The organism is Leeia sp. (assembly GCF_041909055.1).
Taxonomy (GTDB): domain Bacteria; phylum Pseudomonadota; class Gammaproteobacteria; order Burkholderiales; family Leeiaceae; genus Leeia; species Leeia aquatica.
Map to the genome: position 1 here is coordinate 1 of NZ_JAYREC010000005.1, position 55,235 is coordinate 55,235.

Genomic DNA, 55,235 nt, shown 5'->3' on the forward strand with positions numbered 1-55,235 from the left:
GCGGAGCCGGTTTGGCCACGCAGGCCGAGGAGTGCGAGAGAGGAAGCGGACAGACCGAGGCTGGAGCCGGAGACCAGAGCGACCATGGGGTGATCCTGAGGGACAATGAGGGAATGTCCAGATGATCGTGGGGAAACCAGCTCTGTTTAGGGGGCGTGCTAGCTTATATGAACTGCAAGCCCGAGTTCTGTTTAGAGTCAGGCCTGGCATCAAGGCCTGGAGAACCTGAATCATCACGACGCTTGTGGCATGTCCGCCCATAGTGTGGTCCAGCCGGGGGAGAGGTAGGCTTGGCGCATGTGCCAGTCGGGGTTGCGGGTGTTGGTGGCGAGGTGGATGGTGCTGCGGCCCCATTGCTGGTTGATCTGGTCCAGCACCTGGTTGAGGGCTTCGCGGCGGGGAGACTGTGGCGGCTCGGTCAGCAGGTCGGGCTGGTGGGCGTGTTGCGGGCGGAGATCCAGCAGCATGACGCCGGCCTTGGCGTAGGCGTAGCCGGGGCGATAGAGCTGGCGCACCAGCTGTAGCGCATGGCGGGTGAGCAGCAGAATGTCGTCGGATGCATTGTGCAGACAGTGGTATTGGCTATTGCTGTATTGTGGGTGTTCCAGATGCGGGTTGGTGCGCAGGTAGACGGCAAGGCCTCCTGCCAGCGAGTGCTGCTGACGCAGCTTGTGGCAGGCGCGCGCCAGATAGCTGCTGACGGCTTGCTCCAGCTCGGCGAGCTCAAACACGCTGCGGCCAAATGAGCGGGTACTGATGATCTGTTGCTTGTCTTGCTGTTGATGCATCAGCATCTGGCAGGGTTGGCCGTGCAGTTCCAGCACGGTCTGCTGCACCACCACCCCATAGCGGCGACGCAGCCAGGCGCTGTCTGCCGCCAGCAAGTCGCCCACTGTCTGCAAACCATCCAGTCTCAGCCGGGCCGCCAGCCTGCGACCAATGCCCCATACCCATTCTGCTGGAGTGTGCTGAATGAGCCGACGGTGCGCCTCATGTGCAGGGTTCAGCGTAAACACACCCTGATTCTGTGCTTCACGTTTGGCGTACAGGTTGGCCAGTTTGGCCAGGGTCTTGCTGGGACCAAAGCCAACCCCGACCGGCAATCCGGTCCATTGCAGCACCGTGCGGCGAATGTCCTGCCCTAATGCGGGCAGGTCGTCCATGCCGCTGACGTCCAGAAAACACTCATCAATACTGTAGATTTCTTGCCTAGGGGCAAAGCGGGCCAGCGTGCTCATCAGGCGATGCGACATGTCGGCATACAGCGGGTAATGGCTGCTGAAGGCAATCACCCCCAGCCGCTTGGCCTCGCCGCGCACTTGGTGCCAGGGTGCGCCCATGGGAACACCCAGGGCTTTGGCTTCTGCAGAACGGGAGACGATGCAGCCGTCATTGTTGGATAGCACCACCACCGGCTTGCCACGCAAGCGGGGCTCAAATACCTGCTGGCAACTGACGTAAAAGGAATTGGCATCCACCAGCGCCAGCATGCTCAGGCCTCCACCACCCAGGCGGTGACCACGCCCCAGATCAGCAGCTCCTGCTCAGCCACCAGGGTCAGCACCGGCCAAGCCGGATTTTCCGCCAGCAATTGCACCTGCCCGGCGCGGCGAGACAAGCGCTTGACGGTGAAGGCGCCATCGACCACGGCCACCACCACATCATCGTGCCGTGCGGTACGGGAGCGATCGACAATCAGGATGGCGCTCTCCGGGAAACCGCGCGCCGGGTCCGGCCCCGCCATGCTCTGCCCGCTGACCCGAAAGAAGAAGGTAGATTCCGGGTGCGTGACAAAATGTCGGTTCAGATCCAGCGCCGCCTCTGCCCAGTCTTCCGCCGGTGAAGGAAAACCGGCCGGCATGCGGCAGCCGCTCAGGGGGCGGGCTTGCGGGCCAGGCTGCAACGTCGCGCTTGCACAGGGTATGGCGGTCGTGTGGTTCATCTGTCATTCCCCCATCAGGGTGGGCTGAATTTCACCCATTCATTATAGAACAATCGTTCTATAAAATTCAAATGTTGAGTTCACATCCGTCAAGGCACATGCGATTGACATGCCCTGCATACGCATGACAAGCTGGCGCATCCCCTGCTCACCGGAGTCTTCTGCTCATGAACACCGCATTCCGCGCTGCAGCCCTGCTGCTACTCTGCCCTGCCCTGCTGCACGCCGCTACCGTTCCAACCGTCGCCTATGAAAAGACGGTCACCCTGCGCGGTGTCGTCAGCAAAAATTTTACGCTGACCCTCAAGCAGGGCATTCGTATCGAAGGGCTGGCCGCAGCCTGCCCCAAGGATGCCAAACAGGGCGCGGTGTACCGCGTGATCACCCTGCACGATCCGCTGGACCGGGTAAGTCAGATGGTCGGCAAAGAAGTGCAAGTAGAAGGCGAGTTCGCCTCCTGTGGTTTCCTCAAAGGCCAGCCTAGCCTGGACATGGTGTCGATCATCCCGGCCAGATAAACACCCGTTCATGCACAGGAGCATGCCATGCCAGACATCCGCTTTGTGGTGATCCATCAACCGGGCCCCGCCTGGCAGGCGGGCGTTCCACTGTTTGAGCAGGTGGGTCTGCAAGCGCATATCGACCACTACCGGCAATGGCAACAACAAGGTCTGCTGCTGTGCGGTGGTCCGTTTACCGACCCGGAAGCAGGCGGTATGATGGTGCCAAGGGCAACGCTGGACCACGATACGGTAGAACAGTTTGCCCTGGCGGACCCCGCCGTCCGTAGCGGGCTGCTGACTGTCACCATTCGCCCCTGGCTGATGGGCATGCAGCACCCTGATCTATCCCTCTGAGGTTGTCATGCTGATCCGTATCTGGAAGGTGGCACTGGCTGCAGGCCAGGGTGCCGCGCTGGAGCATTTTGCCCACACCATTTCGCTGCCCATGTTCCGCCGCCACGCGGGCTGCTTGGGTGTCTTCTTCAACCGTGATGAGCAGACCTGCGTGACCGTCACCCTGTGGCGTTCAGAAGCGGACATCGCCGCCATGGAAGCCACGAGTGATTATCAGGCGGTGGTAGCACAGATCGAACAGAGCGGCATTCTGGGAGACGACCACCATACCGAGCTGTACACCGTCTATGGTGGTTTTGTCAGCCCGGATCTGTCTTCGCTGCTAACCTCGGTATAACCCATCATGCGTATTGCCGTCTTGTCCGACATACACGGTAACCTGCTGGCACTGGAGGCCGTAGTAGCCGATCTGCGACGACAAGGCTGTGATGCGGTGGTCAATCTGGGCGACACCGTGTCCGGCCCCCTGCAGCCGCAGGAAACCGCGCAATTTCTGATGGCGCAGCCTGGCTGGGTGCACGTGGCAGGCAACCATGAGCGACAACTGCTCAACCTGCACCCCGGCTCCGGCCCCAGTGATCGTTACGCCCGTGAGCAATTGGGAGAGGCTGAGCTAGCATGGCTGGCGGCCCAACATCATAGCCAGCGGCTGACCGATGAGGTCTGGCTATGCCACGGCTCCCCTGGCAGTGACGTCACCACCCTGCTGCAAACCGGTGAACGTCCTGCATCGCCACAGGAGATCGAAGCCCGACTGGGGCACGTTTCTGCCGAACTCATCTTGTGTGGACACTCTCACATTCCGCGCAATGTCCGCACCCGACAAGGCCAATGGATCGTCAACCCCGGCAGCGTGGGCCTGCAAGCCTATCGCGATGATCATCCTTGGCCCCACGTGGTGGAGAACGGGAGCCCGGATGCCCGCTATGCACTGGTCGAGCGACTGGCAGCAGGGCAATGGCGAGTCGAGCTGCGCAGCGTGCCGTACGCACATGAGGCGGCTGCCGCACTGGCAGTACAACGCCAGCGGCTAGAATGGGCACAGGCCTTGCGCACCGGCTACCTGAGCTGAGCCGTGGCGCGAATATACAAGCAGCGGCTCGCCATATCCTATACGCTGCGCCAGTCACGCTGAGACGGCATCCCATGTACTGCTACCACGCCCTCCCCCTTGCCTTGCAGACGGAATGGCACACCCCGCAACAGCGTCTGGCGTATGCAGTTCATAGCACCTTGCAAGGGCTGGTGGATCATCGGCAGTACCTGGTGCAGGTTCAAGAACTGGAGCAACGTCCGACCGATACCCAGCTGGCCCGGCAGTTACGCCTGCTACGCCTGCTGGATGGCAACCCGCTCACCAGCCTGTTTGCAGCAGGCCTGCCTGAGACCACCTTTCTGGCCCGCTGGAACCAGCTGCAGCGCTGGCTGCAGCTGGGGGTACAAACCTGGCTGGACGACCGCCCGTCACGCGTACGACGGGATAGCCATATCGGGCCGGACGACCCCCTGCGCCCGCAGGTGATCGCCCATTTTATCGACTGCTGGCAGCACGCCCTGCCCGATGCGGGCCAGCTGAGCAGCCATCTGCAGCAACTGGACCTGCACCAGCATGCCACCGGGGAGCTGGCACACCTGTTGTCACACCAGCCTGGGCTGGAGCTGGCAGCATGCGCGCAGACCCTGGGCTGCAGCGTCCGCACCTTGCAGCGGCAATTGCAGTTCTGCGGGGTGCCATTCGCCCGCTTGCGCCAAGCCATCCGCCTGCAGCGCGCCACCCAGGCCTTGCTGACCGGTACGCAAGGCATGACCGACATTGCGCTGGACTGCGGCTACTTCGACGCCGCCCACTTCAACCACCAATGGAAGCTGAGCACCGGGCTGACGCCACAACAATACCGCAGCCTGCAGCAGCTGCACTAACGCCAGCTGGCGTCCACATACAATCTCCCCTCTCTCTCGCTCGGCAGAATGTCTCCACCGCTGCATTGTGCAGTCCAGCTGGAGAACCTTATGTCACCCTCAGCACCACCCCGTCGTCTGGAGCCTGCCCTGCTGCTTTGCTTGTTCCTGGCAGCCATGGATACCACCATCATGGCTACCCTGCTGCCGGTGATCCGGCAGCAGCTGGGCCAGCCGGAACTTTATGCCTGGCTGGTGTCCGGTTTCATGGCCTGCATGGCGCTGACCGGCCCGCTGGCCGGAGCGCTGGCAGACCGGCACGGCGTCCGCTTGCCGCTGAATCTGGCCTTGCTGTTCTTCCTTGCAGGGTCGCTACTTGGCATGCTGACGCACAACATGCTGTGGCTGATCGTGGCGCGCGCCCTGCAAGGCTTGGGCGCAGGCATGCTGATCGTGCTGAGTTATGCCGCGCTGGCGCAGTTGCATCCGACGCAACGTGGCCTCGCGCAAGCCCGCATCAGCATGATCTGGGGTGCAGCCGCCATGCTGGGACCACTGGCCGGCTGGCTGATCAGCCAGTACGCCAGCTGGAGACTGGCGTTTGCGCTGAACCTGCCGCTCGGCCTGCTGTGCTTGCTGGCGTTGCAACACCCGGCGCTGACGCAAGCCGCCCGCCGTGGCGTACGCCTTGATCCCGCCGCACAGGTAGGCTTCGGCCTGCTGATCGGTGCCTGCATGCTGCTGCTGAGTGCCATGACGCACCCGGTCGCCTCATGGCTGTTGCAACTGGAGGGCATGCTAGGTGCAATCGGGCTTGCCTTGTTGATCTGGCGTGTACGCCAACAGCCGGAGAGCAGCCCGCTGCCACTGGCCTTCCTGCACAACCCCAATCTGCGCACCAGCCTGCTGCAAGTGGCGCTGGGCAGTGTGGCGCTGTATGCCTCGATCACGCTGGTGCCACTACTGCCCGCCTTCAGCGGCCCGCAAGCGGGCAACCATATTGGTTTGCTGGTACTGGCGGGTGCCGCAGGCATGGTGCTGGCCTCCGCCCGCTGCGGCAAGCGCATTGCCGACTGGGGCTATCGCCGCCCGCTGTTGCTCGGCAACCTGCTGTTGCTGCTGGGTATCGGTTGGCAAGCAGGCTGGCCCGCCAGCGCTCACTGGATGGGCTGGGTGCTGGCAGAAGCGATGATTGGCTGCGGCATGGGACTGGTGGCTGCGGCCAGCGTGGTGCTGGCCCAGAACAGTGCCCGCCCGGAGCATGTTGCCCGTCACACTGCAGCCATCCAGCTGGCGCGGAACGTAGGCGCAGCAATCGGCCTGCATGCACTGGTGGCCCTGCAACCCTGGTTGACCACCCCGGTGCTGCCTGCGCTGGCACCCGCCATGCTGCCCTTGCTGGGGCTCCTGCTCTTCAGTGCCGTGCTGGGTATACAGCTGCCTCGTCAGTATGGGCCGTTGGCCCCTGTGGGCAACCATTGACAATGGCCAAGCACCAACCCTATGGTATGGCTATCCGATTGAATCATGGCGCCATACCGGTCGCCCCTGCACAGGACTTGTACCATGCACAGCCTGACCATTTTGCTTGGCATCCTGGCCGCCCTGCTGGTCGGCGTCATCAGTCCCGGCCCCAGCTTTTTGCTGGTGGCCCGCACCTCGGTGGCGCAGTCACGCCGTGCCGGGCTGATTGCGGCGCTCGGCATGGCTTGCGGCGCCACCGTCATGGCACTGATCGCCCTGCTTGGTCTGCATGCCCTGCTGCAAAGCGTGCCGGTGCTGTATACCGTGCTGAAGGTCACGGGGGGAATCTACCTGCTGTATCTGGCCTGGCAGGTGTGGCGCGGTGCGGCAACACCGCTGCAGGTGCAAGATGATGGCCTGCCCGCACAGGCCCTGACCCGCACCTTCTGGCAAGCCGCAGCCACCATGCTGAGCAATCCCAAGGCCGCCGTGCAGTACGGCGTGATTTTCGCCGCCATGCTGCCTGCACACCCGGAGCCCGGCTTGCTGCTGATGCTGCCGCCTGCGGTATTCCTGCTGGAAGGTGGCTGGTATACCCTGGTGGCGCTGCTGCTATCCTCTGAAGCTCCCCGTCAGCAATACCTGCGCGCCAAAACCGGCATCGACCGCGTGGCCGGTGCAGTTCTGGCGCTGCTGGGCATCAAGCTGCTGCTCTCCCGGCAGTAAGGGTGGATGGGATCACCGGCAGGACCATGGTGCAGCTGCGCCTTATTGATCAGCCAGCCCTTCCACCTGAATGCGCAGCACCACCGTCATGTCGAAGCCATATTCTTTGCCCGCCGTCAGACCGAACTGATCACGTTCGAAGCTGCCCAGCGCGTCTGCGCCGCATACTTCCCGCTTGAACATGGGATGCGGCACACACTTGAAAGACAACAGCTTGAGGTGGACCGGGCGGGTGGTACCCCCCAGCGTCAGCTCGCCATCCAGTCGGGTCGGTACGCCCTTCTGGAAACCGGCCAGTTCACCCCGGTACGTAGCGTACTGGTGGCGGGTCACATCAAACAGCGCATCGGTCCGAGCCCAGCGGTTCAGCAACTCATTGCCAAAATCCACACTGGCCAAATCAATGGACACCTCCACCGAGCCGGTACCCGCAGCCTTGTCCAGCGTTGCCTTGCCCTTGCTCTGGTTGAACTTGCCACGCCAGGTGGATATCCCCATGTGATCCGCTTCAAAGCTGGGGAAGGTATGGGTCGGGTCCAGCGTATAGCTGACCGGCGCTGCCATCGCCGCCCCCGTGCACAACAGCACTCCTAAAGCAAACGCCTTCATTAAACTGCTCCGTGGATACCTCTCAGTCCGCAGGGTGCCGGTTTGTGGCGGGAGCGTCAACTGCAGGAGAACGGGTCACTGCCCCATCCACCCGACCTCAAATGCGATATTGGACAGCAGGCGGCAACGGTCACATTGAAAATCGAACGGTGCAATCCGGAGCTGCTGACGCGGCCACGGCTGGCCGCAGGAAGGACAGGGGCGACGGGATTCGCTTTCGAGGTCTGTCCCCTCATGACAGTACAGATAGTAGTAAAACGGCCGTCCGGTTTGCTGTGTCAGGGCGTCACACAATGCCCGGCCACGCCGGGTGAGTGCACTATCCAGCGCGGCAAGCTGGTAGGTCGTTTCCGCCTCCAGCAGCTCGCACCCCATCTGCAGGCTGTCGCAGGCGCGGTAATCAGATTGCCACGACAGCAGCACCTGACTGTGTAGGGCTCCTGCGGGCAAGCGATAAAGCGGAACTTGGCCGCCACAGTCCAGGCAAAGTATGGGTGAGCCCAGATGCAAGAAGTGGGTGTACAGGGCAAAGCTCGAACTGTGCACACAGGAACAGGCCACCGCTTCCGAAGCCCCCTCTCCGAGGTACTGCACCGCCATACCTTGCGGAGGCAGCGCTGCCAATGCCTGGCACACCTCGGCGCTGTGGTGCACGGCATCCAGCGCATCCACCTCCAGCGTCTGCACCTGCGCCATCAGGTGCAAGCCCTCCCAATGCAAAGGCCAATCTTGCCCACAAATCTGGCCATGACGGTACAGCGCCGCAAGCACAGCCATGGCCTGATGGTACAAGCTGGATTTTCCTGCTTCGGATTCGGCGGTAAACTGAAGCCGCTGTACATGCATGTCTGGATCACCTCGGAGGGCGCACCAATATTACATATGTGCTGCGCCCATCGGTGCGCGTCAATAGATGGGAACAACCGGGTCAGGAGAATGGCCCTGCCTGTGCATTCAGCGCACCGCGCCACCACACAGGCGCAAGCTGTAGACCGGCTGCCCGTCCTGGGTTAGCAATTCGTCGCCGTGAAAATCCTGCAAGCTGCCTTGCAAGGTGCAGCGGTATGCCCAGTTATCCCGCATGTAGCGGCTGGGGCCCCGCAAGGGTAATTGGTCCGGGCCGGCGTTGAGGGCTTCACGCAAAACTGCGTACACACTACGCCAGTCTTCCACCTGCTCACTGACGCCACCGGAGTAAGCCATGGACCACACGGCGGTGCCTTGAAAATACACCACCTCCTGCCCGCTGAACCGGGTGAGGCCGACATAGATGTCCCGGTACAGCCAGTCACCCTCGGTATATTCCAGCTGACGGGAATCCGGCAGCAGCGGCGTGACACTGGCGTCGTCACCCTGGCCCGCGTAAGTGGCCAGTTTGGCGCGCCGCAGAAAGGCTTGCAGGGCTTGCATATCCATGAATACTCACTCCGCCGGTAAAGCGGATGAGTATTCCAAACCACGGCTATACCGTCAAACCCGACTCAGGCTTCCGCCACTTTCACCACCCGTTTGCCGAAGTTCTTGCCTTCCAGCAGGCCGATCAAGGCTTGCGGGGCTTGCTCCAGCCCCTCAACCACGTCCTCGCGGGACTTGATCTTGCCTTCTTGCAGCCAGCGGCTCATCTGAGCAAAGAACTCACCGTAACGATGGCCGTAGTCGTCAAAAATGATGAAGCCCTGCATGCGGATGCGCTTGGTGAGCAGGGTACCGGCCAACACACCGAGGCGGTCTGGGCCGTCCGGCAGTTGGGTGGCGTTGTAGCTGGCGATCAAGCCGCACAGTGGAATACGCGCGCCGGTATTGAGCAGTGGCATCACGGCATCAAACACCGCGCCACCGACGTTTTCAAAGTAAACGTCGATACCCGCCGGGCAGGCCGCCGCCAGTTGCGCCGGGAAATCGGCCGCGCGGTGGTCGATGCAGGCATCAAAGCCTAGTTCTTCCACCACATAGCGGCATTTGGTTTCGCCACCGGCAATCCCCACCACCCGGCAGCCCTGCAGTTTGGCAATCTGGCCGACCAGAGAGCCCACCGCACCGCTGGCCGCCGCTACCACCACCGTTTCCCCCGCCTTGGGTTGGCCTATGTCCAACAACCCCATATAGGCGGTGAAGCCGGGCATGCCGAGAACATTGAGTGCTTGCGACGGCTGTGCCAGCCCGGTGAGCTTGTGCAGACCGCTGCCATCGGACAGCGCGTAGTCCTGCCAGCCACTCATTGACAGCACCAGCTCGCCCACTGCAAAACCGGGGTGACGCGAGCTGACCACCTGCGCTACGGTGCCGCCCACCATCACCCCGCCCAAGGGCACTGGTGGCGCGTAGGAAGGGCGGTCACTCATGCGGCCCCGCATATAGGGGTCGATCGACAGCCACAGGGTGCGCAGCAGCACCTGCCCTTCCACCGGTTGCGGAATAGTTTGCTGTTCCAGCCGGAAGTCTTCCAGTGTCGGCGCGCCCACCGGGCGACGGTTCAGCAGGATCTGGCGATTGTGACTGGTGGTTTGCGTCATGATGCGTCCTTCATTGTGAGGTCAATCAGGCTTGGGACTGAATCTGGTAGCCCAGCCGTGGGAAATGGATGTGCAGGGTGCCGGTATCGGTATGCTCCAGTTGCAGGGTGACGCGTTGCGTGTCCAGATAGCGCAGCTGGCCCTGCACCGCCTCCTGCGGGTAATGCTCCGGCATCACGCTGACCATATTGCCAATGCGCAGCTCACCCTCGTCACCTCCTGTCGGCAGCGCTTGCGGAGCCGCCGCCAGGGCTATGGCCAGCGCGGCATCGGCGGTCAGCTCACTGCGTTGTCCCTGCCCCCAGGCAGCCATGCGCGCCATCCAGTCTGGCAGGTGGCGAGCTACGGGTACCAGCTCGTCCAGCCAGCCGGCTTTGTGCAGGAACCAGCACAGCTGGTAGACCCCGAAATCCCCAATCGCAGGCAGATCCCCACCCAGCCAGGGCGAGGCGGACAGGGCCTGGTCCAGCATGGACAGTACTGGCGTGAGCTGTGACGACAGGTGCGGCACATTGGCCGCCAGATGATCACGATCAAGATCCATCTGCGGGTGCATGCGAATACGATCATCCAGCAGGGCTTGCGGGATTTGTGCTGCTCGCTTGCCCATGAGCAGATGTATTCCTTGCCAGAACAGGGTCACATCCACCAGCTGCGAGAGCAAGGCAGCTTGCGCTGCGGGCGCACCGCTGGCCAGTGCGGGTGTGGGGAAGCGCTGTTCCAGCTCTTGCGCAATCAGGCTGGAGTCGCAGTACAGATCAGCCCCGATCTGCAACACCGGCGCGCGACGGTAGCCGTGGGTCAGCTTCATCAGATCCGGCTTGGGCAACACCGGTGGCATCTGTACCGAATGCCAGGTGAGCTGCTTGTAGCCCAATAGCAGGCGGATTTTCTCGGAGTATGGCGAGGCGTCGTAGTGGTGCAGGATCAGGTCAGGCATTTAGATAAACTCGCTATAATATAGTAAGCTATATTAATAAATAACTAACCTGCTGTCCAGTAACTTGAGACACCCTGGACAATGCAGCCCAAGCCAGCACTCAATCCGCACCACTCCCCAGATACTCCGCCACAATCCGGACGTAGGCTCCGCTGTCCTTCAGTTTCTTCAAGCCCCGGTCCAGCTTGGCGGCCATTTGCTCGCCATTCGGTGTTTTCCGGGAGAACATCACGTAATAGACATTGGTTTCCACTGCTTTAGGGTGATGGGTAAACCGCTTCTGCTCTTCTGGGCTGAACAGCTCGCGGATGATGCCATAGCCGACGACCTTGGAGGTCTGGTAGGCATCAATCCTGCCTGCCAGCAAGCGCTTGAAATTGATCTCTGCCGTGGGGGACACTTCAGTTTGCAGGCCTTTTTCCTTGTATTCCGTCTCCTGCTTGTAGCCAAGCGTCACCCCCAGCCGGTATCGCTTGAGGTCATTCCAGTCACGCCAGTCAAACGGTGTGGTCTTGAGGTGGAAAAACACCCCTTCATCCTTGATCAACGGGATCTGGTTATAAATGAAATCGGCCTCACGCTCAGGCGTCCGGTTCCATGGATAGGTGGCGTCATACTGCCCGGTTTGTACATACACGTAGCTGCGCTTCCACGGAAAGTATTCGTTGACGACCTTCACCCCTTCCAGACGAAACGCCTCACCCACAATTTTCTCGACCAGTCTGGCTTGTGCATTGCTCTCCGATGTATAGGGTGGCCAATCGCCTATGGCCATACGAACGATTTCTTCCGCCTCAGCACGGGTAGACCACAGGCCGAGTATGGCAAGACTCACCATGATGCTGAGTAGCGGTTTGAGCAAGGCATGGGTTGTTTGCGGGAAGACCATCGCAAACTCCTTGATGAATGGTGCTTTGAGTATAGGCCAGCCTGCGGCCAGTATCGGCATGATGGGTCCGCTTTTTGACCGGAATCGGGCTGGCTGCATGCACGCTGTCCGCGCATACTCCGTTTATTTCTTCATCACGGAGCCTAGCCATGCCGCACTACCGTAGCCGTGACTTCACCTCCAGCCGTGCCTGGGGGGCTCTGGATATTGCACAGTTAAACGGTATCAGTGTCCGCCTGCACTGGACTGACCAGCCCTATCACTGGCATGTGAATGAGGGGGAAGAGGTGTTTGCCGTGCTGGATGGTGTGGTCTGCATGCACTATCGAGAAGAAGGTGAGGTCCGTCACCTCATGCTGCAGGCGGGCGATATCTTTCATGCAAAGGCAGGCTGCGAGCATGTCGCCCACCCGCAAGGCGAAGCCCGCATTCTGGTGATTGAACAGGCGGGCAGTGAGTAAGCTAAGGTGTCAGCAGCATGCACAGGCGGCTAACATGCCATGGTCCGACCTGCTGATCATCCAGCCACTGAAAACCATACTGCAGGTAGACCTGCCGCAATGCAGGTCGGCTGGACTCACAGTCCAGCCGCAGTGAAGGTAAACCTTGCTGCCGGGCACAGGCCTGGGCCTGATCCAGCATGAACTGGGCCAGGCCCCGCCCGGCCCAGTCTGGCGCCACCGCCAGCCGGTGTACCACCAGTGCAGAGCGGGGCGGCAATTCCGGCCAGAACAGCGGGTCGTCTACCTGCAGCTTGACGACCGCCCGGATGTGTCCCTCAAGCACCGCCACGTGAAAGCGTCCAGCCAGCACGTCCGGCCGTATCTGCGCATCGCCCAGCTCATCCGGCTGCCACATCGGCTGGCCCTGGGTCTGCAACCGTCCGGCCGCATCGAGCAATACCTGCCGGACCTGGTCGACCTCTTCTGCTCGTGCCACCCTGAATTGCCACACCATACCTACCCTTCTTGCGACGCATGCTCCGTAATGGGCAACTGACCAAATTTACCCTGCTGATAATCCGTAATGGCCTGCCGGATCTCTTGCTGGGTGTTCATCACAAACGGCCCATAGCTGGCAATCGGCTCCCGCAGGGTCACCCCGGCCAGCAGCACCACCTTGCTTGCACTGTGCGCCTGCAGCCGCACCCCGGCCCCTGCTGCAGACAGGATCACTACTTGCGGACCTTGTACGGTCACACCGGCAACCGTCACCTCCCCTTCCAGCACCACCACCGCCAGTGCTTGTCCATCCGGTACGGGTGCCAACAGGTTTGCCCCCGCCTGCAGGCGTGCATCCCACAGGTTCAGCTCGCTATAGTGATGCGCGGGCCCGGTCAGCACACCATGCGCGTCGGACCATTCCCCGGCAATCACCCGCACCTCACCCTGTCCACCCGGCAAGGTGATGCGTGGGAACTGGGCGTCCACCAAGGTCTGGTAACCGGGTTGGCGCATTTTCTCCGCTGCGGGCAGATTCACCCACAGTTGCACCATCTCCATCATGCCGCCCTGGCGGGTGAAGGCTTCGCTGTGAAACTCATCGTGCACCACGCCGGACGCAGCCGTCATCCACTGCACATCACCCGGGCCAATGGTTCCGCCACCGCCGGAAGAGTCTCGGTGCGACACCTCGCCCTGGTACACCAGGGTCACGGTTTCAAACCCCCGGTGTGGATGCTCGCCGACACCGCGTGGCTGCGTGGCGGGCGGGAAGTAGGTCGGCCCCGCATAATCCAGCATCAGGAAGGGATTGAGCACCCCGTCTGCAGTGTTCGGCAGCAACAAGGTGCGAACCGGAAAACCATCGCCAACCCAGTGCTGGGAAAGCATGCCGTGGTGACTGCTGACCTGTTTCATGTTCTGACTCCATATCAAGTTGCAATGGGTCCAGTGTAATCGCGCCTCTGTCGTCGCGCCAGACAGCACGATCGACATGCACTGTTCCATAAACAGAACAATCCAGCACGCCACAAAACAAAACAGCCCGCAAAGCGGGCTGTTTTGTGAGCAGGCTTAAGCCGCTTGTGGCGGGGGAGCTTCCCCTTCCGGCAGCGGACGGCCACTTTCTTCATACTCATGGATCAAGGCACGGCAATCCATCACTTTCAGATCATTGTCCTTGGCAAAGGCCATGATGAAAGCGAATACACGGGGGTTGATGGCTTCGAGTTGACGGTCTACCGCCACGCAACGGATATCGTCCAGGCTCATTGGACGGACATAGGGAGAGTAGGACATTTTCTGGTCCCACCCAAAGGTGGACAGGATGCCGGACAGCCGCTCCGCCCAGTCGCTGGGGCGGAACGGGCGACCGTTACTGGTCACACCCTGAATGATGATTTCATACGGATTACAAAACATGGGCAAACTTGATCTGGATATTTGACTTAAGCGTTGTGACCGCTATTATAGCCTATTCTCCGGAACCTCCCCAATGCTTACAGTCTTTGTAAGTATTTTTGCCGACCCCGCCTCACTGCGCTGTCTTGAGTGCGGCCAGCAGCGCTGACGTATCCACCAGCTGCTCAGGCTCAAACGACCGCTTCAGTTGCTGATTTTCCTGCAAGAATTGCTTCAGGTCCCGCAAATAGCCGATCAACCCGCCTTCCGGGCGGTTACGCCGCAGCAGCTCATTTCCATTGTGAATCCGCACCGAGTTCAGCATGCCGATCAGGTCAAAAGCGGTATAGGGTTTTTCACCGGCAAAAGTCATGCCGTTGAGGATCTTTTGATACTCCGCCCAAGCCGCATCGTTTTTCACCCAGCGCACCGCGTGCACCCAGCCCACGAAGAATCGGCGCAGGTCATCCGCCGGGATCTCTTTCAGCGTTTCCGCATTACCCACAAACCCTTCCGGGATCACGCCCGGCCAATTGCTGCTGTTGGCCACCTCCACGCCATTGCCCTGACGACGAGCGCGCAGCGCCTGCGGGTCGTAGTTGACGATCAACGGGAAGCGCCCCTGGATGAATTCGTCCGTCATCTTTTCTGGCGTGGCCTCCACCGCCTTCACATCCGCGAGGCGCAGACCGTTTTGCTTCAGGTACTGATTGAGGAAATAGGTCACCGACGGCTGGTTGAGGTAAATGCCGATGGTTTTACCTTTCAGGGCTTTGACATCCACCCCGTTCCGCCCAATGATTTTGTCACCACCGTGTGACCAGTCGGTTTCACCGAGGATGACAATCGGCACCCCCTGCTGATGCAGGCCAACCCAGCTGCCGATCATGTCAAGCGCGATATCAATCTTCTTGCTTTGCAGCGCCGCATTCAGTGACTGGTTATCAGGAAAGTTGGTGACCTGAACCTCCAGCCCCTGTTCCTTCCAGAACCCCTTGCTTTCCGCCACATTCAGCGGTGAGAACGCAATCCAGTGAATCATGCCGACCCGGATAGGCCGGGCCAGTACCGCCGTCATACACAAAGACACACCGCACAGCAACAACAGACGCAACGCTTTCATGACTTCCCCTCTGACAAAGGACCATGCCAGCTCGTCCCTTGTGAGGCAGGCTGGCCAAAAAACACCATCAGCGTTGTATCGTCCGTCCCGCTTGTGGAACGGCGGACTGCTATCCTGCAGCCGGGCGCTGGCAGTGGCGATACTGCAGCTGGTGCAGGTCGGCCACGTTACTGCCTGAGGCTGCCACCACCAGAATCTCTTGCGCCAGCTCGGCAAAATCCGCGCGGAAATGCACCGAGCTCTTCAATACCAGAATGGCCTGTCGGGCAGGCTCCACCCCCAGATGGCGGAACATCGCCTGATCGGCAGCCTGCTGCTTGCGGCTGCTGACCAGTACGGTGACTCCATTGCGCCGCAAACGGGCCATTGGCCCCAAATCCATATGGCACCCTGCATAAAACGGCCCGGTACCCGTAAACTGACCATTGCCGAGCTGCTCCACCTGCCATGGGCCCGGCGCTGCGCCCCCGGCAGACGAGGTCGCGCCAATGGCGATATCCAGTACCGCTCCCACTCCCGCAGCATGCGCTGCGGCTGCCGCTTGCGGATCACACAGCAAGCCCAGGCATGCCCCCTGCGCATCGGCAGCCAGCAAGGCATGAATCAGATCTGCCGTATCGCTATCGCCTCCGCCACCCGGATTATCCTGCGTATCGGCCAGAATGACGGGCTGCGTGCCCACCTGCTCCATGGCATACGCCACCGCCTCATTCGCTTGCCACAAGCGCCCGGCAAACTGTCCGCGTGCACGCTGCAAGGCGTCATACAACTGCGCGGCGCCCGCATCGGCAGCCGCTTGCGTCTCGGCGTACACCAATACTGAGGGCGCGCTGTCCGGCACATCAGCCAGCGGGAAACCAGCGGCCAGTGAGGCGTAGCTGACACGGTCGCTCAAGGCTTCGGCCTCGCGCATCAGGCTGGCCATCGGCTCGGCCAGCGTGCTCTGCCACGGCATCGGAATCAGGTAAGGCAGTTGCCGGAACGCATGGGCGTAGCGACGCCCCGCCAATAGCGCAGGCAACAGACTCACCGCGCGTTCGCCACACTCCGCCATGTCGACATGGGGATAGGTGCGGTAGACCAGAATCAGGTCGGCCAGCTCGGTCATGCGCGGGGTGATGTTGGCGTGGAAATCCAGCACCACCACAATGGGCAGCTCCGGCCCGACTACCTCACGCACCCGTGCCAGCCAGCCTTCATCCCCCGAGAACTGCGACTCGGTCACCATCGCGCCGTGCAGCTCCAGCAGCAAGGCATCCAGCGGGCCTGCGGCACGCAACTGACGCTCGAAAATCCACCACAAGGCCTCGAAGGCATCGTCCGTCACATGACCACAAGGATTGGCGCTGGCCCAACTAAGCGGCACCACCTGATGACCTGCTGCCTGTGCTGCCGCAATCATGCCGGACGCGGGCAGATTGACCCCCCGCAGCGCCGGAAGCATCTCCTCCCCGCACAGCAAGCCTGGCCAGGCATCGGCCTCGACAAAATTGCGGAAACGGGCGCGACTCGCTGCAAAAGTATTGGTCTCATGCTGCAGCCCGGCCACCCCGATACGTGCCATGCCTTTACTCCTTCGCCTGTGGCGAATCCAAAATCATCAAACAGCAAGGCCCCGGTGCTGGACCACCGGGGCACCGTCTTACAACATGCCGACTACGGCGCGGCGTGCAATTTCGCTATATTCCGCAGCGGTGAAGGCAATCGGGTTGGTACCACTCGAGCCATCCACCACTGCCATTTCACCCACTTGGGCCAGGCGGTCTTCGCCAATGCCCAAGGCCGCCAGCGTGTGCGGAATACCCAGCTCCTCGCGCAGGCGCAGCACCCAGTCGAGGAAGGCGGTAAACGAAGGGTTCGGCAGGTCCAGATAGCGCGCCAGCGCAGTGATGCGCTCTTCGATTACTGACTGGTTAGCTTTCAGCACATACGGCATCAGGATGGCATTGAGCATGCCGTGATGCGCGTCGTATAGCGCGCCCAGCGGGTGTGCCAGCGCGTGCATGCCACCCAGCCCGCGCTGGAACGCCGTCGCTCCCATGCTGCTGGCCACCAGCATCTGCATGCGGGCTTCCAGATCGTTGCCGTCCTTGACCGCGCGCGGCAGGTAATCCTTCACCAGACGCATGCTTTCAATGGCGATCCCGGCGGCCATCGGGTGATAGAACGGTGAGCAATAGGCCTCCAGGCTGTGGCTCAGGGCATCCATGCCGGTGGCCGCCGTCAGCTTGGCAGGCAGGCCGGTACTCAGCTCCGGGTCCAGAATCACCACTGCGGGCAGCATGCGAGCGTGGAAAATGATGCGCTTGATGTGGGCGGCATCGTCGGTAATCACCGAAGCGCGACCCACTTCCGAGCCCGTACCCGCCGTGGTCGGCACCGCCACCACTGGCGCCATGCCCGCCACGTTGACGCGCAGGTAGTTGTCACCCACGTCCTCAAAATCCCACAGCGGACGGTCTTGCCCCACCATCAGCGCCACCGCCTTGGCGGCATCCAGCGCCGAGCCGCCACCGAAGGCGATCACGCCATCGTGCTGACCCGCCTTGTACGCCGCCACACCGTCCATCACGTTCTGGCCGGTCGGGTTACCCTTCACGCCGCTGAACACCGCACAGCCCAAGCCACCTTGCTTGCAGATGTCCACCGAGCGGGCAATCATCGGCAAACTGGCCAAGCCCGGGTCGGTAATCAGCAAGGGGTTCTTCATGCCCAGCGACTTGCACCAGTCGGCCAGCTCGGCAATGCGCCCGGCCCCCACCTTGACGGCGGTCGGGTAGTTCCAGTTAGCGCGGTAAGCGTTCATGTCAGTCATCGTGTTCAACTCCAGCTAGGCGCACGGCCGCAGCCGTGCGCGGGATCATCACAGGGCTTTCAGGTGGAAGGACTTCGGCCGGGTCAGGTGCTCATAGCCGACCGCGGAGAGCGTCGCGCCACGACCGGTGTTCTTCACCCCGGTCCAGGCCAGCGCCGGGTCCAGATAGTCACAACGGTTCATGAACACCGTGCCGGTCTCCAGCCGGTCGCCCAGGGCCAGCGCGGTGGCTTCGTCCTGGGTGAAGATGGACGCTGTCAGGCCGTAGGGGCTGTCGTTCATCAGATGCACGGCTTCGTCATCCGTGCTGACGGCCATGATGCCCACCACCGGGCCAAAGCACTCGTCGTTCATCAGCTGCATGGTGTGGTCGACATTGACGAACACTTGCGGCGCGACAAAGGCCGTACCTTCCTGATCTTTCGGGAATTCACGCGGGTCAATCAGCGCCTTGGCACCCTTGGCCAGCGCATCTGCCGTCACCGCGCGCACCGCATTGGCCGCAGACACACGCACCACCGGGCCCAGCGTGGTGTTCGGGTCCATCGGGTCGCCCAGCACATAGGTGCGGGTCAGGGCGACCGCCTTGTCGACAAACTGCTGGAACAGCGACTGGTGAACATAGATGCGCTGAATGCCGCAGCAGCTTTGCCCGGAATTGAAGAAAGCACCATCCACCAGGGTTTCTACGGCGTGATCCAGATTGGCATCCGCCCGCACATAGGCCGGGTCATTTCCACCCAGCTCCAGACCGACGTGAATGAAGCGACCGGCAGCCGCCTGCTCCACCGCCTCGCCCCCGGCCACCGAGCCGGTAAAGCAGACGGCATTGACCTCCTTGGCCTTGATCAGGCTTTGCGTACCGGCGTGATCGGTATGCACGAATTGCAGCAGGCCATCCGGCAGCCCCACGTTGGCAAAGGCTTCAACAATGCGCTCAGCCGCCAGCGGCGTCTGCGCCGAATGCTTGAGGATCACCGCGTTACCGGCCATCAGTGCCGGGACGATGGCATTCACTGCGGTCAGCAGCGGATAGTTCCAGGGCGCAATCACCAGCACCACCCCGACCGGCTCGCGGCGGATGAAGCGGTTAAACCCGTCGATGGCAGCAGGCTTGACATCCTGCAGCGCGGAATCGGCGATTGAGATCATGTGGCGGGCACGGGCCTCGAATCCGGCCACCTCGCCCGGGGTATAGCGGATCGGGCGGCCCATCTGCCGGGTCAACTCGGCGGCAATCTCATCCTTGCGGGCCACAAAGGCATCCACGCCCTTGCCGACCTTGCTGGCGCGATCTGCCACAGAGACCTGTTTCCAGGCTGCCTGGGCTTGCACCGCACGCTGCAGCGCACTGTGCAACTGGGCGGCGGTGGCATAGGCACGCTGAACGGCCACACTGCCGTCCGCCGGATTGATGGTGGTGAATTCTGTCGTCATGCTTTCCTCGATCAACAAAACGGACCGGCAACACCGTGCTGCCGGTCTGCTGAGTCTGGCCACCCGGCTGGGTGGCGATGCTCAGATGATTTCAAAATAACGCTGCAGTTCCCAGTCGGTCACGTGGCGGCGGAACTCGCGCTCTTCCCATTCACGGGTAGCGGCGAAGTGGTCCACAAACGCATCACCGAACAGCACGCGGGCGGCTTCACTGCCCTTGAAGCGTTGTGCGGCTTCCCACAGGGTATTCGGCAGCTTGAGGTGATCCGGGAACTGTTGGGTATAGGCATTGCCCACCACCATCGGTTCCGGTTCCAGTTGTTGTTCAATACCGTACAGCCCCGCGCCCAGTGCGGCAGACAACGCGATATACGGGTTGGCGTCCGCCGAACCGATGCGCACTTCCATGCGCTGCGACTTGTCGGAGCCCGGAATCAGTCGCAAGGCGGTGGTACGGTTGTCGAGCGACCAGGTGGAATCCAGCGGGGCCCAGTAACCTGGCACCAGGCGGGAGTAACTGTTGACGGTGGCCGCAAACATGGACATGAATTCCGGCAGGTAACGCTGCACACCTGCCATGAAGTGGCGCTGGGTCTTGCTCATGCCGTACTGCTGGCTCGGATCGTAGAAGGCCGACTTGCCACTGTTGCGATCGCGCAGGGAGAGGTGGATGTGACCGCTCTGCCCCGGGTAGTTGTGCGACCACTTGGCCATGAAGGTGGCCATCAGGTCGTTGCGCTGGGCCAGTACCTTGCAGAAGGTCTTGAACAGGAAGGCCTTGTCGGCGGCAGCCCCGGCTTCATCCACGCCGATGGCCGCTTCCAGCACGCCCGGGCCGGTTTCGGTATGCAGCCCTTCAATCGACATGTCCATGTCTTCGCTCAGCTTGAGCAGCTGGTGATAGAAATCGCTCTCCACGGTGCTGCGCAGGACGGAATAACCAAAGTAGCCCGGGGTCCATGGCGTCAGGTTCTGGTAGTTCTTGGCCCGCACCGTTTCCGGGGTTTCCTTGAACATGAAGAATTCGTACTCCAGCGCGGAGTAGGCGTCATAACCCATGTCCTCAGCGCGCTTGAGCACCCGTTGCAGCAGGTTACGCGGGCAGACGGTGGCGGCCTCTTCGACAAATTCGCACAGGAAGAACAGCATGTTCTGGCCGTTGACCTGCTCCAGCGGCAGCTCGCGGCAGGTTTCCGGCAGGATGCGTACCATGGCATCCGGGTAGGCAGTGTGCCAGCCTGTGTACTGGACGTTGTCGTACAGCTGGTCGTTCAAATCCCAGCCCAGCACCACATTACAGAACCCAAAGCCGGACTTGAGGGCAGAAATGAATTTGTCCTTGGCCAGATATTTGCCGCGCATGATGCCGTCGATATCCGACAGGCCCACCTTGACGTGGGTCAGGCCACGCGCTTCGATCAGCCGGATTGCATCTTCTGCGGTTTTGACTTCACGTGCTTGCATTGCTCTCTCTTCCTTTGGCATCCACCGATTTTGATTGGTGTGGGTTCGCCCCTTGTTCGGGCTGTTGGAGGGCATGTTAGTCAGCGCAAGAATGGGCCGCCAACAAGTATCGTGCCCTCTAATTGAGGTCATTAGCCGCCCTAATCCCGGCGCTGCAGCATGGTTGCTCATGTTGCCTGGCAGCATCATCGCCGACTCTTATGTCGGGCATTAATGCAATTAATGTTCATTGTCAGCCGCAAACACCCCTTGCACACTTGCCCTGCGAAATCGGCCGCGTGCCGGTATCCATTGCCATCAAAAGACTCAACATTTGCAGCAAGGGAGAAATCAGGGAGACATCAGCCCGCGAGTTGCACCGGAGCGCCAAGCAGGCGGCAAGCCCTGCAGCACTCCTGCAGTAAAGGATCACCAAGAGACCCATCTGCCCACGTCAAGCAACAGCAACAAGAGGATGACCATGAGTACAGAACACAAGTCAGGCGCTGCAGCCGCAGCCGACGACGACGTCAAGCTGCTTCACAGCATGGGGTATGCGCAGGAACTGGCACGCACCATGAGTGGTTTTTCCAACTTCGCCATTTCCTTTTCCATCATCTGTATCCTGGCCGGTGGCATTACCGCCTTCCAGGGGGGCCTGAGTGCCGGAGGCGGTGCCTCCATCGGTATCGGCTGGCCGGTCGGCGCGCTGTTTGCGCTGGTGGTGGCGGCCGCCATGGCGCAAATTTCATCGTCCTACCCCACCTCCGGCGGCCTGTACCACTGGGGCTCCATCCTGGGCGGCAAGGGTTATGGCTGGGCGACGGCCTGGTTCAACCTGCTGGGCCTGATCTTTGTGGTGGCCTCGGTGAATTTCGGTGTCTATGACCCCTTCTTTACCACCTTCATTGCTCCCCTTCTCGGCATCAGCAGTGAAACCCTGACCGGGCACGTGCTGGAACTGGGCAGCTGGAAGATCAACCTGTTCCAGACCGGCTTCATTGCTGCGGTAACGGCCAGCCAGGCGCTGCTAAACCACATGGGCATCAAGATCACCACCAAGCTCACCGACCTGTCCGGTTACCTGATCTTTGTGGTGGCACTGGTGCTGACCGTCTCGCTGCTGGCGTTCTCCAAGACGCCGCTGGACTTCTCGCGCCTGTTTACCTTCACTAACCTTGCAGGCTCCGAGGGCAGCTGGTGGCCGCAAAATGCCAATAGCGGCATGGTGTTCCTGTCCGGCCTGCTGCTGACGGTCTACACCATTACCGGTTTTGATGCCTCGGCTCACACCTCGGAAGAAACCCACAATGCATCTGAGAACGTGCCAAAAGGTATCCTGCGCTCTGTGATGTGGTCAGCACTGTTCGGTTACATCATGATCTGCTCCTTCGTGCTGGTGATGCCGGACATTCCGAAGGGTGTGGCACAAGGTGCAGGCTTCCTCAGCTCGCTGCTGGATACCGTACCGCACGGCCTCAAGGTGGCACTGGGCATTGGCCTGTTCGTGGTCAACTACATCTGCGGCCTGGCCTGCCTGACCTCCACCTCGCGCATGATGTACGCTTTTGCCCGTGATGGCGGCCTGCCCGCTTCGCATACCCTGAAGCAGGTGCACCACCACTATCGCACCCCGGTGACCGCCATCTGGGTCAGCGCAGCGCTGGCGTTTGTGGCTACCCTGTATGGCGATGCCTTCGTGGTACTGTCAACCGGCTGCGCGGTGTTCCTGTACATCTCCTACGTGATGCCGGTTGCGGCAGGTATTTTTGCCGAAGGCAAAACCTGGACCACCAAAGGCCCGTTCAACCTGGGCAGCTGGTCCAAGCCGATCGCGGTACTGGCTACGCTGGGTGGCGCAACCCTGGTGTTTGTCGGCGTACAGCCGCCGAACGACAAGGTGTTGTACCTGACCCTGGGCCTGTGCGCCGTGATGCTGGTGTTCTGGTGGGCGCTGGGTGAGCGTAACCGCTTCAAGGGCCCGCCGATCGGTGATACCGCCGCCAAGCGTGCGGATGCCATTCACCGCATCGAAGAGAGCTTCGACGAAACCGCCTGAGTACGCCCCTGTCGCACACATGCCACAACGCCCTGCCCTGCAGGGCGTTGTGCTTTGTACTTACTGCTTCAGCAACGTCCCTACCGAGACATGCGGCCAGTCGATGCCCGCAAAGTGGAGGATTACGGTCTGGGTGTATTGCAGCTGCATGAAGCGTTTACCATCCGGCTGCTCCACCGTCTCAATCCAGAAAATGGTATCCACCCGGTTGGCATCGGCATTGCTGACAATAAAGGGGATGTTCACCACCCCGCCTTGCTGGGTGCTGCTCAGGCTGAGGGTGGTGGTACTGACGATGTTCTGCTCCTTGATGGCATCCACCAGCGAGGCATTCGGGTTGCTGACCTGAAAGCCCGGCGGGACCGGGGCAGTCTGGTAAGGGTCCAGATAACCCAGCGGAAAAGGGGTAGGCCCGGTGGGGGTGGTGCTGACCGGCTGAATCTGCGGCGGGCCGGCATGGCTTAGCGCATTGCCAACCACCAGCATGGAATCGCCATGGGGAATGGTAGCCTGACGCACCACGGTGGGCGGCTCCGCCGGTGCGGTGGTGGAAGGCACATTCAGCCACAGCCCCGGCTCCAGATGCAGCAGCTCATTACTACTGGCATCGTTGACCCGCTGGAAATAGGTCAAACAGCCCATGTCGATATCCCCTTGCAGGGAACCCCGGTTCGGGATCGGTGCCCCCACCGTGGTAAACACCAGCGATTCCTTGGTAGCATTGATCTTCAGCCGGAAAATGCTATTGCCCGCCTTGTTGGGCAAGGCAATCAGGTTAAACCCACTGCCGATCCAGGTACCGGCCAGTTCTGCCAGCGGGCCAAGCGGGTCTACCGAGGGGGTGATGGGCGCACTTGCGCGCAGGGTGGTCGCCATGAGAAAGCTCCTGAGTGAGGGCGGGGGTGCCCGCCTTCAGCCTAGGCAAGCCTTCGTCAAGCTCAAGGAGATGACCGACAGCCGGTCCACAATCTGGACCAAGGAACAGGGGTCAGGCTTCCAGCGCGCGCCGGATCACCTGGTTGAATGGCCCAATCCACTCGGGGGCAAACTGATTGTCACAGGCATTGATCTCGGCAATGGCGCGCAAGGCCGAGCGATTTTGCCCACGGTGCCGGTGTTTCTGCATCACGGCCTCGAAAGCATCGACAATCGCCAGCAGCCGGGCGCCATTGCAAATGGCTTCATGCGGCAGCCGGTTCGGATAGCCGGCACCATCCGGCATCTCATGATGCTGCAGCACCATCTGCGCGGCATCCTGCCAGCCTTCTACCCGGGCCAGCCATTCAGCGGCAAACCCCGGGTGAGTGTGCAGCGCCTGCCGGTCCGCGTCGGTCAGCCGCTCCACCTTCAGCCATACCGATTCCGGCAGAAACATCATGCCGATATCGTGGATGTACACTGCGGCTTCCAGCTGCACCGGATCAATCAGGTTGCCTGCCTCGCGGTTGGTATCCTGCGCCAAGCGCAGATTGCGGGCGGTGCGCCCGCGCAGCAAAGGCGAGCGGCTCTCCAGTTGCAAAGCCAGGCTACGGAAGAAACGCAGGTCTTCTGCCACCCGCTCCGCACTCTTGGGGATGACCGACCCCCCGCGCGCCGGCAGGCTGACCTGGGTTGGCCGAAAGCCAGTGACCGCTTCAATCAGCCCGGCCGCGGCAAGGTCCATCTGCCCTGCAGTCTGCGCGGCCAGTCGCTGCAACGCTTGCAGCAAGGCGGCCAGTCGCAGGCTCTCCAGCGGCTTGCGCTGTAGCAGCGCCTCTACCGCCATTTCCATGCGGTCCACCGCCAGCAGGATGGCCTCGCCCAGCAGCTCACTGAACAACAACTCGCCACTGCGCAGGCGCGCCAGCACGGATTCGATCGGGTGCGCCAGCTCCACCGCCCACTCCACTCGGCACAGCGCTGCATCGCCTTTGATGTTATGGAAGGCGCGAAACAGCTCGACCAAGGGCATGGGTTCCGCAGGGTTGCGCTTGAGTCGTGCCACTTCACGCTCAATGGTGGTGGCATGATCCGCCAATCCTTCACGGAAATCCTGCAGACCTGCCGCATCCAGCACCAGCAAATGGTTCCAGTCCAACCCCACTCCCTTCTGCGGCAGCCCGATCAGTGCTGCCGCATGATCATTCGGCGCGGATCATCAGGATCGGCGTCACGGCCATGCGCATCACCCCCTCGGCCACGCTCCCCAGCAGCAAATGATCAAAGCCACGTTTGCCATGGGTACCCATCACCACAATATCCGCATTCCAGGCCTTGGCATCGTCCACGATCACACGGGAAATCCGTTCGCCATAGGTTTGATGCAGTTCGCTGTCCACTTGCACACCGGCCGCCTTGACTTCGGCTTCTGCAGTGGCCAGCACCTTGCGCCCGGCTTCCAGCAAGCTTTTCTGCAGCTCGGAGGTGTCAATGAACTCTGCGCCCCCCCAGAAAAACTGTGCCAGATCCACCACATGTACCAGACGCACTACGGCATGCTGGTCCTGCGCAAAGCGCACTGCCTCCTTCAGGGCTGCTGCAGAGGTGGTGCTGTCATCTACCGGTACAAAGATACGCTGATACATATCGACCTCCTGTTCACACATTGACCATTCCAGCCTATGCCTGCCCTCGACTTCATGTCTTGATCCAGGTCAGCCGAAACCACGTCCAGCGAGGAGATGCCCATATCTCAGTACAGGTTACCCCGCCAGGAAAAGCAAGCAAAGATTGCCAAGCACCCGCAGGATGCTACACTGGCAGCTATCCGGATTACCCGTGGTTTCCATGCCCAAACTGACCTTGCCTGCCCTGACCCGACATGACTTTCAGACCGAGATGCCGGTCTGCATCCAGCATGTCAACTATGGCAAGCACTTGGGGCATGATGCACTGGTCTCGCTGCTGCATGAGGCGCGAGTCCGCTTTCTGCACAGCCTCGGCCACACCGAGCTGAAAATCGGTGACGCCGGGCTGATCCTGCGTGACCTCGCCGTGCAATATCTGGCTGAAGCCTTCCATGGCGACCTACTGCGCTTTCAACTGGCCGTTACCGAATGGCACCCGCATGGCTTTGAGTTGACGTATCAGGTCAGCCATGCCGCGAGCCGACAGCCAGTGGCGCGTGCACGAACCACCATGGTCTGCTTTGACTACACCAGCCGCAAGCCCTTGCGCCTGCCTGCTGACTTCCAAGCCCTGTTCCCCCCGTTGGAGACTGCCTGAATGAAACATTACGCCTTGAACAGCCCGGAAGCCATGGCACGCATCCTGGCGATGATGATCATCACCGATGCCGATGTGCACCCTCATGAAATCGAGCTGCTGGACGAGCTGAACATCTATGATGTGATCGGTATCAGCCGGGAAAGTTTTACCCAGGTATTCCATGACTACCTGGGCGACCTGTCAGATGAAATGGATGCCGAGGGTCACGTCCAGCTGGTATCCAGCGCGCGGCTCGACGAGATGCTGGACTGCGTCACCGACCCGAAGAAGCGCTTGCTGACCGCCGCCATTCTGCTGGATATCAGCAAGAGCGATCACGACCTGTCAGAAGTGGAAATTGCTGTATTTCAGCACATCCTCGCTCACTGGCACATCACACTGGATGACATCCAGTCTGCGATGTCGGAGCTGTAAGCATGTCCGAGCTGCGCTTTGCCGGTAGTGACCGCTATGTCGCACCGCCGGAGCTGATGCTGGCCGTCAATGCCGCCATCACGCTGGAACGGCCACTGCTGATCAAGGGGGAGCCCGGCACCGGCAAAACCCTGCTGGCCGAAGAAATGGCCCGCGCCCTGCAGCTGCCCTTGCTGGCCTGGCACATCAAGTCCACCACCAAGGCGCAGCATGGCCTGTATGAATATGACGCTGTTTCCCGCCTGCGGGACTCGCAGCTGGGCGATCCTCGCGTCTCCGACATTGGCCATTACATTGTGCGGGGCAAGCTGTGGGAGGCCTTTGATCGCGATGATCGCTGTGTACTGCTAATCGACGAAATCGACAAAGCGGATATCGAGTTCCCCAACGATTTGCTGCGTGAGCTGGACCGCATGGCGTTTGATGTCTACGAGACGCGGCAAACCATTACCGCCCGCCAGCGCCCCATCGTCATCATCACCAGCAATAACGAGAAAGAGCTGCCGGACGCCTTTTTGCGCCGCTGCTTCTTTCATTACATCCGTTTTCCGGATCGGGACACGCTGGCACAGATTGTACGGGTTCACTACCCCACACTACGCGATGAATTACTGCATGAAGCGCTGACCCTGTTCCTGGGGCTGCGTGAGCTGCCGTCGCTCAAGAAAAAGCCATCCACCTCCGAACTGCTGGACTGGCTGCATCTGCTGCAAGCCGAGCAGATCGAAGCGGCGACCCTGCAAGCCCATGCCTCACAAGGGCGTGTTCCCTTGCTGGGCGCCTTGTTGAAAACCGAGCAGGATATTGCGGGCCTCGGAAAGCTGGCCAGCCTGCTCAAGCGTTGACCCGGAGATCCCGGCATGACCTTGCCCACTGCTGTACGTATTGTTGAAGTTGGCCCGCGCGACGGGTTGCAGAACGAGAAACAACCAGTCGCAACCGAGACCAAGCTGGGCCTGATCCACCGCCTGGCAGAGGCTGGCCTCAGCACGATTGAAGCCACCAGCTTTGTCAGCCCGAAGTGGGTACCGCAAATGGCGGACCATGCAGAGATTGTCGCAGGACTAAAGCGCAAGCCTGGTGTCCACTACCCGGTACTGGTGCCTAACCTCAAAGGGCTGGAAGGCGCGCTGGCCGCCGGGGTGGATGAAATCGCCGTTTTCGTAGCCGCCAGCGAGGCGTTCTCGCAGAAAAACATCAACTGCAGCATTGCAGAGAGCCTGGAGCGGGTCGCCGCCGTGGTGGAAGGCGCGCGTGCAGCCGGGGTGCCGGTACGGGGCTACGTCTCCTGTGTATTGGGCTGCCCCTATGAGGGCGACATTGCCGCCTCGCAGGTGGTCAGCGTGGCAGACAGCCTGCACCAGATGGGCTGCTACGAGATTTCACTGGGGGATACCATTGGTGTTGGCACCGCAGGCAAGGCCCGCGCCTTGTTTGAACAGGTAAGCCGCAAGGTGCCACTGCCACAGTTGGCCGGACACTTTCACGATACCTATGGCCAGGCCCTGAGCAATGTCTACGCCGCGCTGGAGGTCGGGGTATCAGTATTTGACGCTTCGGTGTCCGGTCTGGGCGGCTGCCCTTATGCCAAAGGCGCCACCGGCAACCTGGCCACCGAAGACCTGCTCTATCTGCTCAACGGGCTGGGGATCCACACCGGCGTGGACATGACCGCGCTGTGCGCAGCAGGCCAATACATCTGTGATGCACTGGGCCGCCCCAGCCAGTCCCGCGTCGCCCGCGCGCTGGCTGCTCGCGCCAGCTGAGTCAGGGCAGGCCCTGCTGGCGCTGCCAGGCTTCGATCAGGAGTGCGAAGTCTGGCGGGTTGCCGGGGCTGGCTGGCACCCCAGGATCCAGCTCAAACCAGCATTGCGCGCTATCGGTCCAGATGTGCGCCCCCGGGCGCAACCAGCGGGTGTCATCCAGCGTGCCAGGTTTGATGCTGAGAATGGCGGGCTGATCGCGCAGTTGATGAAACAGCCGCGAGCCACACTGCGGGCAGAACAAGCAGTCCATGGTGCGCCCACTGGGCGTCTGACGGGTCCAGGTAGCGAGTTCGCCGCTGACCTCACGCGTCTGCACCCGACACCACAAGCCCATGCCAAATGCGCTGGCAGACTGCCGCTGGCACTCCTTGCAGTGGCAGGCAAACACCAGCAAAGGCTCACCCATCACCCGGTAACGGCTAGCCCCACATTGACACTGACCTGATAGTTCCATTGCTGACTCCAGAGAGCAGACGCAGCAAAACAAAAAGCCCACTCTATGAGCGGGCTTTTCAGTGAAAATCGCCGAAGCTTACTTCAGCTTGATTTCCTTGTAGATCACGTGCTTGCGGACAACGGGATCAAACTTCTTGATCTCCATCTTTTCCGGCATGGTACGCTTGTTCTTGGTGGTGGTGTAGAAGTGGCCGGTACCCGCAGTGGATTCCAGCTTGATCTTTTCACGCATGATTCAAACCTTTCATCGCTGGGGCCTCCATGAGGCCCCTGTTACCGTGGATTACAGCGCACCTGCTGCACGCAGATCAGCCAGAACGACATCGATACCCTTCTTGTCGATCAGACGCAGACCGGCGTTGCTCACGCGCAGACGAACCCAGCGGTTCTCACTTTCCACCCAGAACCGACGATATTGCAGGTTCGGCAGAAAACGACGTTTGGTTTTGTTGTTGGCATGGGAAACGTTGTTCCCCGTCATCGGCGCTTTGCCGGTGACCTGACATACTCGCGCCATGGCCCTGACTCCAGTTTCGTATAGCGGATTTCGGAAAAGCGTGATTTATACCATGCACGCCAAACTAACTCAAGCCCCGCGTGCGTTTTCTTCACTATGAAGGGTGTCATTTGACAACAGCCAACCCTGCTCGGCGAAGGAGAGGCTCTGGTTTCCCGCCACAATCACATGGTCCAGCAACCGAATGTCCAGCAAGTGCAGTGCGCGTTGCAGCTTACGGGTCAGCTGATGGTCTGCCGGACTCGCATCAGGCCGGCCTGATGGGTGATTGTGCGCCAGAATCAAGGAGGCGGCATGGCATGCCAGCGCCTGCTGGGCGACTTCACGCGGGTAAATCACGCACTGGTCCAGCGTACCCCGCGCCAGCTCGGCCGACTGGATCAGCCGGTGCTGGCTATCCAGAAACAGACCCAGCACCACCTCGCGTGGCAGGCGCCCCAGTCGCAAGCCCAGGTATTGCTTCACCGTCTTCACACTGCCCAGCACCGGCTGCTGCTGCATGTCTTCCAGCAGCGCACGCCGCGCCATCTCCAGCACCGCCTGCAGTTGCGCATACTTGGCCGCGCCCAGACCGCGTACGCTGGACACCTCGTCCTGCGACGCAGCGAACAAGGCATTCAGTGAGCCAAAGCGTTGCAGCAGCTGCCGCGCCAGGTCCACGGCGGACACGCCGGTCACCCCTACCCGCAGGAAGATCGCCAGCAACTCGGCATCCGACAAACTCTCCGCCCCGCGCTGCAGCAGTTTTTCGCGCGGACGCTCGTCCGCCGGCCAATCGGTAATCCGCACCCTGCCCTCCTCTTACGCCAGACGCATGGTCACCGCCCCGGCACCGATCAGTCCTACCGCCAGCCAGCGCCGCCGCGACATCGGCTCTTTGAGCACCCATGCCGAGATCAAACAGGCAAACAGGATGGAGGTCTCGCGCAAGGCTGACACCATGGCGACCGGTGCCCGTGTCATCGCCCACAACGCCACCCCATAGGAGCCCAGCGTAAACGCGCCCCCCACCAATGCCCGCCCACCCTGCAGCCGCATCTGCAACAGCAAAGGCTCCCGCTGTGCATACCAGGCCCAGAGCAGGATCGGTACCGCAGCGACAAAGAAAATCCACAGCGTGTACACCAGTGCATGGCCGGATGCCCGTACCCCCATGCCATCATTGAGGGTGTAGATCGCAATCACCACGGCATTGAGCAGGGCATAGCGCGCCCCCTTGCCCTGCTGGCGCAAGACACGCCAGGAGCCCAGCAGACCAAACACCCCGCCACAGATCAGCAGCACCGCCAGCCAGCCGGTTGCGCCCAGGCTCTCCCCGGTCAAGGGGCGAGACACCAGCGCCACCAGCATCGGCGCACTGCCGCGCATGATCGGGTAGGTCTGGCTCATGTCGGCATGATGGTAAGCAGCTGCCAGCAAAGCAAAGTAAAACACTTGCAGCACGATCGACAGCAGCACATGCGGCCAGGCCGCTGCCGCCATCATCGGCAGGAACAGCAGGCCCACGCCGGACAACACGCCGGAGGCACCCGCCACCAGCGTGGTCATCATCAGCTTGTTCCCCGCCGATTTGACCATCGCATTCCAGCTGGCGTGCATCAAGGCGGCAAACAGTACCCACAGCAATACCTGCGTATCCAAACCATCTCTCCAGGGTCGATCTTCCATCCTGCGGCCCGGTCGGTAGCGCGTCAAGGACCAATCCCGCCAGTCTGCAATATTTCCGCAGGCCACTGCGCAAGGGGAGTCGCTGGTGCGATAATGTGCCTTTGACCTGCCCAGCCGGGCAGCGCTTGTTCTATTGGAGTTCCTGCATGGCGTTTCCGATCAAGCATCTGGTCCTGGGTGTGACCGGTGGCGTAGCCGCGTACAAGGCCGCAGAGCTAACCCGCTTGCTGGTCAAGGCCGGTGTCGGCGTGCGTGTGGTGCTCACCGAGGGGGGCAGCCGTTTTGTCACTCCACATACTTTCCAGGCTCTCAGCGGTCGGCATGTGTTTACCGACCTGTGGGATAACCGGGTACCCAATGGCATGGCGCACATCGACCTGTCGCGGGAAGCCGATGCCATCCTGATCGCCCCGGCCAGTGCCGATTTCATGGCCAAGCTGGTACACGGCACTGCCGACGACCTGCTGTCCACCCTGTGCCTGGCGCGAGATTGCCCGCTCTTGCTGGCCCCGGCCATGAACCGGCAAATGTGGGAAAACCCGGCTACCCAGCGCAATGTGCGGCAGTTGAAAGCCGACGGTATCACGCTGTTTGGCCCGGATGCTGGCGAACAGGCTTGTGGAGAGAATGGCATGGGCCGCATGCTGGAGGCGGAGGCGCTGATGGCGATGCTGGAAGGCCATTTCCAGCCCAAGCCGCTGAAGGGCTGCAAGGTATTGGTCACCGCCGGCCCCACCTTTGAACGCATCGACGCGGTGCGCGGCATCACCAACCAGAGCTCAGGAAAGATGGGCTTTGCCGTCGCCCGCGCAGCACAGGAAGCTGGAGCCGAGGTGATTCTGGTGGCGGGCCCCGTCAGCCAGCCCACCCCTTACGGCGTCAAACGCATCGACGTGGAAAGCGCGCAGCAGATGCAGCAGGCGGTAAACGCGCATATCAGCGTGCAGGACTTGTTCATCGCCGTCGCCGCCGTGGCGGACTATCACCCGCTACAACAGCACGAGCAAAAGCTGAAAAAAGACGCGCAGATCATGCAGATCGAACTGGCCCCGACGGTCGACATCCTGGCCAGCGTTGCCAGCCTGCCGCGCCCGCCGTTCTGCGTGGGCTTTGCCGCCGAGAGCCAGAACCTGCTCGACTACGCCGAGCAGAAGCGCAAGCGCAAGCGCCTGCCGCTGCTGGCCGCCAATCTGGTACAGAACGCTTTCAATAGTGACGACAATGAATTGGTGCTGCTGGATGATCACGGCCGTACTCCGCTGCCGCGTACCGACAAGCTGGACCAGGCCCGGCAATTGATCGCCCATGCCGCCCGCCTCTACCATGCTGGCGGCAGCCCTGCGCCAGCGGCCCGCACCCTTGACCGTAAAGCCTGAACCCTGAGGAACCGACCGTGAGTACCCGCCTTTCCGTCAACCTGAACAAGGTCGCCCTGATCCGCAACTCGCGCGGCCATAACCAGCCAGACCTGCTGCAGGTGGCACTGGATTGCGAGCGCTTTGGTGCGGAAGGCATTACCCTGCACCCGCGCCCGGACCAACGCCATGCCCGCTATGATGACTTGCCGCTGATGAAGCAGCATCTGCGCACCGAGCTGAACGTGGAAGGCAACCCGACCCGCGCCTTCATCGACGCTGTACTGGCCGTCTGCCCGGCCCAAGTGACGCTGGTGCCGGATGCGCCCGATGCGCTGACCTCCAACGCGGGGTGGGATACCATCCGGCATCAGGGCTTTCTGAAGGAGGTGGTGGCGGAGTTCAAGCAGCACGGCATCCGCACCTCCCTGTTCATCGACCCGCAACCGGCAATGGCCGATGGCGCGCTGGCCTGCGGTGCCGACCGGGTAGAGCTGTATACCGAGGCCTATGCCCGCCAGTTCAGCAGCGACCCCGCAGCCGCGCTGGCACCCTATCTGGCCACCGCTGAGCGTGTGCAGCAGCTGGGCCTGGGCCTGAACGCCGGGCATGACCTGAACCTGGATAACCTGCGCTACTTCCAGCAGCATATCCCCGGCCTGCAGGAAGTCTCCATCGGCCACGCGCTGGTGTGTGACGCCCTCTACCTGGGGCTGGAAGAAACCCTGCGTCGCTACCTGACCGAATGCCGCGCCTGATCCATGACCACCCACACTGATCGAAACATGAGCACACCACAGATAGACCTGAAGATTCTGGACAACCGCCTGCGCGAGCAGCTCCCTGCCTATGCTACCCCCGGCGCCGCCGGGCTAGACCTGCGCGCCTGCATCGAACATACCCTGATCCTCGCCCCCGGCCAGACTGAACTGGTGCCCACCGGCATCGCTCTGCACCTGGCCGATCCGGGCCTGGCGGCCATGATCCTGCCGCGCTCCGGCCTCGGCCATAAGCATGGCATCGTACTCGGCAATCTGGTCGGGCTGATCGACTCGGACTATCAGGGGCAGATCTTCGTCTCACTGTGGAACCGGGGCAGCACCCCGTTCACCCTCGCGCCCATGGAGCGTATCGCCCAGCTGGTAGTGGTGCCGGTCTTGCAAGTGGGCTTCAACATTGTGGATGACTTCACCGCCAGCGAACGCGGTGAGGGCGGCTTTGGCAGCACCGGCAAAGCCTGAGGTCACATCACCACCATGAAAAAAGGGGCAGCACAGGCTGCCCCTTTTTCATGCATATACATGCATATACGCAGTTAAGGCATCAGGCCCCGGCCTCATCCGCCGCCTTCATGTCACGTGTATTTTTCTGCACCGCAATCGCAGCAAACAGGCTCAGCACATAGGCAATGGCGTAAAAACCCTTCTCACTCGGTACCAATGAAGCATTCCACAAACCCACACCCAGCAGCAGCAAGGCCATCCCCAATGATACCCAGCACAGCCCGAGGTACAGGCCCGTCACCGGAATATCCTCCAGCCGGTCGCGCACGCTCTTTTGCAGCGATACGGCGGAAAACAGACCATACATCAGCACCGTAAAGTAATACCCACGCTCATTCAGCATCATTGCCTTTTCATCGGCATTCCACAGCCCATAGCAGTAGGTCAGCACACCGGCAAACAGCGCGAGCCATGATGCGCCGATAAATGCCGCTGAAGGACGTTGGTATTGTACGGACATGCCTGATCTCCCTGTTGTTGGCACCGCAAGCCCCAGACTCAGGGCCATGCGATAGTGAGCCCATCATGTCACGCCCATTTCAGCATGACAAGACAACGAGACACAGCACGTACAGGGTAGCAAAAAATGACACCAAGGAGGTGCATGCTTCGAACTCATGCACAGCGATGCCGGGTGCCACATGCCTCAATCCGCAGCGATTATTCAGTGTGCTTGGTGGTTGAGGCGTAGCCACTCAGCAGAGGTCAACACGGTAGCGTACTCACCATGCAGGTTCGCCAAGGCCATGGCATGCACCTCCTGCGCAGTGCGCGGGACGCCGTCATGATCCTGCCCTTTGAACGCAAAGCAGGCATCCGCAATCACATAAGTCTTGAAACCCAGATTGCCACCACTGCGCGCGGTCGACTCCACCGAGTTATTGGTACTGACCCCGACAATCACGATACGGTCGATACCGCGTACATGCAGCCAGCGCTCCAAACCACTATGCACAAAAGCATCCGGCACATTCTTCTCCACCACATGCTCATGCGGCAAAGGCTGCAAAGCCGGCTGAAACTCCACCCCCGGCTGCCCCGGCCAGAATGGTGAACCCGGTGTACGCGAAATGTGCCGTACATGCACAATCGGCGCCCCACGCTGGCGCCACTCTGCCAGCAGCGCGGCAATCACCGCCTCCGCACCAGGGTTATTGCGCATATCAGGCGCAGGCCAGCTCATGCCCTGCTGCATGTCGATGATGATCAAAGCCGGAAAAGTAGACATGTTTGATTACTTTAAAACCCGTGAGCATCACCTTGTACACGACCATACGCCAGCATGGCAACCCTAGCCGGCCGCGAGTCTGCCCATTCAGCAAAGAAAAACTGGATCTCACAGGAGATGCCTGCAAAGCAAAACAGCCTGCATCGCTGCAGGCTGTTTTCAGGTACTGGTGGGCCCCCCGGGAGTCGAACCCGGCACCAACGGATTATGAGTCCGCTGCTCTAACCAGGCATGAGCTAGAGGCCCGCAGCCGGTGCGGGGCACCGGCTGGAAAGGGACGCCAGCTTACTGCGGGTTACCTTCGCCGTCAAGGAAGCTGCGCAGGCGTTCCGAGCGGGTCGGGTGGCGCAGTTTGCGCAGGGCTTTGGCTTCGATCTGGCGGATACGCTCGCGGGTGACATCAAACTGCTTGCCGACTTCTTCCAGCGTGTGGTCGGTGTTCATCTCGATGCCGAAGCGCATGCGGAGCACCTTGGCCTCACGCGGTGTGAGGGTGTCCAGCACTTCCTTGGTGGCGTCCTTCAGGCTGGCGTAGACCGCAGCCTCGACCGGCGCCATGGTGACGGCATCTTCAATGAAGTCGCCTAGGTGGGAGTCATCGTCGTCACCAATCGGGGTTTCCATGGAGATGGGCTCCTTGGAAATCTTCAGGATCTTGCGAATCTTCTCTTCCGGCATTTCCATGCGGGCGGCCAGTTCTTCCGGCGTCGGCTCCAGGCCGGTTTCCTGCAGGATTTGCCGCTGGATGCGGTTCATCTTGTTGATGGTTTCGATCATGTGCACCGGGATACGGATGGTACGGGCCTGATCAGCGATCGAGCGGGTAATGGCCTGACGGATCCACCAGGTGGCGTAGGTGGAGAACTTGTAGCCACGGCGGTATTCGAACTTGTCCACCGCCTTCATCAGACCGATGTTGCCTTCCTGAATCAGATCCAGGAATTGCAAACCACGGTTGGTGTACTTCTTGGCAATGGAGATCACCAGACGCAGGTTAGCCTCGATCATCTCGCGCTTGGCGCGGCGGGAGCGGGCTTCGCCGGTGGACATCTGGCGGTTGATCTCTTTCAGATCCTTGATCGGGATCAGCACCCGCTTTTGAATGTCGGACAGCTTGCCCTGGCGTTCAAAAATAGCGTGTTTGAAGCGGGACAGCGCATCACTGTGTGGCTTGCCTGCGCCGATTTCATCGTGCACCCACTGCGGGTTGTTTTCATTGCCGGGGAACAGCTTGATGAAGTGCGGGCGCGGCATTTGCGCTTTCAGCACCACGATGTCCTGAATCTCGCGCTCCTGATTGCGAATCTCGTCCACCAGTTTGCGCAGGCTGTCGCACAGTGCGTCCACCTGCTTGGCAGAGAAGCGGATCAGGGTAAGCTTTTCCGAGATGGCTTGCTGAGCAGTGACAAAGTCCGGCGAGCCAAAGCCACTCTTGCCCAGTGCCGCCACCATGCGGGCGTACTGCTCACGAATTTCGATGAAGTGGACCATGGCGTCGGCCTTCAGCTTTTCCAGGTCCACTCCTGGTGTGCTGTCTTCGCCACCCTCTTCGTCTTCTTCGTCTTCGTTCACGTCCACCGCGTCCGCCGCTTCTTGCATGGCGAGCTCGGCCAGCTCCTCATTGAGGGCTTCGGCATTGGGGTCTACCAGACCATCAATCAGCTCGTCGATGCGCATCTCATCCTTCTCGATGCGCTCGACCATTTCCAGGATGGTGCCCACGGTGGTGGGGCTGGCGGAGATGGCCTGCACCATGTGCTTGAGGCCTTCTTCGATCCGCTTGGCGATTTCGATTTCGCCTTCACGGGTCAGCAACTCCACCGTGCCCATTTCGCGCATGTACATGCGCACGGGGTCGGTGGTGCGGCCAAATTCGGAGTCGACCGAGGAGAGCGCCGCTTCGGCTTCTTCCACCACGTCGTCATCAGCCACGGTAGGCGTAGCATCCGACATCAGCATCTGCTCGGCATCCGGCGCTTCGTCCATCACCTGGATGCCCATGTCGTTGATCATGCTGATGATCTGTTCGATCTGCTCAGCATCGAGCATGTCTTCCGGAAGATGGTCGTTGATCTCGGCGTAGGTCAGGTAGCCCCGTTCCTTGCCCAGTACGATCAGGGTCTTGAGGCGCTGCCGGGACTGGTCATGGTCCTTCTTGCTGAACTCGGGCTTGTCCTGGCGAATTTCTTCGGTCATTGTGTGCGTATTCCCAATGGGGTGGACGGAAACGGGTCCGAAAACTGTTGATTTTACGACTTTTTCACTTCATTGGCTAGGCTTGCTGCCGTGCAGGCAGCATCAAGCGCAGGTACTCCTGCCGCTCTACCTCATCCAGACTCCCCAGGCCATCGGCCTGGATACGGGCATCCAGCTCCGCCTTGCGCTCAGCGCGCCAGCGGCTCTCCACCGCCAGCCAGATGCTGCGGCTGGCGGCCAGAAACTCCTGCTCACCCGCCTCACTGTACACATCCAGCGATGTCACCCAGTCGCGCTGCAGCCAGCGGGTCCATTGGGCTTGCCATTGCAGGGGCGCCTGACTCAACAGCGTATGGCTATCCAGCTCTTCCAGCTTAGGGGAGGCCGCCAGAAGGTCAAGCAAGGCGCGCCCGGCGGCTGGCCAGTCACAACGCTCAATGTGCACCGACTCTGGCAATGTCCGCCACAAGCCGGGGCGGCGCAACAGATACATCAACACCCGCTCTTCGTTGCTGGCGGGTGCGGTACGCGCGGGCTGTGGCGGCAATGCGTCCTGCTTTTGCCACGGTTTGCGTCCCTTCTGCCCACCCTGCTGCTGTGGGGACTCACGGCGAAACATGCCGGTGAACGTCTTCAATTCATCCCACAGCGCACTTTTTAAGGTGGGGGCGGCTATCTGATTCAACAAGGGCTTGGCCTCATGCCAGAAACGCGCTTTCGCCTCCGCATCGCCACGCGCCAGCTCGGTCCGTGCCGCCAGTTCACGCTGCAGGAAACGGGACAGCGGCTCGGCCTCGGCCTCCAGCTTCTGCTCAAAACCCGCCTTGCCAATCTGGCGCACCAGACTATCCGGGTCTTCGCCCTCGGGCAAAAACAGAAACTCCAGCCGGACCGCATCATTCAACTGCGGCAGCGCATTCTCCAGCGCCCGCCAGGCCGCCTTGCGTCCCGCGTTGTCGCCGTCAAAACAGAACACCAGCCGCTCGCTGTGGCGAAACAATTTATGCAGGTGGTCCGCCGTGGTCGAAGTTCCCAAGGTGGCCACCGCGTACTCCACGCCATACTGCGCCAGCGCCACCACGTCCATATAGCCTTCCACCACCAGCACCTTGCCTGCCTGCTTGATGGCCTGCCGGGCTTGATACAGGCCGTACAGCTCATGGCCTTTCTGGAACAGCGGCGTCTCTGGCGAGTTCAGATACTTGGGTTCACCCTTGCCCATCACGCGGCCACCAAAGCCGATGATCTGACCCTTGGCATTGTGAATGGGGAACATCACGCGGTCACGAAACCGGTCGTAGCGGCGGCCCTGTTCGTTATCAATCACCAGCCCACTCTCCACCAGTGCACTGCGGGTCGGGTAGTCGGCAAACACTTTGGCCAGGCCTTGCCAGTCATCCGGCGCATAGCCCAGGCCGAAGCGGGCGGCCACTTCCCCGGTGAGGCCACGCCCCTTCAGATAGGCAATGGCTTCCGGGCTCTGCTTGAGCTGTTGCCGAAAATGCTGGCTAGCCTGCTGCAGCACGTCAATCAAAGGCGATACCGTCGCCTTGAACTGCTGCGCCTGCTCCTCGCGCACATCCGGCACAGTCATGCCGTAGTCGGCTGCCAGTTGTTTCACCGCGTCAATGAAGCCCAGTCCTTGATACTCCATAACGAAGCGCAGCGCATCACCATGCGCGCCACAGCCAAAGCAGTGATAGAACTGCTTGCTGGGGCTAACCGTAAAGGAGGGAGACTTTTCCTGATGGAAGGGGCAGCAGGCCGAGTAGTTGATGCCGGTCTTCTTCAACGGCACGTAGCGGTCAACCACGCTGACAATGTCAGCCCGGGCCAGCAGGTCGTCAATGAAAGACTGCGGAATCACTCGCTTCCTCCATGCCGTGGTTACCTGAACCGGTCAGGCGGCCGTTGAAAAAGCAAACAGCCCGCGTCCCTTTACAGGGGTGCGGGCTGGTACAGCAGCTGCAGCGTATCAGCGTGGTGCGAGTGCCGCCTTCAAGCTCGCAGAAACCTGCGCCATGTCGGCACGACCGGCCAAGCGGGACTTCAGCAGTGGCATCACCTTGCCCATGTCCTGCGGGCCTGTGGCGCCAGCTTCTGCAATGGCAGCCATTACCGCCTCTTGCAGTTCCTCGGCGCTCAGGGCCTGTGGCATATAGGCAGTGAGGATCTCTACCTCTGCGCGCTCGGCATCAGCCAGATCAGTGCGCCCTGCGGCGTCAAATTGGCTGATACTGTCACGGCGCTGCTTCAGCATGCGGCTGATGACAGCGACGACATCTTCATCGCTCAGCTCAACCCGCTGGTCCACTTCTTTCTGCTTGATTTCGGATGACAGCAAGCGCAAGGTATCCAGACGGACTTTATCCTTGTTGCGCATGGCCTGCTTGATGTCATCCAGCACGCGTACCTTGAGGGACACGAGACAGCTCCTGCGGAAAAGCTCAGTACATCTTCGGCGGCAGGGTCTGGCTGCGCAGGCGCTTGTAATGGCGCTTGACGGCAGCAGCCAGCTTGCGCTTGCGCTCAGCAGTCGGCTTTTCGTAGAACTCACGTGCACGCAGCTCGGTCAGCAGACCGGTCTTTTCAACGGTGCGCTTGAAACGACGCATGGCTACTTCAAACGGCTCGTTTTCTTTGACGCGTACGTTAGGCATGGATAATCAACCTCGGATTCAAAAACAGGTTAGGGGTTAAGACGCGGGATTGTAGCAGACCTGCCAGTGAAACGAAAGCCTCATGTGCAGAAAAGTCAAGCCCACCTCATAAGGTGGGCTCTCCGTGCCAGGCGCTTACAGATAGTTGAACAGCGTCAAACCCTGGGTCTTCTGATAAGTCGTGCGCGCCACTTCCAGCAACTGGTTGGATTGCAGGTAGTCGCTGATGGTTTTGGCGTAATCAATATCGACCAGTTTGCTGTGCTCGGTCTGATATTGCAAGGCCAGGTCCTGCCCGGTGGCTACCGTGGTTTCAACCTCGTTCTCACGGGTACCCACCCCGCCAAAGACAATCCCCAGATTGTCCTGAGTAGTCTTGAGGTTATTCAGCGCGGTATCCAGGTTGGTCTGGTAGCCGGGAGCGCTGGCGCCGTTATACAAGGCATCATGCAAGGTCTTGATGGTGGCAAACAGATTGCCAAATACCGTATTACCCGCTTCGCTGACTTGAACCTCACGGGTTTCGCTGATCTGGACACGCCGCACGCCATCATCGCCTGCATAGGCCACCGTACCCACCGGGGTGGTAGATGCGGTTTCGTTGAACGGTTGCACGTTCCCTTGATAACCAGAAAACATGTAGAGGCCATCCGCATCGCGGGTATTGGCGATATTGAGCATCTCCCGAAAGCGGGCTTCCACTTCCGCCGCCAGGGCCTTGCGGTTGGCATCGGACAAGCCACCGTTGCCCGCCTTCACCGCCAGCTCGCGCAGGTTCTGGATGCCGTGCATCACGCCATTGAGCTGAGTCTCCATCAAGGCCAGAATGCTGTTGGCCCGCCCGCCGTTTTCGTTGAACTGCTGGGTACGCCCCAGCGCCTGCGACACATCCAGTGCGCGGGCCGCCGCGACCGGGTCATCCGAGGGCACCAGCACCCTCCGCCCCGTTCCCAGCTGTTGCTGCGCCTGCATCAGATCCAGCTGGCGTTGCTGAATGTTGCTGACACTCAGCTCCCGCATGGTCAAACTGCTCATACGCATGATCGGTTCTCCTGCTTGCTACTGGCTGCTTAACGCATCACACTGAAGATTTCTTCCAGCGTCTGCTTGGCAGTCAAAATCAATTTGCTTGCGGCCTGATAGGCTTGCTGATACTGAATCAAGCGGGCCGCTTCTTCATCCAGGTTCACTCCCGAGAAGGATTGCTGAACCTGCGTTACATTCTTCAGCAGCGTATCCTGCGCTTCCCCGGTCACCTTCAGCTCGCGTGACTTGTTGCCCATCAGGCTGACCAGCTGACCGTATGCCCCTTGCAAGGTCGTGGTGCCGCCATTGAGCAGATTGGTGGTGGCAATCTTACCCAGCAGTACCGCATTGCGACCATCGGACACCCCGCCGGTGTTGCGATCCAGATTGAAGGTGTCACCGTTGGCGGGAGTCCCGGTCACCGACATGGTGATGACATTGCCGGCGGCGGTCGTCACCGTCAGGGTATTGCCGCTGAGCGCAACAGTATCGGTACCCACCGAGGAAGTATACGCGCCAGCATTGAAGGTGAGCGTACGCATGGTGCCGCTGGCCGGAATGCCCGCGGTACTGCTATTGCTTTGCACTTCGAGCTTGGCGGTACCGGTATTCGCCAGGGCAGCCACCGTGCGCAAGGGCAAGGCTGCGGCCACCTTGGCTGGATCAGTTACCAGCGCTTTGAGCGAACTGGAGCCCGCAACCGTCGGCTGCAGATAAAATACATCACCCGCATTGGCAGGTGCACTGAAACTCAAGTTGACACCATCTACGGTCGCAGGCGACCCCGTAAACACCGTGTTGTCCGACAGGCGAGTGACGGAATACGCGCCAACCCCCGTAAAGGTGACCCGATAGTCGCTGGCAACCAACTGGCTGTAATTGCCGACCGTGGCACTCATCACCGCTGCAGAAGAATTATTGGTGCTCGAGAAAGTCACCGGTGACGCCACCGTGAAGAAGGCACCACCGAAATTACCCTGCAGGTCTTGCCCCAGCTGATGCTGCTGGTTGATGGCGTTGGCCAGTACCATGGCCTCGCGCCCCAGTTCACTGCGGGCAATCGACAGGCTTTCATCACGATAGGCAAACAGCGCGCCAATCCGCCCGCCACTCAGGCTGGCAGGCGGAATCAGCACGTCCACCGAACCATTGGTCGCAAAGATATCCAGCTTCTGCGGGTTTTCTGCCGAGCGCTGGGTTTTGAGGGCACTGGCATTCGGCCCAACCACCAGGCTCTGTCCGGTGCCGACAAAGACGTTGTAATTGCCTTCCGAATCGACTGACACCTGGGTACGGGCGATCTTGTTGAGGTCCGCGATCAGTTTCTCACGCTGGTCACGCAGGTCATTGGCTTGCAGCTTGCCGGCATTGCTCTCGGCGCTGATCACCCGCTTGTTGAGCTCGGCAATCTGCTTGGCCAGGGCATTGACCTCACTGATGGAGTCCTCAATCTGCCGGTTGGAGCCGATGTACAAGTCTTCCAGCCGCTTGTCCATGGTCTGGAAGCGGGCCACCATGCTTTGGGTTGAAGACAGCAACAACTGTCGTGCCGGCACGCTGGCCGGGTTGGCCGCCACTTCCTGCATGGTGCGGAAAAACTCTTGCTGCGCCGGGGCAAGGCCCGACTTGGCGTCCCCCAGCAGGTTATCCACCTGCTCCATGCCGCTGCGGTAAGTCGTCAGATAGCTGGCGACCCCTTCGACCTCCATCACCTGGCCATCGAGAAACTGGCTGTAGGCACGGCGAATATTCTCGACATAGGTCCCATTGCCGACAAAGCCCGCCCCGGTCAGGGTCGGGGTCTGCACCGACTGGAAGATCTCCTGCCGGTGGTAGCCCGCGCTGGAGGCATTGGCGATGTTATGGCCGGTCGTGCTCAACCCGAGCTGGGCTGCATTCAATGCCGACAAACCGATTCCGAATAGTTGCATGATGGTACTCCCACTGACTTTATATCGTCAGTCAAACACAAATCTTGAGCCGGTCAGCCGGCCAACTGGATCGCCCTCAGCCCAGGATGAGCAGCCACCCGTGCCAGCTTGCCCGCATAGTGCGGATCGGTCGCATAACCACCGCGCTGCAAAGCCTGTGCAAAACCAACGGCATCATTGCCCCGGTTCAACACCCCTTGATAACGCTCACTGCTGGCCAGCATTTTGGCGTAATCCTTGAACGCATCCGCATAGGAGTCATAGGCCCGGAATCGCTCCACCCGTTTTACGGCCTGTCCACCCACGTATTCGGTGGTGGTGGTTTCCGCCACCTTGCCCCGCCACTCCGGCCCCGCCTTGATACCGAACAGGTTAAAACTGTTACGACCTGCCGCATCCTTGATCTCGCGGCGACCCCAGCCACTCTCCAGTGCAGCATGGGCAGCGATCAGCATGGGGGATACACCCAGTTGACTGGCTGCCGATGTCAGGCCGTCACCCACCTGTTGCAGGAATCGGGCCACCCTGTCCTCTGCCTGGGCTGGACTGGCTGCGCGAACGGGTGCCACAGCGCCCGTCTGTGTAGCGGGAGCTGCTTTGCTCCCCTGCTCCACCGCATACTGGGCTGTGGGCAAACGACCGTGCCCGGCATACTGCGGCGCAAAGCGTCGCACTGCCCGCTCGGCAGGCATTGCCGCCGACAGCGTATCCGTCGGCAACATCTGCCGCAGCAACGCGTCCGCCAGGCCAAAACCCTTGCCCTTGGACATCTCCAGCGCCATCTGCTCATCCTGCATGCCTTGGAACAGCTTGCTGTCGCTACTGCTCCACAAATCGCTCTCCTGCACCGAGGCACGCATGCTTTTCAGCATCTGCTGCAGCATCAGCGCCTCAAACTGCTGGGCAGCGCCGCGCAAGGCCTCTTGCGCGCCTTGCCGTGCGTCACGGCGCAGGCCCGACAAGGCTTGCACATCGCTGGCCAGTGCCTGCGTCGGGTTGCGATGCGTGGATGAGAGAGTCAGTGTCATGATGCAGTCTGCCAAAGTAAGCACACCACATCATGCAGGAAGCGTGCCTGCCGGGTGCAGGCCGCTCAGTGATGGCAGATCAAGCCTGGGTCGGATGGTGCCGGTTATGCCGCAAGGAGGCCAGCAAGGAGAGGACGATGAAGCCAGCGCCAATCAGGCCGGTGACCACTTCCGAGATATGGTGAACTGTCCCCAGATACATGATGGCGGCCAGTGCACCAATGGCATAGAACGCCCCGTGCTCCAGATAGCGGAACTGGTCCAGCGTTCCTTTCTCGACAAACAGGATGGTCAGTGAGCGGACGAACATCGCCCCCACGCCCAGACCAATGGCGATAATGAAGATGTTGTTGGACAGGGCAAATGCGCCAATCACGCCATCAAAGCTGAAGCTGGCATCCAGCACTTCCAGATACAGGAAGGATGACAAGCCGGTACGGGCCAGCGCCACCGTATCCGCCACACCGTCATTCTCACCCTCCAGCAAGGCACTGAATCCGTCCACCACGATATAGGTCATCAAGCCAGCGAGGCTGGACAGCACAAAGGGCAAGCGCTCAGCCTGCGGCAGCCAGCCATTCATCAGATAGATAGCCAGCAAGCACAGAGCGATCTCGAACGCCTGCATGCGCCCAACCTTGGACAAGGGCGCTTCCAGCAAGCGTATCCAGTGAATGTCCTTCTCTTTGTCCAGAAAGAACTTGAGAAACACCATTAGCAGGAAAGTGCCCCCGAAGCCTGCGACCACCACATGGGCGGACGTCAAGGTAGCGGCATAAACAGCGGGCTGCTGTACCGCCATTTGCAACGCGCCCCACGGGCTGATGCCTGCCACCACCGCCACGATCAACACCGGGAAAATCACCCGCATGCCGAACACGGCAATCAACATGCCCCAGGTCATGAAACGCCGGCGCCAGACCGCATCCATGTCTTTCAGCACCGTGGCATTGACCACGGCATTGTCAAACGACAGTGATATCTCCAGCACGGAGAGAATCAGCACCACAAACATGGCGCGCGCGCCACCCAGACCGAAGGACTCCCCTAGCCACCAGGCCGCCGCCAGCCCCAGCAGCAAAAGGGACAAGGAACCTTTAAAGTAACGCAACAGGGTCTGCACGCCGTTTGGCCTTTCTGATCATGCAAAACGGCGCATTTTGCGCCGTTTTGAGTTAAATATCTTGAATTGCGGCGATGCTACCGCGCACCTAACCGGACAGCAAGCGTCATCAGATGATTTCCAGCTCCGCCCGCAACGCACCTGCGGCTTTCATCGCTTGCAGGATGGAGAGCAAATCCTGCGGCGTGGCCCCCACCGCATTCAAGGCCTTCACCACGTCAGACAGGCGCGTAGAGCGCGGCAAGTTGACCAGCTGGCCTTTGTCCGAATTGATGGATACCGTCGAATTGGCATTCGGCGTGGTCTGTCCGCCGGACAATGCTCCCGGCTGGCTGACGCTGTTATCGGTACCGATCACCACACTGAGGTTGCCATGCGCGACGGCGCAGTTTTCGACGGTTACCATCTGGTTCATCACGATCGAGCCCGTGCGCGCATTCACAATCACTCGCGGCGCCGCTGCCGCCGGTGCCACCGAGAGATTCTCGATCTGCGAGAGGAAAGCCACCCGGCGGCTGGAATCACTCGGTGCGCGCACCTGGATTTGCCGACCATCCACCGCCCGCGCAGTACCCGCACCGATATTGCGGTTAATGGCATCCACCACCCGATCTGCCGTGGTGAAATCGGTACTGGTCAATTCGAGATTGATGTACTCACCTTGCCCCAGTGGGGTCGGCACCTGCCGCTCCACCGTCGCACCAGATGGAATCCGCCCAGCGTTCAGCTGGTTGACCTGGGCACTGCTGCCATTGGCCGAGGCCCCCGCACCACCCAGCAGGATATTGCCCTGCGCCATGGCGTAGACCTGCCCGTCCGCCCCTTTGAGCGGGCTCAGCAGCAGGGTACCGCCACGCAGACTTTTGGAGCTGCCCATCGCCGAAACGGTGACATCAATCAATTGGCCTGGCTTAGCAAAGGCAGGCAGGGTAGCGGTCAAACTCACCGGTGCGGCATTTTTTGCCGACAGATTGGTGCCGGGCGGCAATTGCACACCCAACTGACTCAGCATGGCGACCAGACTTTGTGAGGTCAGCGTCGAACTGTCGCCGGAGCCATCCAGCCCCACCACCACACCGTAACCCACCAGCTGGTTGGGCCGCACGCCGGCCACCGTCGCCAGATCCTTGATACGGTCAGCCTGGGCTGCGCTCATCAGCAGCACGCCCAGCAATAGCCACCAGCGTTTCATGCTCATATGCCGCTACTCCTTCAGAACGGCAGGAAGGACAGGAAGAAGCGTGACAACCAGCCCATCGCCTGCGCCGAATCGACCTGCCCATCACCACGCTGCTCGATCCGGGCATCCGCCATCTTGGTCGAGGATATGGTGTTGCCTACCTTGATGTCACGCGGGTCAATCACCCCGGAGAGACGGACAAACGTGGTGTCGTAATTGCTGGCGATCTGCTTCTCGCCTGCCACCACCAGATTGCCGTTGTTCAGCACGTCCACCACCGTCACCGTGATGCTGCCGCTGAAGGTGTTGTTATTGCTGCTGTCACCCTTGCCGGCAAAATCACTGGTGGTATTGCCCGTCGCGCTCACTGAAGACACATCCTTCAGAATGTCACCCGCCTTGCGCAGCACCCCACCCACCACCGGTACTTTGGAGAAGGTCGGCAAGGTCAGGCTGGGTGCCGTTGCCGTCAGCTTGTCTGAGGTGGTGATCTTGGTTTCTGCCTTGTTGGTCGTGGCCAGCTTTTCTTCAATCTGAATGGTCAGGGTATCGCCAATGTGGCGGGCAATCCGGTCTTCAAACAGATTCAGTCGCGCATTGCTGGCCTGATAGATGGCACCATTATTGGCGGGTACCACTTCCTGCTTGGGCGGACGCACAGTCAACGGCCCTTCGACAATGGACTTCGGTGTGTTGCTGCACGCGGTGAGCAACAACAACAGACTAGCGGCGCACAGGGATTTCATCATCACCTTCTCCATTACAGCTGGGTCAAGCGTTGCAGCATCTGATCCGATGCCGTTACCGCCTTGGAGTTCAGTTCAAAGGCACGCTGTGCCTGAATCATGCTGACCAATTCTTCGGCCACGTTGACGTTGGAGACTTCCACATATTTCTGCGTCAGCACCCCCAGCCCGTTGGTGCCCGGCGTGTTCACCACTGGTGCGCCGCTGGAAGCGGTTTCCAGATACAAGTTCTCCCCCATGCTCTGCAAGCCTGCGGGATTGATGAAATTGGCGGTCTGAATGGTGCCGATCTGAGTCGGGGTGGTAGAGGCTGGCAGCAGTACGCTGACAACACCATCCTTGCCGATCGTCAGGTCCAGCGCATTGTCCGGAATGGTGATGCTGGGTTGCAAAGGGTAACCACTGCTGGTCACCACTTCTCCGGTACTGCTCTTCTGGAACGCCCCATCGCGGGTGTAGGCAGTCGTGCCATCCGGCAGCAGGATCTGAAAGAAACCACTGCCATTGATGGCAATATCCAGTCCGTTCTCAGTGCGTTGCAGGCTGCCTTGAGTGAAGATGCGCTCGGTAGCAATCGCCCGTGCGCCGGTGCCGACCTGTAGCCCGCTGGGAATCTGGTTTTGCTGAGTAGAGCTGGCACCCGGCTGCCGCAGGGTCTGATACAGCAGGTCCTCAAACAGTGGGCGCTGCCGCTTGTAACCATTGGTACTGACGTTGGCCAGGTTGTTGGAGATGGTGTCAATATTGGTCTGCTGGGTATCCAGACCGGTTTTGGCTATCCACAGGGAGCGAATCATCTAGGTCTTCCTCAGCCGTTCAGCGACAGGACTTGTGCCGTTTGCCGTGCATTCTGGTCAGCGGTTTGCATCATCTTGACTTGCAGGTCGAACTGGCGAGACTGGGTAATCAGTTCCACCATGGCTTGCGCCGCATTCACATTGCTGGATTCCAGCGCATTGCCCGCCACCAGCACAGTAGGGTCGGCCTCAGCAGGCTGACCCGACTTGAGCCGAAACAGGCCATCATCGCTGCGTACCAGCTCCTTTTCATCCGGGTTCACCAGTTTGAGCCGTCCCAGAATGGTGACCCGGGTCACCCCATTACCATCTGGTACAGTCGACACCGTGCCATCACGGCCGATGGTGACGCGGGTATTGGCGGGAATCTGAATCGGCCCGCCATCGCCCAACACCGGCATGCCATTGGGGGCTTTCAGCGTCCCTTCCGCATCGGCCTCGAAAGCGCCGTTGCGCATATAGCCTTCGCTGCCGTCACTGGCTTGCACCGCAAACCAGCCCTTGCCCTGGATGGCGATGTCCAGGTCGCGTCCGGTGGCTTGCAGGGAACCTGGCGCAAAGTCACTGCCCACGGTGGCATCGACGGCGTAGGTGCGGGTGGGTGCGCCGGGGCCGTACACCCACAGCGCCCGAAACGCATGGGTTTCGGCCTTGTAACCCTGGGTATTGACGTTGGCCAGATTGTGGGTGGTGGCCGACTGCTTCAGCAGCGCATGCTGCGCACCGGTCATCGAGACATACAGCAGTCGGTCCATACCCTCTCAGCCTTTCAATGCTTAGCGCAGGTTAACCAGCGTCTGCAGCACCTGATCCTGCGTCTTGATGGTCTGCGCATTGGCCTGATACACCCGCTGAGCGGTAATCATGTTCACCAGCTCTTCGGTCAGATCCACCTTGGACTCTTCCACCGCTGACGATTGCAGCACGCCGAGGCTGGAGCTGCCGGGCGCCCCCACCAGTGGCCCGCCCGAGGTCGGGGTTTCGGTCCACTCGTTACCACCACGCGGCTGCAGGCCTTGCGGGTTGGAGAAGTTGGCCAGCACGATCTGCGCCATATTGCGCGACTGGCCGTTGGTGTAGCGCCCCAGTACCGTGCCGTCCGGCGAGATCGAAATGCCATTCAGGCGACCGGATGAGTACCCATCCTGCGTTTGCTTGTTGACGCTGAACACACTGCCAAACTGGGTGAAGGTGCTCACCTGCATGGTCATATTCTGCGTCGCAGCACCCCAGCTGGTGGTCAAGGCACCCGGAATATTGATCGGGATCGGTGTACTGATGGGTTGCGTACCGGCACCTGCATCCCAGCCAGTAATCGTGCCGTTGGTACCATAGGTCAGGCGTGCAGCTTGTGCGGGCGAGCCAAAAGTCCCTACCGGAACAGCCGTACCATCCACCGTCACATACATATTCCAGTTGTTGGCAGAAGCTTTCTGGAAATACACCGCCTGGGTGTGCGGATTACCCAGACTGTCATAAATGGTTTGCGAAGTACTGCGATTGAAGGTGGTGCCATCGGCCGAATTGAACGGCACACTGATCACCGCCTCGCGGGAGTCCAGGTTAATCCCCCACGTTTGCGCTGCAGTCTGCTTGGGCAGCAAATCGGTGGTATTGATCTGGATGTCGACCGGCGCCGAGCTGATGATGTTGCCATTGGCATCTGCCGGGTAGCCGGTCAGGCGACGACCCTGGTCATTCACCACGTAGCCGGTTTTATCGACCTGGAACTGGCCGTTGCGGCTGTAGGAAATTGCACCATTGTTGGAGAGGCGGAAGAAGCCTTGGCCGTTGATGGCCACATCCAGCGGGTTGTTGGTCACGCTGATATTGCCCTGCAGGAACTGCTGCATCACTGAGCCCACGGCCGAGCCAATACCAATATTACTGGTACCACTGCCCGAGAGGCTGGCGGCAAACACGTCCGCCATCTGGGTGCGGAAGGGCTTGAAGCCTACCACACTGGCGTTGGCCACATTGTTACCGATCACATCCAGGCTCTTGCTGGAAGTATTCAGTCCGGAAAGACCTTGTTGGAATCCCATGATTATCTCCGCTTACATGATCTGCCGGATGTCGCCCAGCCCGATTTGCCCTACACCGGTCACCTTGGCCATGATGCCATTGGCGCCAAAGGTCACACTCTCAATCTTGCCGACGGTCAGGGCGGCGGTTTCCACTTTCTTGCCAGCGACAGTGGCTTCAATCTCGAACTTGTACTCGCCATCTGCTGCCGTACCACCACCATCCTTGGCACCGTCCCAGCTGAAGTTGATCACCCCGGCCTTTTGAGCGCCCAGATTCACTTCCTGCATCACGTTGCCGTTTTTGTCCTTGATGGTGACTTTGACCTTGTCTGCATCCTGAGCAAGTTCCATGCCTGCATTGGCCTTGCCACTGGCCAGATTCAGGGTATTGCCATCAGTGAGCACCGAACGCCCCACCAGGGTCGCTGCCTGGAAAGACTGCGCGGCGGCAAATGAGGCCGCCATATTGCTGATGGCGGTATTGAGCTTCTCAATGCCGGTCACCGTACTGATCTGCGCCATCTGGCTGGTGGTCGCCGCATTGTCCAGCGGATTGAGCGGGTCCTGATTGCGCAGCTGGGTCACCAGCAACTTGAGGAAGCGATCCTCAATCCCGGCCGAACCCTTCTTGCTTGCCTGCACGCTATTATTAAACTCAGCAAACGGGTTGTTGTTGCTGCCATCCACGGTGCCTACGGTTGCCATCGCACGTACTCCTTACTGTCCCAGTGCCAGAGTCCTGAGCATCAGGGTCTTGGCGGTATTCATCATGTCGGCATTGGTCTGATAAGACCGGGAGGCGGAAATCATGTTGGCCATTTCTTCCACCACGCTCACATTAGGCATCTGCACATAGCCCTTTTCGTCGGCCAGCGGGTTATCCGGTGCGTACAGCATGCGTGGCGGCGACGGGTCTTCCACAATCTGGCTGACACGCACCCCTTGTGCCGGGCCATTCAGGCCATTGACCGGTGTCGCCTGAAACACCACCTGCCGCGCCTTGTAGGGCTGTCCGGTCGAGCTGGTGGCCGAATCCACGTTGGCGAGATTACTGGCCACCACATTGAGCCGCATCGACTGGGCTGTCATGGCAGAACCGGCAATCTGAAACACTCCCATGATGGACATGTCAGCGAATCCTTCTTAGTTGTTCGACAGTGCTTGCTGCAAGGTTCTGATGCGGCCTGTGGTGAAGGTCAGCAGCGCCTGATAGTGCAGCCCATTCTCCGAGAAGCGTGCCATTTCCTCTTCCGCATCCACCGTGTTGCCGTCAATGGCGGGCTGGGTCGGGTTGCGGTATTTGACGTCGGCGTCCAAAAAGCCGGCTTGCGCCCCGTCCAGATGACGGCTGTGAGTAAGGTGCATGTGCGCACCATGCTGCGTTCCTGCCAGCGCGTTTTGCAGCGCCTGGCGGAAATCCACATCAACTGCTTTGTAATTGGGGGTGTCCGCGTTGGCCAGATTGGCACCCAGCAGCTCCTGCCGCGAGGCGCGTGCCTTGAGCGCGGTTTGCAGAAAATTGAAGTGTTTGTCGAGGTTCTGGATCATGGCGGGCTCCTTGCCATAACCTCTAGCAGAAAGTGTGCCACCCAATGACCACGGCCTCAGCAGCGCGGGGCGGCGGCAGCCGCGGTACTCGGGCGGCAACGCTTGCCGCCCATGGAAGCTCAGTCTGCCGCTTCGACCCGGTTCTTGCCGCTCACCTTGGCGCGATACATCGCTGCATCCGCACGCGCCAGCACATCCTGCTGGCTTTCGTCTTCCTGGTACTCAGCCACACCGCAGCTGAAGGTAATCAGCACACGCTCATTGCGGTGCAGGTAAAAACGTCGCGTCAGCTCACGTTGCACCCGCTGCATGACCTGAATCGCTTCTGCCATTCCCGTACCGGGCAGCAATACTACAAACTCCTCACCACCATAGCGTGCGATGTAATCGGTAGGCCGCAACACATCCTTGACCACCGCCGACAGGTGGGTCAGCGCTTCATCGCCCGCCTGATGCCCCAGGCTGTCGTTCAACTTTTTGAAGTTATCGATATCCAGCAACGCCACTGACAACGCACCCTGCTCACGTCGCACGCGCGCCAGCTCTGTTGCCATGGCCTCCTCCAGTCCACGCCGGTTGAGGGTACCGGTCAGCTGATCGGTCTTCACTTGCGCTGAAATGGCCTCAATCTCGCGCTCCAGCTCACTGATGCGGCTCTCAGCAGCTTCGGCCTCCTGCCGCGCCAGCCGCATGTCGTCACGCGAGCGCAGCATGTCCACCTGCATGTGGCGGGTGTCTTCCATCAAATTGTCCAAGATGATGCTGAGCTGGGTGACATCATCCGTTTTTTGGATCTGGCTGGAGTAGGACACGATCTTGTCGTGATAGCCACCCGTGCTTTCCGCAATCACTCCCAAGCGGTCAATAAAGGTGGTGATCATGTGCTTGAAGGTCAGCTTGGCTTCAGTCAGGCTTTGCTTGAGGTGGCCCTGCTTGAAAATCAGCTCCGAAAGGCGTTGCTCCATCTCATACAGATAGCGGCTATCCAGCGGCTGATCAATCACCGCCTTGATCACTTCCACCTGACCCTGCATCCAGCCATCATCCGCCATCAGCTCGCCGATATTGCTGACCAGCAAACGCAGCAAGCGCTGCAAGCCCAGCATCAGGGTTTGATCCGACTCGTTGCGCAGCTCCAACTTGATCCAGAATTTCTTGGCTTGCACCGAAAAAGCCTGCAACGCCCGGCTGTCGGCCACTTCCCGCAGGCGAACATTGAGGGCACTGGCCTCTTCCAGCAAATCCGGTGCGTGCTGCAAGCGCGCGACGACGCCATACTCGAGCGTGCTGGCCAGCAAGTCCCGCCATGCCTGGAACACTTCACCATCCACATTGTCGCCGTTACGCTCCTCCGCAGCGCTGCGGCCATCGGCATCCAGCTCTCCACTGAGTACGGTGTCAGCATCAGGCGGCAGGTTGTCACGCCAGCCACGTATCAACCCTGCCAACTTCTCGTTCAGCTGTACCGGGTTGCCGCCAAAATTGATCACCACCCGCTCCAGCGCTTCCTTCTTGCGGGCGGGCGTCCAGCTCACCTGTCGCAACTCCCATTGCCGGACCAGCTCACGCACCACCTCACCCCATGGCTGGCTCAGCTCCCCGGCATCAGCACTGCCGCCAGACAGCAATTCCAGCACGACCCTGGACCAGCTGTTCCAGTCTTCCGCCTTGAGGGCGTCATCCAGCTGCTTTTGCAGGCGCTGCAACTCCACACGCGGTCGTCCGCCTTGGGGCAAAGCATCCGTCAGCAACTGGATAACAGGATGGGCGGTCTCCAGTGTATCGCCCGAGATCTGGGCATAGGCCTTACGGTAATTATCCGGCGTGGGCAGCTGGCGGCTCATGGCCAACTGTTTCAGGGTCTCGCGGGCGATTTCGGTCGGATTGGTCAGCGGCATGCCGGCACCTGTCATGACCCGGCCGACCACAAGTCGTCCGGTGCAGAAGAAGTCACAGGATCAGTAGCCACCAGCATGGTGGCCCTACCCTGCCATTGTAGGAAGGTGGCGAACAAACAGCCAGCGGGAAATACCGGTATGCTCAGTGTGGCACGACAGGCGTGTTATCCGCCGGGGAGGACACCGGTGCTGTCGTGGTATTGGTGGTATCGAGCACCTGGATGAACAGCTCATCCTGCTTAACCATGCCCAGCTCATTACGGGCACGTTCTTCGATGGCATCAAAGCCCTGTTTGAGGTCGAGCACTTCGGCTTCCAGCGCCATATTGCGGCGCAGTAAGGCCGCATTATGTGCCTGCGCCTTTTCCAGCTCGGCCTCTTGCTTCCAGACCATCAGCCAGCCGCCCTTGCCCAGCCACAGGGGCTGCTGCAAGGCAACGATCAGAACGGCCAAGGCCAGGCTCAGGACACGCAGGAACATGCTTAAAACTTCATCAATCGATTTGCGCCGGACTTTAACACATGCCGTCACGCACTGTCATGCCTTTCGCATCAACGCGTGGGGCTCGAGAAATGCAACAGACAAGTCCTGCCTGCCAACCGGGCCGCCACAGCCCAGCGTGCACCTCTAAACACAGCGCGATTCTCCCCGATCCATTTAAATGCCATAAGCATTAATCATACATTCAGCTCCATGAAAAACGCCACCCGAAGGTGGCGCATTTCATGGAGCCGTGTGGCTTCAGGCGATGTGATAGAACGCATCGCGACCAGCATAGCGAGCCATATCGCCCAGCTCTTCTTCGATGCGCAGCAGCTGATTGTACTTGGCCATGCGGTCCGAGCGGGACAAGGAGCCGGTCTTGATCTGCATGGCGTTGGTGGCCACTGCCAGATCAGCAATGGTGCTGTCCTCGGTCTCACCGGAGCGGTGCGACACCACCGAGGTGTAATTGGACCGCTTGGCCAGTTCGATGGCCTGCAGGGTTTCCGACAGGGTACCGATCTGATTGACCTTGATCAGGATGGAGTTGGCAATGCCCTGGTTGATCCCCTCTTGCAGGATCTTCGGATTGGTCACGAATACATCGTCACCCACCAGCTGCACATTGTCGCCCAGACGCTCGGTCAGCAGCGCCCAACCATCCCAGTCGTGCTCAGACATGCCATCTTCGATACTGATGATCGGATACTTGTCCACCAGCGAGGCCAGGTAATCCACCATTTGCGGGGTGGTCAGCTTCAGGCCATTGCCTTCCATATCGTACATGCCATCCTTGTAGAACTCGGAGGCCGCACAATCCAGCGCCAGCATCACATCTTCGCCTGCGGTGTACCCGGCATTGGAAATCGCCGTCAGAATCAGCTCGATGGCTTCTTCGTGGCTGTTCAGGTTAGGTGCAAAACCGCCTTCATCACCCACGGCGGTGGACATACCCTTGTCGCCAATCAGCTTCTTCAGTGCGTGGAACACTTCAGCGCCACAACGCAGCGCCTCGCGGAAGGTCGGGCGACCCAGCGGAACAATCATGAACTCCTGGAAGTCGATATTGTTGTTGGCGTGCGCGCCACCGTTGATCACGTTCATCATCGGCACCGGCAGGGTCATGGTCCCGGCACCGCCCAGATAGCGGTACAGCGGCAGACCAGCCTCTTCGGCTGCAGCACGGGCCACGGCCATCGACACCGCCAACATGGCGTTGGCGCCCAGACGACCCTTCATTTCGGTGCCATCCAGCTCCAGCAGGGTGCGGTCGATAAAGCTTTGTTCCGAAGCGTCCAGACCAATGATGGCTTCGCAGATTTCGGTGTTGACGTGCTCTACCGCCTTCAGCACGCCCTTGCCCAGATAGCGGGATTTGTCGCCATCGCGCAGCTCCAGCGCTTCCTTCTCACCGGTGGAGGCTCCACTCGGCACGGCGGCACGGCCCATGACACCGCTTTCCAGCAAGACATCGGCTTCCACGGTCGGATTGCCGCGAGAATCCAGAATTTCGCGTGCGACCACATCAACAATCGAACTCATGAGTTAGCTACCCTTCGTGACAGATGATCAAAAAACAGTTACAGGGGGAAATGCCGCACTCACGGCCTTATTTCACGAGCAGTTTGGCAAAACATAG

General features: G+C 60.5%; 62 protein-coding genes and 1 tRNA gene (1 of these 63 running past the window's edge). 16 read left to right on the forward strand and 47 right to left on the reverse strand.

Annotated elements, in window-relative coordinates; all coding sequences use genetic code 11:
- Positions 1–233: 233 nt before the first annotated feature.
- On the reverse strand, positions 234–1,490 hold the full coding sequence (locus ACE3O2_RS12835; protein WP_374338107.1) for a Y-family DNA polymerase: 1,257 nt from the start codon (positions 1,488–1,490) through the stop codon (positions 234–236).
- Between the two features lie 2 nt (positions 1,491–1,492).
- Positions 1,493–1,942, reverse strand: a complete 450-nt coding sequence (locus tag ACE3O2_RS12840) for a LexA family protein (protein ID WP_374338109.1) — start codon at positions 1,940–1,942, stop codon at positions 1,493–1,495.
- Between the two features lie 167 nt (positions 1,943–2,109).
- Here ACE3O2_RS12840 and ACE3O2_RS12845 point away from each other — a divergent pair, with 167 nt between their 5' ends.
- The 7 genes from ACE3O2_RS12845 to ACE3O2_RS12875 all read left to right on the forward strand — a co-directional run bounded on the left by ACE3O2_RS12845 (position 2,110) and on the right by ACE3O2_RS12875 (position 6,888).
- Positions 2,110–2,460 (forward strand): hypothetical protein, encoded by a 351-nt coding sequence (locus tag ACE3O2_RS12845; protein WP_374338111.1) that lies wholly within the window; start codon positions 2,110–2,112, stop codon positions 2,458–2,460.
- Between the two features lie 27 nt (positions 2,461–2,487).
- A complete protein-coding gene (locus tag ACE3O2_RS12850; protein WP_374338113.1) occupies positions 2,488–2,799 on the forward strand; it encodes a YciI family protein in 312 nt (103 codons plus the stop codon).
- Between the two features lie 7 nt (positions 2,800–2,806).
- Positions 2,807–3,136, forward strand: a complete 330-nt coding sequence (locus ACE3O2_RS12855; protein ID WP_374338115.1) for a hypothetical protein — start codon at positions 2,807–2,809, stop codon at positions 3,134–3,136.
- A gap of 6 nt (positions 3,137–3,142) precedes the next feature.
- A complete protein-coding gene (locus tag ACE3O2_RS12860) occupies positions 3,143–3,871 on the forward strand; it encodes a metallophosphoesterase (RefSeq protein WP_374338117.1) in 729 nt (242 codons plus the stop codon).
- A 74-nt stretch (positions 3,872–3,945) separates the two neighbouring features.
- Positions 3,946–4,719: a helix-turn-helix domain-containing protein gene (locus ACE3O2_RS12865; RefSeq protein WP_374338119.1), complete on the forward strand. Its 774-nt coding sequence runs from the start codon at positions 3,946–3,948 to the stop codon at positions 4,717–4,719.
- A 90-nt stretch (positions 4,720–4,809) separates the two neighbouring features.
- Positions 4,810–6,180 (forward strand): MFS transporter, encoded by a 1,371-nt coding sequence (locus tag ACE3O2_RS12870; protein ID WP_374338121.1) that lies wholly within the window; start codon positions 4,810–4,812, stop codon positions 6,178–6,180.
- 84 nt (positions 6,181–6,264) lie between these two features.
- Positions 6,265–6,888: a LysE family translocator gene (locus ACE3O2_RS12875; protein WP_374338123.1), complete on the forward strand. Its 624-nt coding sequence runs from the start codon at positions 6,265–6,267 to the stop codon at positions 6,886–6,888.
- Positions 6,889–6,930: 42 nt separating this feature from the next.
- On the opposite strand, the gene ACE3O2_RS12880 is transcribed toward ACE3O2_RS12875, so the two are convergent.
- The 6 genes from ACE3O2_RS12880 to ACE3O2_RS12905 all read right to left on the reverse strand — a co-directional run bounded on the left by ACE3O2_RS12880 (position 6,931) and on the right by ACE3O2_RS12905 (position 11,899).
- Entirely contained in the window at positions 6,931–7,497 is a 567-nt protein-coding gene (locus ACE3O2_RS12880; RefSeq protein ID WP_374338125.1) for a YceI family protein, read from the reverse strand.
- Between the two features lie 75 nt (positions 7,498–7,572).
- A complete protein-coding gene (locus tag ACE3O2_RS12885) occupies positions 7,573–8,343 on the reverse strand; it encodes a DUF2310 family Zn-ribbon-containing protein (protein WP_374338127.1) in 771 nt (256 codons plus the stop codon).
- Between the two features lie 108 nt (positions 8,344–8,451).
- Positions 8,452–8,913, reverse strand: coding sequence for a DUF5680 domain-containing protein (locus ACE3O2_RS12890; protein WP_374338129.1), 462 nt, complete (start codon positions 8,911–8,913; stop codon positions 8,452–8,454).
- 65 nt (positions 8,914–8,978) lie between these two features.
- Complete coding sequence (locus tag ACE3O2_RS12895; RefSeq protein ID WP_374338131.1) at positions 8,979–10,010, reverse strand: NADP-dependent oxidoreductase; 1,032 nt, start codon at positions 10,008–10,010, stop codon at positions 8,979–8,981.
- A gap of 25 nt (positions 10,011–10,035) precedes the next feature.
- The gene (locus tag ACE3O2_RS12900) at positions 10,036–10,950 is read right to left on the reverse strand and encodes a glutathione S-transferase family protein (protein ID WP_374338133.1); all 915 of its coding nucleotides are present in this window, start codon (positions 10,948–10,950) and stop codon (positions 10,036–10,038) included.
- Positions 10,951–11,050: 100 nt separating this feature from the next.
- A complete protein-coding gene (locus ACE3O2_RS12905) occupies positions 11,051–11,899 on the reverse strand; it encodes a substrate-binding periplasmic protein (protein WP_374338135.1) in 849 nt (282 codons plus the stop codon).
- A gap of 89 nt (positions 11,900–11,988) precedes the next feature.
- Between ACE3O2_RS12905 and ACE3O2_RS12910 the strand changes: the two genes are divergently transcribed.
- Positions 11,989–12,300, forward strand: coding sequence for a cupin (locus ACE3O2_RS12910; RefSeq protein WP_374338137.1), 312 nt, complete (start codon positions 11,989–11,991; stop codon positions 12,298–12,300).
- 1 nt (position 12,301) lies between these two features.
- Here the strand turns inward: ACE3O2_RS12910 and ACE3O2_RS12915 are convergent, their stop codons facing one another.
- From ACE3O2_RS12915 to ACE3O2_RS12950, 8 genes are all read right to left on the reverse strand, one after another.
- Entirely contained in the window at positions 12,302–12,796 is a 495-nt protein-coding gene (locus tag ACE3O2_RS12915) for a GNAT family N-acetyltransferase (protein WP_374338139.1), read from the reverse strand.
- 2 nt (positions 12,797–12,798) lie between these two features.
- A complete protein-coding gene (locus ACE3O2_RS12920; RefSeq protein WP_374338141.1) occupies positions 12,799–13,698 on the reverse strand; it encodes a pirin family protein in 900 nt (299 codons plus the stop codon).
- Positions 13,699–13,854: 156 nt separating this feature from the next.
- Positions 13,855–14,202 carry a DUF3579 domain-containing protein gene (locus ACE3O2_RS12925; protein WP_374338143.1) on the reverse strand — a complete coding sequence of 116 codons (348 nt, stop codon included), beginning with the start codon at positions 14,200–14,202 and terminating at the stop codon, positions 13,855–13,857.
- Between the two features lie 112 nt (positions 14,203–14,314).
- Positions 14,315–15,304 (reverse strand): ABC transporter substrate-binding protein, encoded by a 990-nt coding sequence (locus ACE3O2_RS12930; protein ID WP_374338145.1) that lies wholly within the window; start codon positions 15,302–15,304, stop codon positions 14,315–14,317.
- Positions 15,305–15,413: 109 nt separating this feature from the next.
- On the reverse strand, positions 15,414–16,868 hold the full coding sequence (locus ACE3O2_RS12935) for a M81 family metallopeptidase (RefSeq protein ID WP_374338147.1): 1,455 nt from the start codon (positions 16,866–16,868) through the stop codon (positions 15,414–15,416).
- Between the two features lie 78 nt (positions 16,869–16,946).
- Positions 16,947–18,119, reverse strand: coding sequence for an iron-containing alcohol dehydrogenase (locus ACE3O2_RS12940; protein WP_168877418.1), 1,173 nt, complete (start codon positions 18,117–18,119; stop codon positions 16,947–16,949).
- A 48-nt stretch (positions 18,120–18,167) separates the two neighbouring features.
- Entirely contained in the window at positions 18,168–19,556 is a 1,389-nt protein-coding gene (locus ACE3O2_RS12945; protein ID WP_374338149.1) for an aldehyde dehydrogenase family protein, read from the reverse strand.
- Positions 19,557–19,637: 81 nt separating this feature from the next.
- Positions 19,638–21,020, reverse strand: a complete 1,383-nt coding sequence (locus tag ACE3O2_RS12950; protein ID WP_374338151.1) for a glutamine synthetase family protein — start codon at positions 21,018–21,020, stop codon at positions 19,638–19,640.
- 460 nt (positions 21,021–21,480) lie between these two features.
- Here ACE3O2_RS12950 and ACE3O2_RS12955 point away from each other — a divergent pair, with 460 nt between their 5' ends.
- Entirely contained in the window at positions 21,481–23,058 is a 1,578-nt protein-coding gene (locus ACE3O2_RS12955) for an amino acid permease (protein WP_374338153.1), read from the forward strand.
- A gap of 60 nt (positions 23,059–23,118) precedes the next feature.
- Here ACE3O2_RS12955 and ACE3O2_RS12960 read toward each other — a convergent pair whose 3' ends face one another.
- From ACE3O2_RS12960 to ACE3O2_RS12970, 3 genes are all read right to left on the reverse strand, one after another.
- Positions 23,119–23,934 carry a heme-binding protein gene (locus ACE3O2_RS12960; protein ID WP_374338155.1) on the reverse strand — a complete coding sequence of 272 codons (816 nt, stop codon included), beginning with the start codon at positions 23,932–23,934 and terminating at the stop codon, positions 23,119–23,121.
- A gap of 112 nt (positions 23,935–24,046) precedes the next feature.
- The gene (locus tag ACE3O2_RS12965; RefSeq protein ID WP_374338157.1) at positions 24,047–25,135 is read right to left on the reverse strand and encodes an HD domain-containing phosphohydrolase; all 1,089 of its coding nucleotides are present in this window, start codon (positions 25,133–25,135) and stop codon (positions 24,047–24,049) included.
- Positions 25,136–25,178: 43 nt separating this feature from the next.
- Positions 25,179–25,622: a universal stress protein gene (locus ACE3O2_RS12970; RefSeq protein ID WP_168877422.1), complete on the reverse strand. Its 444-nt coding sequence runs from the start codon at positions 25,620–25,622 to the stop codon at positions 25,179–25,181.
- A gap of 202 nt (positions 25,623–25,824) precedes the next feature.
- On the opposite strand from ACE3O2_RS12970, the gene ACE3O2_RS12975 reads away from it, so the two are divergent.
- The 4 genes from ACE3O2_RS12975 to ACE3O2_RS12990 are packed head-to-tail and all read left to right on the forward strand — an operon-like array spanning position 25,825 to position 28,445.
- A complete protein-coding gene (locus tag ACE3O2_RS12975; RefSeq protein ID WP_168877423.1) occupies positions 25,825–26,262 on the forward strand; it encodes a thioesterase family protein in 438 nt (145 codons plus the stop codon).
- A complete protein-coding gene (locus ACE3O2_RS12980; protein ID WP_168877424.1) occupies positions 26,263–26,679 on the forward strand; it encodes a hypothetical protein in 417 nt (138 codons plus the stop codon).
- A gap of 11 nt (positions 26,680–26,690) precedes the next feature.
- Entirely contained in the window at positions 26,691–27,524 is an 834-nt protein-coding gene (locus tag ACE3O2_RS12985; RefSeq protein WP_374338692.1) for an AAA family ATPase, read from the forward strand.
- 15 nt (positions 27,525–27,539) lie between these two features.
- Positions 27,540–28,445, forward strand: coding sequence for a hydroxymethylglutaryl-CoA lyase (locus tag ACE3O2_RS12990; protein WP_374338160.1), 906 nt, complete (start codon positions 27,540–27,542; stop codon positions 28,443–28,445).
- A gap of 1 nt (position 28,446) precedes the next feature.
- Here ACE3O2_RS12990 and ACE3O2_RS12995 read toward each other — a convergent pair whose 3' ends face one another.
- The 5 genes from ACE3O2_RS12995 to ACE3O2_RS13015 all read right to left on the reverse strand — a co-directional run bounded on the left by ACE3O2_RS12995 (position 28,447) and on the right by ACE3O2_RS13015 (position 31,059).
- Positions 28,447–28,899, reverse strand: coding sequence for a GFA family protein (locus ACE3O2_RS12995; RefSeq protein WP_374338162.1), 453 nt, complete (start codon positions 28,897–28,899; stop codon positions 28,447–28,449).
- 78 nt (positions 28,900–28,977) lie between these two features.
- The gene (rpmG, locus tag ACE3O2_RS13000; protein WP_168877428.1) at positions 28,978–29,133 is read right to left on the reverse strand and encodes a 50S ribosomal protein L33; all 156 of its coding nucleotides are present in this window, start codon (positions 29,131–29,133) and stop codon (positions 28,978–28,980) included.
- Positions 29,134–29,184: 51 nt separating this feature from the next.
- Entirely contained in the window at positions 29,185–29,418 is a 234-nt protein-coding gene (gene rpmB, locus ACE3O2_RS13005; protein WP_168877429.1) for a 50S ribosomal protein L28, read from the reverse strand.
- Positions 29,419–29,487: 69 nt separating this feature from the next.
- A complete protein-coding gene (gene radC, locus ACE3O2_RS13010) occupies positions 29,488–30,207 on the reverse strand; it encodes a DNA repair protein RadC (RefSeq protein WP_168877430.1) in 720 nt (239 codons plus the stop codon).
- Between the two features lie 12 nt (positions 30,208–30,219).
- Positions 30,220–31,059 (reverse strand): EamA family transporter, encoded by an 840-nt coding sequence (locus ACE3O2_RS13015; RefSeq protein ID WP_374338164.1) that lies wholly within the window; start codon positions 31,057–31,059, stop codon positions 30,220–30,222.
- Positions 31,060–31,232: 173 nt separating this feature from the next.
- Between ACE3O2_RS13015 and coaBC the strand changes: the two genes are divergently transcribed.
- Genes coaBC through dut form a run of 3 tightly spaced genes read left to right on the forward strand, consistent with a single transcriptional unit; the run spans position 31,233 to position 33,682 of the window.
- Positions 31,233–32,462, forward strand: a complete 1,230-nt coding sequence (coaBC, locus tag ACE3O2_RS13020) for a bifunctional phosphopantothenoylcysteine decarboxylase/phosphopantothenate--cysteine ligase CoaBC (RefSeq protein ID WP_374338166.1) — start codon at positions 31,233–31,235, stop codon at positions 32,460–32,462.
- A gap of 17 nt (positions 32,463–32,479) precedes the next feature.
- A complete protein-coding gene (locus ACE3O2_RS13025) occupies positions 32,480–33,199 on the forward strand; it encodes a pyridoxine 5'-phosphate synthase (RefSeq protein ID WP_374338168.1) in 720 nt (239 codons plus the stop codon).
- Positions 33,200–33,226: 27 nt separating this feature from the next.
- Complete coding sequence (gene dut / locus ACE3O2_RS13030) at positions 33,227–33,682, forward strand: dUTP diphosphatase (protein ID WP_374338170.1); 456 nt, start codon at positions 33,227–33,229, stop codon at positions 33,680–33,682.
- Positions 33,683–33,764: 82 nt separating this feature from the next.
- On the opposite strand, the gene yiaA is transcribed toward dut, so the two are convergent.
- From yiaA to ACE3O2_RS13145, 23 genes are all read right to left on the reverse strand, one after another.
- Entirely contained in the window at positions 33,765–34,184 is a 420-nt protein-coding gene (yiaA, locus tag ACE3O2_RS13035; RefSeq protein ID WP_374338172.1) for an inner membrane protein YiaA, read from the reverse strand.
- Positions 34,185–34,388: 204 nt separating this feature from the next.
- The gene (locus tag ACE3O2_RS13040; protein ID WP_374338174.1) at positions 34,389–34,952 is read right to left on the reverse strand and encodes a cysteine hydrolase family protein; all 564 of its coding nucleotides are present in this window, start codon (positions 34,950–34,952) and stop codon (positions 34,389–34,391) included.
- Between the two features lie 167 nt (positions 34,953–35,119).
- Positions 35,120–35,198, reverse strand: a tRNA-Ile gene (locus ACE3O2_RS13045).
- 39 nt (positions 35,199–35,237) lie between these two features.
- A complete protein-coding gene (gene rpoD / locus ACE3O2_RS13050; protein WP_374338176.1) occupies positions 35,238–37,148 on the reverse strand; it encodes an RNA polymerase sigma factor RpoD in 1,911 nt (636 codons plus the stop codon).
- A 76-nt stretch (positions 37,149–37,224) separates the two neighbouring features.
- Complete coding sequence (dnaG, locus tag ACE3O2_RS13055) at positions 37,225–39,015, reverse strand: DNA primase (RefSeq protein ID WP_374338178.1); 1,791 nt, start codon at positions 39,013–39,015, stop codon at positions 37,225–37,227.
- A gap of 108 nt (positions 39,016–39,123) precedes the next feature.
- The gene (locus ACE3O2_RS13060; RefSeq protein ID WP_374338180.1) at positions 39,124–39,573 is read right to left on the reverse strand and encodes a GatB/YqeY domain-containing protein; all 450 of its coding nucleotides are present in this window, start codon (positions 39,571–39,573) and stop codon (positions 39,124–39,126) included.
- 22 nt (positions 39,574–39,595) lie between these two features.
- Positions 39,596–39,808 carry a 30S ribosomal protein S21 gene (rpsU, locus tag ACE3O2_RS13065; protein ID WP_168877443.1) on the reverse strand — a complete coding sequence of 71 codons (213 nt, stop codon included), beginning with the start codon at positions 39,806–39,808 and terminating at the stop codon, positions 39,596–39,598.
- A 135-nt stretch (positions 39,809–39,943) separates the two neighbouring features.
- On the reverse strand, positions 39,944–40,849 hold the full coding sequence (flgL, locus tag ACE3O2_RS13070; protein WP_374338182.1) for a flagellar hook-associated protein FlgL: 906 nt from the start codon (positions 40,847–40,849) through the stop codon (positions 39,944–39,946).
- A 29-nt stretch (positions 40,850–40,878) separates the two neighbouring features.
- Positions 40,879–42,765 carry a flagellar hook-associated protein FlgK gene (flgK, locus tag ACE3O2_RS13075; RefSeq protein ID WP_374338184.1) on the reverse strand — a complete coding sequence of 629 codons (1,887 nt, stop codon included), beginning with the start codon at positions 42,763–42,765 and terminating at the stop codon, positions 40,879–40,881.
- Between the two features lie 53 nt (positions 42,766–42,818).
- Entirely contained in the window at positions 42,819–43,793 is a 975-nt protein-coding gene (gene flgJ / locus ACE3O2_RS13080) for a flagellar assembly peptidoglycan hydrolase FlgJ (protein WP_374338186.1), read from the reverse strand.
- 79 nt (positions 43,794–43,872) lie between these two features.
- Positions 43,873–44,916 (reverse strand): DUF475 domain-containing protein, encoded by a 1,044-nt coding sequence (locus ACE3O2_RS13085; RefSeq protein WP_374338188.1) that lies wholly within the window; start codon positions 44,914–44,916, stop codon positions 43,873–43,875.
- A gap of 109 nt (positions 44,917–45,025) precedes the next feature.
- Positions 45,026–46,114 carry a flagellar basal body P-ring protein FlgI gene (locus ACE3O2_RS13090; protein WP_374338190.1) on the reverse strand — a complete coding sequence of 363 codons (1,089 nt, stop codon included), beginning with the start codon at positions 46,112–46,114 and terminating at the stop codon, positions 45,026–45,028.
- 14 nt (positions 46,115–46,128) lie between these two features.
- Positions 46,129–46,845, reverse strand: coding sequence for a flagellar basal body L-ring protein FlgH (locus ACE3O2_RS13095; protein WP_374338192.1), 717 nt, complete (start codon positions 46,843–46,845; stop codon positions 46,129–46,131).
- 11 nt (positions 46,846–46,856) lie between these two features.
- Positions 46,857–47,639, reverse strand: a complete 783-nt coding sequence (gene flgG / locus ACE3O2_RS13100; protein ID WP_168877448.1) for a flagellar basal-body rod protein FlgG — start codon at positions 47,637–47,639, stop codon at positions 46,857–46,859.
- Between the two features lie 11 nt (positions 47,640–47,650).
- Positions 47,651–48,394, reverse strand: a complete 744-nt coding sequence (gene flgF / locus ACE3O2_RS13105; RefSeq protein WP_374338194.1) for a flagellar basal-body rod protein FlgF — start codon at positions 48,392–48,394, stop codon at positions 47,651–47,653.
- A gap of 21 nt (positions 48,395–48,415) precedes the next feature.
- Positions 48,416–49,684, reverse strand: coding sequence for a flagellar hook protein FlgE (gene flgE, locus ACE3O2_RS13110; protein WP_168877450.1), 1,269 nt, complete (start codon positions 49,682–49,684; stop codon positions 48,416–48,418).
- A gap of 12 nt (positions 49,685–49,696) precedes the next feature.
- Complete coding sequence (locus tag ACE3O2_RS13115; protein ID WP_168877451.1) at positions 49,697–50,371, reverse strand: flagellar hook assembly protein FlgD; 675 nt, start codon at positions 50,369–50,371, stop codon at positions 49,697–49,699.
- Between the two features lie 12 nt (positions 50,372–50,383).
- Entirely contained in the window at positions 50,384–50,794 is a 411-nt protein-coding gene (gene flgC / locus ACE3O2_RS13120; protein WP_168877452.1) for a flagellar basal body rod protein FlgC, read from the reverse strand.
- Positions 50,795–50,809: 15 nt separating this feature from the next.
- Positions 50,810–51,214, reverse strand: a complete 405-nt coding sequence (gene flgB / locus ACE3O2_RS13125; RefSeq protein ID WP_374338197.1) for a flagellar basal body rod protein FlgB — start codon at positions 51,212–51,214, stop codon at positions 50,810–50,812.
- A gap of 119 nt (positions 51,215–51,333) precedes the next feature.
- A complete protein-coding gene (locus ACE3O2_RS13130; RefSeq protein WP_374338199.1) occupies positions 51,334–53,112 on the reverse strand; it encodes a GGDEF domain-containing protein in 1,779 nt (592 codons plus the stop codon).
- 142 nt (positions 53,113–53,254) lie between these two features.
- Positions 53,255–53,593 (reverse strand): cell division protein FtsB, encoded by a 339-nt coding sequence (gene ftsB / locus ACE3O2_RS13135; protein WP_374338201.1) that lies wholly within the window; start codon positions 53,591–53,593, stop codon positions 53,255–53,257.
- Between the two features lie 261 nt (positions 53,594–53,854).
- Positions 53,855–55,138, reverse strand: a complete 1,284-nt coding sequence (gene eno, locus ACE3O2_RS13140; protein ID WP_374338203.1) for a phosphopyruvate hydratase — start codon at positions 55,136–55,138, stop codon at positions 53,855–53,857.
- A 67-nt stretch (positions 55,139–55,205) separates the two neighbouring features.
- A protein-coding gene (locus ACE3O2_RS13145) for a GNAT family N-acetyltransferase (RefSeq protein ID WP_168877456.1) crosses the window boundary here: on the reverse strand, positions 55,206–55,235 show its end. 447 nt of this gene lie beyond the right edge of the window; 30 of the gene's 477 nt are visible here — the last part of the coding sequence; its start codon lies off the right edge, out of view — the gene reads right to left on this strand; it ends in the stop codon at positions 55,206–55,208.

Bases quoted from the DNA above. Each gene is read 5' to 3' on its own strand.
- ACE3O2_RS12835 (WP_374338107.1), bottom strand. From the start codon at position 1,490: ATGCTGGCGCTGGTGGATGCCAATTCCTTTTACGTCAGTTGCCAGCAG.
- ACE3O2_RS12840 (WP_374338109.1), bottom strand. From the start codon at position 1,942: ATGAACCACACGACCGCCATACCCTGTGCAAGCGCGACGTTGCAGCCT.
- ACE3O2_RS12845 (WP_374338111.1), top strand. From the start codon at position 2,110: ATGAACACCGCATTCCGCGCTGCAGCCCTGCTGCTACTCTGCCCTGCC.
- ACE3O2_RS12850 (WP_374338113.1), top strand. From the start codon at position 2,488: ATGCCAGACATCCGCTTTGTGGTGATCCATCAACCGGGCCCCGCCTGG.
- ACE3O2_RS12855 (WP_374338115.1), top strand. From the start codon at position 2,807: ATGCTGATCCGTATCTGGAAGGTGGCACTGGCTGCAGGCCAGGGTGCC.
- ACE3O2_RS12860 (WP_374338117.1), top strand. From the start codon at position 3,143: ATGCGTATTGCCGTCTTGTCCGACATACACGGTAACCTGCTGGCACTG.
- ACE3O2_RS12865 (WP_374338119.1), top strand. From the start codon at position 3,946: ATGTACTGCTACCACGCCCTCCCCCTTGCCTTGCAGACGGAATGGCAC.
- ACE3O2_RS12870 (WP_374338121.1), top strand. From the start codon at position 4,810: ATGTCACCCTCAGCACCACCCCGTCGTCTGGAGCCTGCCCTGCTGCTT.
- ACE3O2_RS12875 (WP_374338123.1), top strand. From the start codon at position 6,265: ATGCACAGCCTGACCATTTTGCTTGGCATCCTGGCCGCCCTGCTGGTC.
- ACE3O2_RS12880 (WP_374338125.1), bottom strand. From the start codon at position 7,497: ATGAAGGCGTTTGCTTTAGGAGTGCTGTTGTGCACGGGGGCGGCGATG.
- ACE3O2_RS12885 (WP_374338127.1), bottom strand. From the start codon at position 8,343: ATGCATGTACAGCGGCTTCAGTTTACCGCCGAATCCGAAGCAGGAAAA.
- ACE3O2_RS12890 (WP_374338129.1), bottom strand. From the start codon at position 8,913: ATGGATATGCAAGCCCTGCAAGCCTTTCTGCGGCGCGCCAAACTGGCC.
- ACE3O2_RS12895 (WP_374338131.1), bottom strand. From the start codon at position 10,010: ATGACGCAAACCACCAGTCACAATCGCCAGATCCTGCTGAACCGTCGC.
- ACE3O2_RS12900 (WP_374338133.1), bottom strand. From the start codon at position 10,950: ATGCCTGACCTGATCCTGCACCACTACGACGCCTCGCCATACTCCGAG.
- ACE3O2_RS12905 (WP_374338135.1), bottom strand. From the start codon at position 11,899: ATGCCGATACTGGCCGCAGGCTGGCCTATACTCAAAGCACCATTCATC.
- ACE3O2_RS12910 (WP_374338137.1), top strand. From the start codon at position 11,989: ATGCCGCACTACCGTAGCCGTGACTTCACCTCCAGCCGTGCCTGGGGG.
- ACE3O2_RS12915 (WP_374338139.1), bottom strand. From the start codon at position 12,796: ATGGTGTGGCAATTCAGGGTGGCACGAGCAGAAGAGGTCGACCAGGTC.
- ACE3O2_RS12920 (WP_374338141.1), bottom strand. From the start codon at position 13,698: ATGAAACAGGTCAGCAGTCACCACGGCATGCTTTCCCAGCACTGGGTT.
- ACE3O2_RS12925 (WP_374338143.1), bottom strand. From the start codon at position 14,202: ATGTTTTGTAATCCGTATGAAATCATCATTCAGGGTGTGACCAGTAAC.
- ACE3O2_RS12930 (WP_374338145.1), bottom strand. From the start codon at position 15,304: ATGAAAGCGTTGCGTCTGTTGTTGCTGTGCGGTGTGTCTTTGTGTATG.
- ACE3O2_RS12935 (WP_374338147.1), bottom strand. From the start codon at position 16,868: ATGGCACGTATCGGGGTGGCCGGGCTGCAGCATGAGACCAATACTTTT.
- ACE3O2_RS12940 (WP_168877418.1), bottom strand. From the start codon at position 18,119: ATGACTGACATGAACGCTTACCGCGCTAACTGGAACTACCCGACCGCC.
- ACE3O2_RS12945 (WP_374338149.1), bottom strand. From the start codon at position 19,556: ATGACGACAGAATTCACCACCATCAATCCGGCGGACGGCAGTGTGGCC.
- ACE3O2_RS12950 (WP_374338151.1), bottom strand. From the start codon at position 21,020: ATGCAAGCACGTGAAGTCAAAACCGCAGAAGATGCAATCCGGCTGATC.
- ACE3O2_RS12955 (WP_374338153.1), top strand. From the start codon at position 21,481: ATGAGTACAGAACACAAGTCAGGCGCTGCAGCCGCAGCCGACGACGAC.
- ACE3O2_RS12960 (WP_374338155.1), bottom strand. From the start codon at position 23,934: ATGGCGACCACCCTGCGCGCAAGTGCGCCCATCACCCCCTCGGTAGAC.
- ACE3O2_RS12970 (WP_168877422.1), bottom strand. From the start codon at position 25,622: ATGTATCAGCGTATCTTTGTACCGGTAGATGACAGCACCACCTCTGCA.
- ACE3O2_RS12975 (WP_168877423.1), top strand. From the start codon at position 25,825: ATGCCCAAACTGACCTTGCCTGCCCTGACCCGACATGACTTTCAGACC.
- ACE3O2_RS12980 (WP_168877424.1), top strand. From the start codon at position 26,263: ATGAAACATTACGCCTTGAACAGCCCGGAAGCCATGGCACGCATCCTG.
- ACE3O2_RS12990 (WP_374338160.1), top strand. From the start codon at position 27,540: ATGACCTTGCCCACTGCTGTACGTATTGTTGAAGTTGGCCCGCGCGAC.
- ACE3O2_RS12995 (WP_374338162.1), bottom strand. From the start codon at position 28,899: ATGGAACTATCAGGTCAGTGTCAATGTGGGGCTAGCCGTTACCGGGTG.
- rpmG (WP_168877428.1), bottom strand. From the start codon at position 29,133: ATGCGTGAAAAGATCAAGCTGGAATCCACTGCGGGTACCGGCCACTTC.
- rpmB (WP_168877429.1), bottom strand. From the start codon at position 29,418: ATGGCGCGAGTATGTCAGGTCACCGGCAAAGCGCCGATGACGGGGAAC.
- coaBC (WP_374338166.1), top strand. From the start codon at position 31,233: ATGGCGTTTCCGATCAAGCATCTGGTCCTGGGTGTGACCGGTGGCGTA.
- dut (WP_374338170.1), top strand. From the start codon at position 33,227: ATGAGCACACCACAGATAGACCTGAAGATTCTGGACAACCGCCTGCGC.
- yiaA (WP_374338172.1), bottom strand. From the start codon at position 34,184: ATGTCCGTACAATACCAACGTCCTTCAGCGGCATTTATCGGCGCATCA.
- ACE3O2_RS13040 (WP_374338174.1), bottom strand. From the start codon at position 34,952: ATGTCTACTTTTCCGGCTTTGATCATCATCGACATGCAGCAGGGCATG.
- rpoD (WP_374338176.1), bottom strand. From the start codon at position 37,148: ATGACCGAAGAAATTCGCCAGGACAAGCCCGAGTTCAGCAAGAAGGAC.
- rpsU (WP_168877443.1), bottom strand. From the start codon at position 39,808: ATGCCTAACGTACGCGTCAAAGAAAACGAGCCGTTTGAAGTAGCCATG.
- flgL (WP_374338182.1), bottom strand. From the start codon at position 40,849: ATGCGTATGAGCAGTTTGACCATGCGGGAGCTGAGTGTCAGCAACATT.
- flgK (WP_374338184.1), bottom strand. From the start codon at position 42,765: ATGCAACTATTCGGAATCGGTTTGTCGGCATTGAATGCAGCCCAGCTC.
- flgJ (WP_374338186.1), bottom strand. From the start codon at position 43,793: ATGACACTGACTCTCTCATCCACGCATCGCAACCCGACGCAGGCACTG.
- ACE3O2_RS13090 (WP_374338190.1), bottom strand. From the start codon at position 46,114: ATGAGCATGAAACGCTGGTGGCTATTGCTGGGCGTGCTGCTGATGAGC.
- ACE3O2_RS13095 (WP_374338192.1), bottom strand. From the start codon at position 46,845: ATGATGAAATCCCTGTGCGCCGCTAGTCTGTTGTTGTTGCTCACCGCG.
- flgG (WP_168877448.1), bottom strand. From the start codon at position 47,639: ATGATTCGCTCCCTGTGGATAGCCAAAACCGGTCTGGATACCCAGCAG.
- flgF (WP_374338194.1), bottom strand. From the start codon at position 48,394: ATGGACCGACTGCTGTATGTCTCGATGACCGGTGCGCAGCATGCGCTG.
- flgE (WP_168877450.1), bottom strand. From the start codon at position 49,684: ATGGGATTCCAACAAGGTCTTTCCGGACTGAATACTTCCAGCAAGAGC.
- ACE3O2_RS13115 (WP_168877451.1), bottom strand. From the start codon at position 50,371: ATGGCAACCGTAGGCACCGTGGATGGCAGCAACAACAACCCGTTTGCT.
- flgC (WP_168877452.1), bottom strand. From the start codon at position 50,794: ATGTCCATCATGGGAGTGTTTCAGATTGCCGGTTCTGCCATGACAGCC.
- flgB (WP_374338197.1), bottom strand. From the start codon at position 51,214: ATGATCCAGAACCTCGACAAACACTTCAATTTTCTGCAAACCGCGCTC.
- ACE3O2_RS13130 (WP_374338199.1), bottom strand. From the start codon at position 53,112: ATGCCGCTGACCAATCCGACCGAAATCGCCCGCGAGACCCTGAAACAG.
- ftsB (WP_374338201.1), bottom strand. From the start codon at position 53,593: ATGTTCCTGCGTGTCCTGAGCCTGGCCTTGGCCGTTCTGATCGTTGCC.
- eno (WP_374338203.1), bottom strand. From the start codon at position 55,138: ATGAGTTCGATTGTTGATGTGGTCGCACGCGAAATTCTGGATTCTCGC.